We start from the raw sequence: 55924 nt of genomic DNA on the forward strand, positions 1-55924 counted from the left end.
AATGGCGGCTTTTTCTTGCCGTCTTTCTTTTCACGCTCTGCTGGCGTCAGGTGAATACGGGAGCGTTTTTTGGTATTGCTCCAGTAACGACGCAGGATAAAGATCAGCCCGCCCGCCACCACCAGACCCACGATAGGGGAGACGATGAGTGAGGCAAAGATCCCCAGTACTTTCGGGATATTTAACGCATCAACAACCGAGGTACCGGTCATGAGGGCGTTGGTTAACCCGATACCGATAATCGCGCCGATGAGGGTGTGAGAACTGGATGCAGGCAGGCCAAAATACCAGGTACCGAGGTTCCAGATAATTGCAGCAAGCAGCATTGAGAACACCATAGCGAGGCCATGGCCAGAACTAACGTTAAGCAGCAGATCCGTTGGCAGCATATGCACAATGGCATACGCAACGCTCAGCCCGCCCAGGAGGACACCAAAGAAGTTAAATACCGCCGCCATAACAACCGCAAGCTGCGATCGCATTGCGCGAGTGTAGATAACCGTCGCTACTGCGTTTGCAGTGTCGTGGAAGCCGTTGATCGCTTCGTAAAACAGTACAAAAACCAGAGCAAGCAATAATAAAAGCCCGGTATGTAAATCCAGGCCGGCAAACAAATGTAGCATAGGACGTTACGCCATTTTGAGGACATGAACGCGGCGCATTATCCAGGACAAATGCGCGGCGGGCAAAGTGAAATATAGACTTTTTTTGACATACCACCTGATTTGAGAAATGCCTCATAAAGGATATTCTTTAAATTTCAATGGAATGCCTTTGTAATATCTTTTTACGCTGGTGTGACCACAGAGGAAACTTTACAATCCGCGGCAGTTAACAAAGAGGGTTTTGACGTGGAAAGGTTTGATGCCGTGGTAATTGGCGCCGGTGCGGCGGGAATGTTTTGTGCGGCAATGGCCGGACAGGCGGGTCGTCGCGTGCTGCTGCTGGATAACGGTAAAAAGCCAGGCCGTAAGATCCTGATGTCCGGCGGCGGGCGCTGCAACTTTACTAATCTATATGTTGAACCCGCGGCCTATTTGAGCCAAAACCGTCATTTTTGTAAATCTGCGCTGGCGCGTTATACCCAGTGGGACTTTATCGACCTGGTCGGTAAGCACGGTATCGCATGGCATGAAAAAACGCTGGGACAGCTGTTCTGCGACGACTCCGCGCAGCAGATTGTCGATATGCTGGTGGCCGAGTGCGAGAAGGGCGGCGTGGTCATGCGCCTGCGCACCGAGGTGCTGGAGGTTTCCCGCGACGACCAGGGCTACAGGCTGCAGCTGAACGGTGAAACCGTCAGTGCGGATAGCCTGGTGATTGCCAGCGGCGGCCTGTCCATGCCGGGGCTGGGCGCTTCCCCGTTCGGCTATAAAATCGCCGAGCAGTTTGGCCTGAAAGTCCTGCCTACGCGCGCCGGGCTGGTGCCGTTCACGCTGCATAAACCGCTTCTCGAGCAGCTTCAGACGCTGTCCGGCGTGTCCGTTCCCTCCGTCATTACCGCCGAAGACGGGACCGTGTTCCGTGAAAACCTGCTCTTTACCCATCGCGGCCTCTCCGGCCCGGCGGTACTGCAAATCTCCAGCTACTGGCAGCCGGGGGAGTTTGTCACGGTGAATCTGCTTCCCGATTGCGATCTCGACGCGTTCCTTAACGAGCAGCGTACCGCGCACCCGAATCAAAGCCTGAAAAATACCCTGGCAATGCAGCTACCAAAACGTCTGGTGGAATGTTTGCAGGCGCTGGGGCAGATCCCCGACGCGTCGCTCAAGCAGCTTAACAGCCGCGAGCAGGATGTTCTGGTGGAGACCCTGACAAACTGGCGCGTGCAGCCAAACGGGACTGAGGGCTACCGCACCGCGGAAGTTACGCTGGGCGGGGTCGACACGAATGAGCTCTCTTCCCGCACCATGGAAGCGCGCAACGTGCCGGGGCTCTATTTTATTGGCGAAGTGATGGACGTGACCGGCTGGCTCGGCGGCTACAACTTCCAGTGGGCATGGGCAAGTGCCTGGGCGTGTGCTCAGGCGCTGGCAGAAGACAAGTGACATAAGCGCGCTGCCACTCGTCGCGGTTGGCTTTACAAGCTGACGGTGGTGACGTCCATCACGGCCAGAATATTGCTCGCGGCCACGGTCCCCATCCTGATATATGACGCTGCGGTAACGCCGCCAATATGCGGTGAAATAACCACGTTTTCTACGGACTGCCAGAGGTGCGGCGCGGTCAGCGGCTCGTGGGGAAAGCTGTCCAGCGCGGCGCTGTGCAGCGTGCCATCCTGGAGCGCCGCCAGTAACGATTCACTGTGGATCAGTCCGCCGCGTGCCGTATTGACCAGAATGGCGTTCCGCTTGCAGTGTGCGAGCGTCTCGCTATTGATCATCCCCCGATTCTCATCGGTCAGCGGACAGTGCAAAGAGACGACATCGGAACGGGAAAGAAGTCCGGTCAGCGTCTCTGCGCGTTCGCACAGGGCAGGCATGGACTTAGCATAGGGATCGTAAGCCAGCACCTTCATGCCGAAGGCGTGACCAATAGTCGCCACGCGCGAGCCGATAGCGCCCAACCCGATTAGCCCCAGCGTTAAGCCCTCCAGCTCAATGGATTTATGCGTCGCCTTATCCCAGTGCCCGTCCCGCAGCCGCTTGTCCAGAGGCACCACTGACTTTGCGCAGGCGAGGATCAGCGCCCAGGTATGTTCAGCCACTGCCGCTGCGTTTGCGCCTGGCGCAGCGCGGACGGCGATATTGCGTTCGGCCGCTGCCGTCTGGTCTATCACATCGATCCCGCTTCCGTGCTTGGAAATAACCTGCAGAGCCGGGGCGGCATCCATAACCTTCGCGGTGATCCTGCCGTAACGTACCAGGATCGCCACGGGATTGTGTCGTTCACACAGCGCGATCAGGTCATCTTCTGTCGGCTGGCGGCCCGCAAACACCACTTCAAAGCCCTGCAGCATCACCATGGCCTGCTCCGCCAGGTCGCTTCCGGTAACCAGAACTACGTCTTTGCCCACCATCACAGCGTCTCCCCGTCGGTCAACATACCGGCCTTACGAAGCGCGTCATCAAGCCAGTGTGGACGCAAATCGCCTTCACGGATGGCGGCAAGACGCCGGGTCTCCATCTCCAGCTTTTCTTTTGCCAGCGCGATAACCTGCTGAACCTCATCGCGCGGGATGACGACCACGCCGTCGATATCCGCCACAACCAGATCCCCGGCCTGAACCGTCGCCCCGGCGACTGAAATGGGATGATTAACCCGGCCAGAAATTAACTTTGTCGGGCCGCAGGGGTTCAGACCGGCAGAAAAGACAGGGTAGTGGCCTTTGCTCAGGGAATCGGCGTCACGCACAGCGCCGTCAATAATGATGCCCGCAATGCCGCTCGCCTGAGCCTGAGTGGCCATGATTTCGCCAAGCAGCGCGCAGCTCAGGTCGCCTTTGCCATCGACGACCAGGACGTCGCCGGGCTGCGCAACCGCCATCGCGGCATGAATCGCCAGATTATCCCCCGGACGGACTTCCACGGTGATGGCTGGACCCGCAACGGACATGTGTGGGGCCAGCGGTTTGATGCGGCCATGAAGCGTACCGCGGCGACCGGCCACGTCGGCCAGAATAGCTGCCTGATACTCGGCAGCCCGACGAACGTCCTCGGCAGAAACGCGCTCGAACTGGCGATTAATCGGTTTTTTTTCAGTAACGGACATAAATGCCTCCATGTTGTTTTACTGAGTAAAATGCAGGTGTACAGAACAAAACAACTATAGCGGTGTTGCTTTCCTTTTAGCCAGACCCGAGGTGGCGTTTGTGATGTAAACACGAAGTGACTCACAAAATTTGAGGTACACTCACTGCCGGGCTAACAAGGAGATAATGATGGGGAATGAAGGCGTTGTAGCGGTTGAAAAAGCGCTGGCTTTACTGGATTGCTTCCGTCCTGGGGATGAGAGCCTGACGCTGACCGCGCTGGCACAGCTGTCGGGTTATCACAAAACCACGGTTTACCGCCTGATGAATTCTCTTGAACGGATGAATTACGTCGTCAGGCATGAAGACGGCAATTATGCGCTTGGCCCACGTCTGCTTTACCTCGGCAAGCTGTATGAACAATCTTTCCATCTTTCCCGGGTGGTTCAGCCAGAGCTTCAGGCCTTATCTCTGGCGTCTCAGGAGAGTGCCAGCTGGTATGTGCTGGAGGGTGGGCAGCGCCTTTGCCTGTTTCGCGCGGAAGCGTCGCACGGCCTGCGACACAGCAATCTTCCCGGCAGCCAGTTCCCGCTCGATAATTCGGCCATTAGTAAGGTCTTGCGCCATTGGGGGCTCAATGAAAGCCTGCCGGAGGGAGAAGCAGAACTCCCTTTCTATACGTCAGGCGCACGCGATCCCCACACTGCGGCGTTTGCGATGCCCGTCTTCGGCGTTCACGACAAGCTGGTTGCGGCGTTAGCCCTGACCGGCCCCATCTCACGGCTGACGGAAGATCGTCGTGAGAAGGAGATAGGGCCATTGATGAAGGCGGCGGCCAGCCGTCTGTCGCAGAAAATGGGAGCCAGTAAGCCCTTCTGTCAGCAGTTCTTTGGTGAAACGAGCGACGCGGCGGAAGAAAATCTTTAAACGCAGAAGCGGGACATTTGTCCCGCTTCTGTCATCACTAATGTGTGACCTGTTTTTCGTGTAGCTGAGCGTTGCGGGCCTGCCGTCCCATAATGAGCACCGCGATACCCCCGGCCAGGCAAAGCGCGGCTAGCGGAAGCATAGCCAGCGTGTAGCTGCCCGTTCTCTCGCTGATCATGCCGTAGGCATTTACCATTACCGCCCCGCCAATCAGGTTCGCGATGGCGCCAATCGCGGCCAGTCCCGCCGCTGCCGAGGAGCTGCTCATCCATCCGGATGCCAGCGCCCAGAAAGGTCCTTTCATAGAATACGCACCCGTCAGGATAATGCTCAGGATCACGATAGTGGCAAAGAGCGAGACGCTTACAAAGGCAGCGAACACGCCCGCAGCAATCATGAACAGCGTCAGCGCGGTATGCCAGCGGCGTTCGTTGGTGCGATCGGAATGTCGTCCCCAGACAATCATCAGAACCGATGCCAGGCCGTAAGGAATGGCGTTAAGCAGACCTGTCTCAAGATTATCGAGATGGAAGGATTTCAGCAGTTGAGGAGACCAGACGCTGATGGTGGTGCCCGCGGACGATGCGCCCGCGTAAATCAGCGCCATCAGCCAGATTTGGCGATGCTTCAGCAACTGCCACGTCGTCTGATGCCCAATGTTCTTTTGCTGGCTCCGCTCGGTTTCCAGCGTGGTTTCCAGCCACTTTTTCTGTTCATTGCTCAGCCATTTCGCCTGATGAGGGCGATCCCGGAGAATAAACCAGGCCGCAATACCCAGCAGCACCGCAGGTAAGCCTTCAATGATGAACAGCAGATGCCAGCCGCGAAGACCCAGCCAGCCATCCAGCGACAGTATCAACCCTGAAAGCGGGGAACCGATGAAGTTAGCGAGCGGGATGGCGACCATAAAGGACGCAATAATGCGCGCGCGGTAGCGGGCAGGGATCCACCAGGTCAGATACAGCACGACGCCCGGGAAGAAGCCTGCTTCCGCTGCCCCGAGAAGAAAACGGACGATATAGAGCGACGTGGTGTTTTGAACCAGCGCCATGCCCATGGAGACGATGCCCCAGCTGATCATAATGCGCGGGATCCACAGCCGGGCGCCGACTTTCTGCATGGCCAGATTACTGGGTACCTCAAACAAAAAATAGGCCACGAAGTAAAGGCTGCTGGCGAAGCCAAACGCCGCTTTGCTGAGGCCAAGGTCCTCATTCATCTGCAGCGAAGCCATGCCGATATTCCCGCGATCGATAATGGAGACCAGGTAACTGACAATCAGAAACGGGAGAATACGCCAGATCACCTTCCGCATCGTCTCTCTTTCTATGTCCTCGGTGGCGGTCGCGCCGTTACGTAAATGTTCTGTCATTGTATCCTCGCAGGGTGTGTTCTTGGTTTTATTAGGTACAACTTAGTTTTATTAAACAAAACCACTATAGCGACGGCGCGTTATTTTTATCCAGTTAATGGAAGGTTTAAATGATGTAAATAAGAGGTGACTCACAGATAGTGCGCTGCGGATATATTGTTTTCAGCTGCTAACCAGCCGCAAGCTGGTCGTGCCGGCAGAGAAATAATCACGCAACGCAATTATTGCACCAACTTTTCCTCTCCGTTCAACTAAGCTTCGACAAGATGCCCCGCCGCGCTCGCGGGGCCATACTCTCTTTGGTCAGAGCACGCATCATGCAGCTACTCAGTATTATTGTTTTGCTTACCCTAACCGTGGTGATTCATTCGCTGTGGATGTTTGGCGTTTTAAAATTCATTAAATTAGACGTCGATTCTGCGGTACGCATTGTTTTACGCAATGTCGGTATCGTGATCTCCATGATCTTCGCCCATCTCCTTGAGGCCGGACTGTTTGCCGCGTTTTATTTTGTCATCGACGCGTTTAATGACTGGAACACCAGCTTCTACTTTTCACTGGTGAGCTATGCGACGGTAGGGTACGGCGACGTCACGTTACCCCAGCACTGGCGGCTCATCGGCGGGGTGGAGGGGCTGGTGGGCGCGTTGATGGTGGGCTGGTCTGTAGCGGTTCTGGTGGCGGTGCTGCAGCGCTTGCGCGGAATGAGCGCCTAAACGGCAGATGCGCGATCCCCGCCTGGTAAGGTAAAGTACACCCCTCTTTACGTAGCCGACAGGGCTGCGGCTTTGAGGGTGAAAAGGCTGATTAACAGCCCACCCTTTTCTGTTCCTGGTTTACGCCAGTTTGCATGGTGTTGTGTTTTGTCTGCCAAAAGGGTTTTGTATGTCTGCTGCTCATCTCGGTTTCCCGACTGAAACCGTTGTTGTCTTTGTGGTGATGGCCGTTGGAGCGATGTTTATCGACCTCTTTATGCACCGTCACGATAAACCGATCTCGCTGAAAAGCGCGGCGATGTGGTCCGTTTTCTGGGTCATGATGGCGATGGCCTTCGCCGGGTTCCTGTACGTTCACCACGGCGCCGAGATGGCGAGCCTGTTCCTCACCGGCTACGCGCTGGAAGAGGTGCTTTCCGTCGATAACCTGTTCGTGATGATGGCGATCTTCGCCTGGTTCGGCGTGCCGGATAAGTACCGTCACCGCGTGCTCTACTGGGGCGTGCTGGGGGCGATAGTCTTCCGCGGTATTTTCGTGGCTATCGGCACCAGCCTGTTAAGCCTGGGGCCCTACGTCGAAGTGATTTTCGCGCTGGTCGTCGGCTGGACGGCGGTGATGATGCTCCGACGCAATGAAGAGAGTGACGAAGTGGAAGATTACTCGGGTCATCTCGCCTATCGTCTGGTGAAGCGCTTCTATCCGGTCTGGCCAAAAATCAGCAGCAATGCCTTTATTCTGACGCAGAAAGAGGTGGATGCGGAGCTTGAAAAGCCGGAAAACCAGGACGTGATGGTCGGACGCGTGAAGAAGGCGAAGCGCTATGCGACGCCGCTATTACTTTGCGTGGCCGTCGTCGAACTCTCTGACGTGATGTTCGCGTTTGACTCCGTGCCGGCCATTATTGCCGTGAGCCGCGAACCGCTGATTATCTACAGCGCCATGATGTTCGCCATTCTTGGCCTGCGTACGCTTTACTTCGTGCTGGAAGCGCTGAAGCAGTATCTGGTGCATCTCGAGAAGGCGGTGGTGCTTCTGCTGTTCTTCGTGGCGTTCAAGCTGGGGTTAAATGCCACCGATCACTTCTGGCATCACGGTTACAGCATTGGCGCCACGGCCAGCCTGTTTGTGGTATTGGGCGTGCTGGCGCTGGGAATTATTGCGAGCGTGATGTTCCCGGGAAAACGTGAGGCCTGATGCATCGTTTTTCTCCCTCTCCCTGTGGGAGAGGGCTGGGGTGAGGGCACCAGACCGCACCTAACCCTTAATCGGTGAATTCCGACGTTTGCGCGGGTGATGGAAGTGCCGCCAGTGCGGATCCTGCGCCGCCGCCAGCAGCTCGTGGTCGCCGCGGGTGTCTCCCCAGGCGCGCAGGTGATAGGCGTTGAGATCGCCATACACTTTTTCCAGCCTGGCCACCTTCTGGGCGCAGCGGCAGTTATTGCCCGTGATGCGCCCCGTCAGCTTGCCGTCTTTCACTTCCAGCTGCGTGCCAATCAGCTTAATGCCCAGTTTGTCAGCCCACGGCTGGAGCACCAACGCCGGGGATGCGGAACAGATGGTCACTTCCGCACCGGAATTCACCTCAGCCGCCACCGCCAGAACTCCTTCGGGACGCATCAGCTTGTTCCAGTATTTTTCGCAAAACGCTTCCGCCTGCTGTCGCAACCAGTGTTCATCCACGCCCGTCAGGAACGTTTTAATCAGCACTTCCTTCAGCTCATCGCGCGTCAGCTTGCGACGCACGCAGTGGAGCGTGGGCAGCGCCATGCGCACCAGGCGGCCCGCGAAGTAACGTTTACCGAAGGCAAAACGCAGGAAAGGAATAAAGCTGTCGTGGTGTGTTAACGTCCCGTCAAAGTCAAAGACAGAGAGCACGTTAGATTTTGCCACCGTCTCGTCGGCAATCATATTGGTCATAAATACGTCTTAGCTGAAATACACATTCTGCGGATCAGTTTACCTGCTTTAGCAGGACAGTCCTTATATCCCCACCATTTTTTTCTCGATCTTGCGATCTCAAAGTCAGTCTATTTTTGGCCTCGATAAGGATTGGCGAAAAAACGACCTGTCTATATTATCGCCACATCGCAAGATATTTAGGGGAACCCATTGAACCCCACAGGTAAGGAAAAACTCACTCACTACTTCTTTCTTGATATGACTCTTAGATCGCTTATTTCAATCCTCACGTTAAGTTTTGCTTCGTTTTCTGCGTTTAGCTTTCAACTTTCAGCGTCGATGGTCTCGATGAACAGTGAGCTGGCAGTTTCACCGGCGAAATCTGCGCTGGTGCATCAGGAAACAGGCCCGCTGCGCTCGCGTATTCTCGATCAATACCAGAAATGGAAAGGCACCCAGTACCGGTGGGGCGGAACCACGCATCGCGGGGTGGATTGCTCCGCGCTGATGCAGCACCTGTTTAGCGATGCGGCACACCTTAATTTACCCCGCACGACGCGCGAGCAAATTCATCGCGGCGTGCAGGTGGCGCAATATCGCCTGAGGCCCGGAGACCTGGTATTCTTCCAGACGGGTCCGAACCGCAAGCACGTTGGCGTTTATATTGGCGACAGCCAGTTTATTCATGCCTCAAGCAGCCAGGGCGTAACGGTTTCAACCCTGACGGATGATTACTGGCAAGCACACTATATTACCGCTCGTCGGGTCGCAGGCAGCGCGGCCTGACTGCATCAGATGATGTCATCCACGACGCCACCATCGACGCGCAGCGCCGCGCCCGAGGTGGCGGAGGCCTGGGTCGAACAGACATAAATCACCATATTGGCCACCTCTTCAACCGTGGCCGCGCGCTGGATAACCGAGCTGGGGCGGTTGGCCATCACAAACTCTTTCGCCAGCTGCTCCAGCGATTTGCCGGTTTTTTCGATTTCATCTTTCATCATCTCTGCGAAACCGTCAGACATCGTTGGCCCCGGCAAGACGCTGTTGACCGTCACGCCGCTTCCCGCCACGAACTTCGCCAGCCCGCGCGCCAGCGAGAGCTGCGCCGTTTTGGTCACGCCGTAGTGGATCATATCTGCCGGAATATTGCAGGCCGACTCGGAGGAGATAAACACCACACGTCCCCAGCCTTTCTGCACCATGCCCGGCAGAAGGGCGCGGGACAGACGCACGCCGGACATCACGTTGGTCTGCCAGTAACGCTCCCAGGTCTCATCGTCGGTGGCATAGAAATCCTGCGGACCGTAAATCCCGGCGTTGTTGACCAGAATATCGACGTTATTCGCCACCTTCAGCAGCGATTCTACCCCTTCCGCCGTGCTGAGATCGGCAATCGCGGCGCGCACCTGTACGCCTGGCACTACCTGCTGCAGCTGCTGAATGCCTCTATTCACCGATTCCGTGCTCCGGCCATTGACGATCACTTCCGCACCGCTTTCTGCCAAACCTCTGGCAATGGCGAATCCGATCCCGCCGGTTGAGGCGGTTACCAGCGCCACTTTCCCCGCAAAGTCGATTTTCATCATCTGCTCCTTATCGTTTTAACGTTCGGACCTTAAAGCGTAGCAGGTGAGGATGGCGGCTCCTGGCTAAAAAGGCGCAATAGCGTCTCAACCTGCTCATCAAGCGGGGCGAGAGAGCGCTTTATAATCAGGTGTAGCGGCGTTGCCCTGCGTGCGCCGTGGCTCAGCGGCAGGCGTTTCAGTACGCCCTGATCCAGCTGGGTCTGGATACGTTCCTCCGGCAGCCAGCCGTAGCCGACCTGAGAGACCACGGCCTCAATGGCGGCATCAATGGTGGAGAAGGTCCACGACTCGCCGGCCGCGCGCGCGGCGGGCTGGCTGTCCGCAATCTGGATAAGCGGCCACGGGCGTAGCATGTCGTCGTTAAGCGGCGCGTCGAGGTGAAAGAGGGGATGCTGATGATGGGCCACGGCAACAAAGTCGATATTCATCAGCCATTCGCCGAGCCCGGTAATATCCTGGCGGCGGGTTAAGACCATCACATCGGCTTCGTCGTTAATGGCATCGGCGCGGGTATTTTCCAGCACCTCGGTCAGACGTACCTGGGTCTGCGGATACTGCTGCTGGAACTCACGTAGAATAGCGAACAGGCGGCGGCGCGGGAAAATGGAGTCCACCACCAGATCCAGCCGCGTGCGCATTCCGTTGCGAAGGGTCGCTGCGCGCGTCTCAACGTACGAAAAGGCTTTCAGCAGCGGTTTAACCTGGTTGAGCAGCAGTTCTCCTGCCGGCGTTAACACCGCCCGTCGTCCTTCCGGCACCAGCAGCGCCACGCCGAGTCGCTCCTGCAGCAGCGACAGGTTATAGCTCACCGAGGACTGGCTGCGGTGGGTTTCTTCCGCGGCTTTGGCAAAGCTGCCCGCTTCCACCACTTTCGCCAGTAAAGACCATTGTTCCAGCGTCGTCTTGTGCATAATTTATCTAAATTTTGGATGAATTTGATTAAAACATAGCGTTATTCATTCATTTTTTGAAGGGGTACGATCGTCTCATCAAAACAAAGGAGACATCTTATGAACACCTTCGACAAACACGACTTAAGCGGCTTCGTTGGCAAACACCTTGTTTATACCTACGACAACGGCTGGAACTACGAGATTTACGTCAAAAATGAGACCACGCTTGATTACCGTATTCACAGCGGCCTGGTGGCAAACCGTTGGGTGAAAGATCAGCAGGCTTACATCGTGCGGGTAGGGGAGAGCATCTATAAAATTTCCTGGACCGAGCCAACCGGCACCGACGTCAGCCTGATTGTGAACCTGGGCGACAAACTGTTCCACGGCACCATCTTCTTCCCGCGCTGGGTCATGAACAACCCGGAAAAAACAGTCTGCTTCCAGAACGATCATATTCCGCTGATGAACAGCTATCGCGATGCGGGCCCGGCGTATCCAACCGAAGTGATTGATGAATTTGCCACAATCACCTTTGTACGCGACTGCGGTGCCAATAATGAAAGTGTGATCGCCTGCGCGGCCAGTGAATTACCGAAAAACTTTCCAGATAACCTGTAATAAGCGCGACAATTAACTAAAAAGAAAAGTTCCCGGCTATTTCATATTATTTTGAAATGGCCGGGATTTTTTTTGTTTGTTGATGTATGGTTTAAATCATCCCATTTCAAAATGTTGCGGAAGATCACATCAAAAATATTTAATATTAAATTAACTTGTTGTTTTTCAATTGGCTGCTAGTTGTCTTATAGCGTTGTAAACGCTGTCTTAATTTTTCCCTAAGGAAAGAGAGATACTTTGATATAAGTTTATGGTTCGTTGAAATAAACGGGCCAGCATTTGGTTAATATCAAAAACGTGCCATTTTGATTGCAAGGAAATTAATAATGAATGATTTTCTGCCTTTTTCGCGACCGTCGATGGGCGCTGAGGAAATTGCGGCGCTTCAGGACGTTTTGATGTCGGGCTGGATCACCACTGGGCCTAAGAATCAGGAACTCGAAGAGGCATTCTGTCAGCTTACCGGGAATCAACACGCAATTGCCGTCTGTTCCGCCACCGCGGGAATGCACCTCACGCTGATGGCGCTGGATATTGGCCCGGGCGATGAAGTCATTACCCCCTCCCAGACCTGGGTCTCCACGCTGAATATGATCGTACTGCTGGGCGCCACGCCGGTCATGATTGATGTGGATAAAGACACATTAATGGTGACGCCAGAAGCCATTGAAGCTGCCATTACCCCGCGTACCAAAGCCATTATTCCCGTTCACTATGCCGGCGCGCCGTGTGAAATCGACGCCATTCACGCCATTGGTGAACGTCACGGTATTCCGGTGATTGAAGATGCGGCCCATGCCGCCGGAACGTACTACAAAAACCGTCACGTTGGCTGGAAGGGAACGGCAATTTTCTCCTTCCACGCCATTAAAAACATGACCTGCGCGGAAGGCGGCCTGGTGGTCACCGATAATGCCCAGCTGGCACAGCGGATCCGCAGTCTGAAATTCCATGGCCTCGGCGTAGACGCCTATGATCGTCAGACGCACGGCCGCGCGCCGCAGGCGGAAGTGATCGCACCGGGCTATAAATACAACCTGGCGGACATCAACGCCGCGCTGGCGCTGGTGCAGTTAGGCAAACTGAAAGAGGCCAACAGGCGCCGCCAGGAAATCGCTGAACGCTACCTGCGGGAGCTTGCCGATACGCCGTTCCAGCCGCTCACCATCCCGTCATGGCCGCACGTGCACGCCTGGCACCTGTTTATTATTCGCGTTGATGAAGCGCGCTGCGGGATCTCACGCGACAACCTGATGGCGGCGCTGAAAGAGAAAGGCATCGGTACCGGCCTCCATTTCCGCGCGGCCCACACGCAAAAATACTACCGCGAGCGTTTTCCTGATGTATCGCTCCCGAATTCTGAATGGAATAGCGCGCGTATTTGTTCTCTCCCTCTTTTCCCGGACATGACTCATGACGACACAACCCGCGTCATTACCGCACTCCATCAGCTTGCAGGACATTGATATGTTCAGTGCACCGCCTGTACAAAAAGTTTCCGTGGTAATCCCGGTTTACAACGAGCAGGAGAGCCTGCCCGAACTGATCCGCCGTACAACGGCCGCCTGCGACACGATGGGCAAGGCCTACGAAATTCTGCTGGTGGATGATGGCAGTAGCGACAATTCCGCGCTGATGCTGACCGAAGCCGCACAGGCTGAAGGCAGCCACATTGTGGCCGTGCTGCTCAACCGTAACTACGGCCAGCACTCGGCAATTATGGCGGGGTTTAGCCACGTCACGGGCGATCTAATCATCACCCTGGACGCGGACCTGCAAAACCCGCCGGAAGAGATCCCGCGCCTGGTGGCCAAAGCCGACGAAGGCTATGACGTGGTCGGCACGGTACGTCAGAACCGCCAGGACAGCCTGTTCCGTAAGCTCGCCTCGCGTACCATCAACCGTCTGATCCAGCGCACGACCGGTAAAGCGATGGGCGATTACGGCTGCATGCTGCGCGCCTACCGCCGCCACATTGTCGACGCCATGCTGCATTGCCATGAGCGCAGCACCTTCATTCCGATTCTGGCGAATACCTTTGCCCGTAAGGCAACGGAAATCCCGGTCCTGCACGCCGAGCGCGAGCACGGGGAATCGAAGTACAGCTTTATGCGTCTCATCAACCTGATGTACGACCTCATCACCTGCCTGACCACCACGCCGCTGCGTCTGCTGAGCGTTTTCGGCAGCATCATCGCCGTGGCCGGTTTTGGGCTGTCCGTTCTGCTGGTGGTACTGCGACTGGTCTTTGGCCCGCAGTGGGCGGCGGAAGGGGTCTTCATGCTCTTTGCCGTGCTGTTTATGTTCATCGGCGCCCAGTTTGTCGGGATGGGGCTCCTCGGTGAATACATTGGCCGTATCTATAACGACGTTCGCGCACGTCCGCGCTACTTTATTCAACGTGTTGTCCGTCAGGAACACAAAGCATCTCAAGAGGAAATTCACCCATGAAAGCTGTTGTATTTGCCTATCACGATATGGGGTGCACGGGCACGCTGGCCCTGCTGGAAGCGGGCTATGACATTGCGGCAATCTTTACCCATCCGGACACGGCCGGAGAGAACAACTTTTTCGGCTCCGTGGCGCGTATCGCCGCCGAGCGTGGAATTCCGGTTTATGCGCCGGACGACGTCAACCACCCGCTGTGGGTGGAGCGCATTCGCGCCCTCGCGCCTGACGTCATCTTCTCGTTCTACTATCGCAACCTGATCTGCGACGAGATCTTAGGCCTGGCCGCAAAAGGCGCCTTTAATCTTCATGGTTCTCTGCTGCCCGCCTACCGTGGCCGCGCCCCGCTGAACTGGGTGCTGGTGAACGGTGAAACGGAAACGGGCGTGACGCTGCACCGCATGGTACGCCGTGCGGATGCGGGCGCTATCGTGGCACAGCAGAAGGTCGCTATTGATGCGGACGATACCGCGCTGCAGCTGCATCAAAAGCTGAACGCGACGGCACAGACGCTGCTGCGTGATGCGCTGCCGGGCATCCTTAACGGTAACTTCAGCGAAACCGCACAGGACGAGAGCAAGGCAAGCTGCTTTGGCCGCCGCGCGCCGGAAGATGGTCGTCTGGACTGGAATAAACCGGCCCGCCAGCTGCACAACCTGGTACGCGCCGTAACCGATCCGTGGCCGGGCGCCTACAGCTTTGCGGGCGTAAGCAAATTCATTGTCTGGAAATCCCGCGTGCGTGACGACATCCCGGCCGCTAAACCGGGCACCGTCGTCTCCGTCTCCCCGCTGATTGTGAGCTGCGGCGAGCAGGCGCTGGAGATCGTCACCGGACAAACCGACAACGGCCTGTACGTTCAGGGCACCCAGTTGGCGCAGTCTCTGGGCCTGGTGGCCGGGGCGCTGATCACCAGCGCGCCGGTTGTTGCCATCAAACGCCGCACCCGCGTGCTGATCCTCGGCGTGAACGGTTTTATCGGTAACCACCTGACCGAACGTCTGCTTAAGGACGATAACTACGAGATTTACGGTCTGGATATCGGCGCGGACGCGATCAGCCGCTTCCTGGACAACCCGCGCTTCCACTTCGTGGAAGGGGACATCAGCATCCACTCCGAGTGGATTGAATACCACATCAAAAAATGCGACGTGGTGCTGCCGCTGGTCGCCATTGCCACGCCAATCGAGTACACCCGTAACCCGCTTCGCGTTTTCGAGCTGGACTTCGAAGAGAACCTGAAGATCATCCGCGACTGCGTGAAATACGACAAGCGCATCATCTTCCCGTCCACCTCTGAAGTGTACGGCATGTGTACCGATAAGAACTTCGATGAAGACACCTCTAACCTGGTGGTCGGGCCGATCAACAAACAGCGCTGGATTTACTCCGTCTCCAAACAGCTGCTGGACCGCGTGATTTGGGCCTACGGTGAGAAAGAGGGCCTGCGCTTTACCCTGTTCCGTCCGTTCAACTGGATGGGGCCACGTCTGGATAACCTGAACGCGGCGCGTATCGGCAGCTCCCGTGCAATCACCCAGCTGATCCTGAACCTGGTGGAAGGCTCGCCAATCAAGCTTATCGAAGGCGGGAAACAGAAACGCTGCTTTACGGATATCAGCGACGGTATCGAAGCGCTGTTCCGCATCATCGAAAACAAAGATAACCGCTGCAACGGTGAAATCATTAACATCGGTAACCCGGACAACGAAGCGAGCATTCGCGAGCTGGCCGAGATGCTGCTGGCCAGCTTTGAGCGCCATCCTCTGCGCGATAAATTCCCGCCGTTTGCCGGTTTCCGCGAAGTGGAAAGCAGCAGCTACTATGGTAAGGGCTACCAGGACGTTGAGCACCGTAAGCCAAGCATTCGCAACGCGAAGCGCTGCCTTAACTGGACGCCGACGGTGAAGATGGAGCAGACCATTGATGAAACGCTCGATTTCTTCCTGCGCACCGTGGAGCTGTCGGAACAGGTCTCATGAAAAAAGTCGGTTTACGCATTGATGTCGACACCTTCAGGGGAACGCGTGACGGCGTACCCAAACTGCTGGAGCTGCTGAGCAAGCACGGCGTGCGCTCCAGCATTTTCTTCAGCGTGGGGCCTGACAACATGGGGCGCCATTTATGGCGTCTGATTAAACCGGCATTTCTGTTCAAAATGCTGCGCTCGCGCGCAGCATCCCTCTACGGCTGGGATATTTTGCTGGCAGGCACCGCCTGGCCCGGCAGACGCATCGGCGCGGGTAATGAAGCGGTTATCCGCGAGGCGGCGCAGCATCATGAGGTGGGTCTGCACGCCTGGGATCACCATGCCTGGCAAGCCTGGGCGGGCGTCTGGGATATCCCGCGCCTGTCCCGTGAGGTCGAGCGTGGAATGCTGGAGCTGGAGGCCATTATCGGTCAGCCCGTGCGCTGCTCCGCCGTGGCGGGATGGCGTGCGGATCAGCGCGTGGTGAAAGCTAAAGAGGCCTTCGCGTTTCGCTACAACAGCGATTGCCGCGGAAACGGGCCCTTTTTACCGCTGTTAGGCGAAAATCGCTACGGTACAGTGCAAATTCCGGTCACGCTTCCTACCTGGGATGAAGTGGTCGGGCGCGAGGTGAAAGCGAATGAGTTCAATCGCTACATTCTGGACCGCATTCATCGTGACGCCGGCACGCTGGTGTATACCATCCATGCCGAAGTGGAAGGGATTGCGTATCAGCATGATTTCGACGAACTGCTGACCATGGCCGCTCAGGAGGGCATCGAATTCTGCCCGTTGAGCGAGCTGCTGCCAGACGACCTCAGCACCCTGCCCGTAGGCAAAGTTGTCCGTAATGAAATGGCTGGCCGGGAAGGCTGGCTTGGCTATCAACAAACCGTGAGTCCGGCCCCATGAAAACAGCCCGTTATGGCTTAGCGCTTCTCGCACTGTTTATCGTTTACTACCTCATTCCGGTCGATATCCGCCTGCTCTGGCAGCCTGATGAAACGCGCTATGCGGAAATCAGCCGTGAAATGCTGGCCTCCGGAGACTGGGTAGTCCCGCATTTTCTGGGGCTGCGTTACTTTGAAAAGCCGATTGCCGGCTACTGGATCAACAGCATCGGACAGATGCTGTTCGGGCACACGAACCTCGCCGTGCGCGCCGGGTCTATCTTCTCTACCGGCTTAGCCGCGCTGCTGGTCATCTGGATGGCCTGGCGTCTCTGGCGGGATAAGCGCACAGCCATTTTCTCCGGTCTTATCTTCCTGACCCTGTTCCTGGTGTATGGCATCGGCACGTATGCGGTACTGGATCCTATCATCACCCTGTGGCTGGTGGCGGCGATGTGCAGCTTCTGGCTGGCATCACAGGCGCAAACCGTTGCCGGAAAAGCGGGTGGCTATGTGCTGCTTGGGCTGGCCTGCGGGATGGGGGTGATGACCAAAGGCTTCCTGGCGCTGGCGGTACCGGTGATTGGCGTGCTGCCGTGGGCAATCGCCCAGAAGCGCTGGAAAGAGGTGCTGATTTTTGGCTGGCTCGCGATCCTGAGCTGCGTGCTGATTGTTCTGCCATGGGGGCTGGCCATTGCGCAGAGAGAGCCTGACTTCTGGCGTTACTTCTTCTGGGTGGAGCATATTCAGCGTTTCGCCCAGAGCGACGCGCAGCACAAAGCCCCGTTCTGGTACTACGTGCCGTTCCTGATCGCGGGTAGCCTGCCGTGGCTGGCGCTGCTGCCCGGCGCGTTTCGTCTCGGCTGGAATGACCGACAAAACGCGGGCGGTGGGTTCTATCTGCTGGGATGGGTGGTGATGCCGCTGCTGTTCTTCAGCATCGCCAAAGGCAAGCTGCCGACCTACATCCTGCCGTGCTTTGCCCCGCTGGCGATCCTGATGGCGCGCTATGCCTGCCTCGCGGCGGAGAAAGGCGCCAGAGCGTTGCGCATTAACGGCGGAATTAACCTGGCGTTTGGCGTTATCGGCGTGGTGGCCGCGCTGGTGGTCTCCCCGTGGGGACTGTCTAAGCATCCGGTCTGGACCTCGGTCGAACTGTATAAAGTGTTCTGCGCGGTGGTCGCGTTCCTCATCTGGGCCGCGGTAGGCTGGTTTACGTTCCGGCAGAGCCAGCAGCGCTGGTGGCTGGCGGCTCTGTGTCCAGCAGGCCTGGCGCTGCTGATTGGTTTTGCTATTCCTAACCTGGTGGTGGATTCCAAACAGCCGCAGTCGCTGGTCGATACCGTGCGCGAGCCGCTGCAGGAGAGCCGATTCGTGCTCGCCAATAACGTAGGCGTGGCGGCTGGCCTTGCGTGGGAGCTGAAGCGCAATGACATCACGCTGTTTGGTCAGAGCGGCGAACTGCGCTACGGGCTGGATTATCCCGATGTGAAAGATCGTTTTGTCAGTGAAGACGACTTCGCGCAGTGGCTGGCAACGCATCGTCAGCAGGGGCGCGTGTCGCTGGTCATGCTGCTCTCAAAACGCGACGATATTTCACGGGCGAATTTACCGCAGCCGGACAATCTCTATATCCAGGGGCGTCTGGCCTTGCTGGAGTACCTGCCGAAGTGATGACCTGGATCTGGCTGATACTGGCAAGCCTGCTCAGCTGCGCTGGGCAGCTGTGCCAGAAACAGGCCACCCGTCCGGCGAAAGCCGGGCGGCGCGGGACGCACATCGCGCTGTGGCTTGGTCTGGCACTGCTGGCGCTGGGCAGCGGGATGCTGGTCTGGCTGGTGGTGCTGCAACGCCTGCCTGTCGGCATCGCGTACCCTATGCTGAGCCTCAATTTTGTCTGGGTGACGCTGGCGGCGAAGGTATTCTGGCGTGAAAACGTCGCGTCGCATCACTGGCTGGGGGTGGGGTTCATCATCATGGGGATTGTTATCCTGGGAGGGAGCCTGTGAAAGGGACTTTCTGGGCCTTATGCAGCGTGCTGTTAGTCAGCGCAGCGCAGCTGTTGCTGCGCGATGCCATGCAGGCACTGCCGCCGGTCAGCGATGTTCTGGCGCTTATTTCCGCGCTGTGGCACTTCTCATCCGGCACGGGGGCGCTGCTGCTGGGGTTGATGGGGTATGTGGCCTCCATGGGCTGCTGGTATCTGGCGCTGCATCGTATGGCGCTCAGCAAAGCGTATGCCTTGCTGAGTCTTAGCTACATCCTGGTGTGGGCCGCGGCGATCCTGCTGCCCGGCTGGGGAGAACGCTTCTCCTGGCACGGGCTGGTGGGCGTCGGGTTTATTATTCTGGGTGTGTTAGTGATTTTTCTGCCCCGAACGTCCCGACGTGAATAATCGACTCGGTGGTCAGGGTGTAAGGGGTCGATGTACAGACGGCAAGGCTCAGCGAACCGACCTGTAGCTGGCTGACCGCGTGCGTCTGCGCCGTGCTGTCGATGCTGACAATCTGCCAGGCGCTGCCGCCGCGCTGCTTTATGATCGCCTCTTTTCGCGTCCAGATACGCCAGAAGGCGGCAAGCCGTTCCTCTGGCGCCTCGCGCTCAAGCTCATCATGCTCCGTCATGCTGAAGACCGCATTCGCCAGCGCCTGCCAGTTTTTCCTGGGACGAATCACTTCGATATCACAGCCGACTTCGCCTTCATCGCTCATCAGCAGGGCGATATCGTCACCGCTGTGGCTCAGGTTAAACCACAGCGGATGACCCTTCGCAAAGGCCGGTTTCCCCTGCTCGCCGTAAATAATGTCGGGGAGTGGGTGAGGGGATAACGTTCTCGCGAGCAGCGTCCTCCCGGCCAGCCAGGAGGCCTGTTGGGCACCCTGAGGTGCCCTGTCTGCGAGCGTTGACGCCAGCGGGTCCGCGCAAAGGGTGGAGATTTTTCCCAGTACAAACTGGTACATAGTTACGCCCAGCGTTTAATGATAATCGAGGTGTTGATGCCGCCAAACGCGAAGTTATTGCTCTGCAAATACTCGCAGTCAATCTGACGGGCTTCTCCCATAATATAATCTAAAGCACCGCATTGCTCATCCGGCTGCGTTAAATTGAGCGTCGGGGCAAACCAGCCTTCACGCATCATCTGCAGGCTCATCCACGCTTCCAGCGCGCCACAGGCCCCAAGCGTATGGCCAAAATAGCTCTTCAGCGAGGAAACCGGCACGTTATCACCGTAGATAGCGGCAGTGGCCTGGCTTTCGGCGATATCGCCGCGATCGGTGGCGGTACCGTGCGCGGAAATATACCCCATATCCCGGGCGCTTAATCCCGCCATGGCCAGCGACTGCTCCATGCAAATCTGCATGGTGTCACGCTGAGGCTGGGTGATATGGGCCGCGTCACAGTTGGTGGCAAAGCCCACGATCTCGCCATAGATTGTGGCCCCGCGCGCTCTGGCGTGCTCCAGTTCTTCTAGAATCAGGGTGCCAGCGCCTTCCCCAATGACCAGACCATCGCGCTGCGTATCGAACGGTGAAGGGGTGGTTTTGGGTTCGTCGTTACGCTGGCTGGTGGCAAACAGCGTGTCAAACACCGCTGCTTCAGACGGACACAGCTCCTCCGCGCCACCCGCGACCATCACGGTCTGATACCCGTGGCGAATCGCCTCCCAGGCATAGCCAATCGCCTGGCTGCCGGAGGTACACGCGCTCGACGTCGGGATCACGCGGCCGCGCAATCCAAAGAACAGACCGGTATTCACCGCGGTCGTGTGCGGCATCATCTGGACGTAGGTTGTCCCGGTGATGTTATTGGTGTGCTTTTCGGTAAGCATGGTGGCGAATTCGCTGACCGGGCCGGTGCTGCCTGTCGAAGAACCGTAGGCGATACCCGTTTGACCATTGGTGAGCACCGCTTCGCCAATCAGCCCCGCCTGCTCCAGCGCCAGCTCGGTGGCGCGGGTCGACATCAGCGACACCCGGCCCATGGCGCGAATACGCTTGCGGGTATAGTGTTCCGGCAGCGTGAAATCATCGATCGGCGCGCCCAGCAGGGTATGCAGGCCATCATAGACCTGCCATTCCGGCATTTTACGCACCGCGTTTTCATACGCCAGCAGCCTGCTGGACACGGATTGCCAGTTTTCGCCAAAGGCGGTCACGCCGCCCATGCCCGTAATCACCACGCGACGCGTCATAGCATTCCTCCGTTAATGGAAATGACCTGGCGGGTAACGTAGCCCGCAATATCCGACATCAGATAGCTTGCCAGCCCGGCGACTTCTTCAGCCTGGCCCATACGTTTCATTGGGATGATGGACATCGCTTCCTTCAGCGCGGCTTCTTCCATCTCAATCATGCCGGTATCAATCAGCCCCGGGGCAATGCAATTCACGGTGATTTTGCGTTTTGCCAGCTCAATCGCCAGCGCTTTGGTGGCGCCGATAATGCCCGCTTTTGCCGCGCTGTAGTTCACCTGCCCGCGGTTACCCATCACGCCGGACACGGACGATAAGGTGATAATGCGTCCTCCTTTACGGGTGCCAATCATCGGCATAATGCAGGGGTGAATGACGTTATAAAAACTGTCGAGATTGGTGTGGATCACGCTGTCCCAGTCGTCTTCGCTCAGCGCCGGAAAGGCGCCGTCGCGGGTAATTCCGGCGTTGCTGACAACGCCATACCATGCGCCATGGGTTTCAATCTCCTGCTCCAGCACCTCGCGGCACTGTTCGCGGTTGCCCACATCAAAGGCGAGTAGACGACCGTTCCCACCCGCCTGCGTGATGGCGTCCAGCGTCTCCTGCGCGCCTGCGGCATCACGATGGTAATGCACGCCTACGGTAAACCCGTCGGCGGCAAGCTGGCGGGCAATGGCGCGCCCTATGCCTTTGCTGGCCCCTGTGACCAGTACGGAACGACTCATGCGTTAGATCCCTGATTAAATAGCGATGTTAATTCTTCTGCGCTCGGCTGGAAGGTATTGACCCGGCCCGTGGCTAGCGTCTCTTCATTAGCGGAAATTGCGCATTCAAAACTGCCGAAGCGTTCGTCCTGCATCAGCAGCTTAACGGTAATGTCCAGCGTCAGGCCTGCGGCGAAATGCCCGCTGGCGCAGACCAGCTCACGCGCGCCGAGCACCATGCCCAGCGCGATATGTTCCTGCCCCTGCTGCTGACGATGCCAGCCTGACCAGGCGCCAACGGTCTGCGCCATTAGCTCAAGCGCGTACCAGCCCGGCAGGTCGCCATCGGCATTGAGAAACGGCGCCAGCACGCTTCGCCCGTTGACTGCCACGCGGCAGACCGCCATCTCGTCCGTAACTTTCTCTACGGACCCCAGCAGCATCATCGGCGCCTCGTGCGGCAGATAGGCTTCGGGTGATAAGTAGCTCATGAGGCTCTCCCCAGCAGAATGCTGGCGTTGTTGCCGCCAAACGCGAACGAGTTAGACAGAATAACCGGCTTTTTCAGCGCGATGTGCCGGTGCAGCAGGCCGCACGGCGCCAGCGTGTCGTCGGGCGCGTAGCGGGCGAAGTCCTGCGGCGGCAACGGTAGATCGCGCGAAAGAATCAGCCAGCTCAGGGCCGCTTCGGTAATACCGGCAGCGCCCAGCGTATGGCCGGTAAGGTGTTTGGTTGAGCTGCACGGCACGCTTTCCCCGAAGAGATCGTGTACCACCTGCGATTCAATCTGATCGTTAAGCGGCGTGGCCGTGCCGTGCAGGTTGATGTAGCCGATATCCTCCGGCTGCATGCCCGCTTCGTTAAGCGCCTGAGTAATCGCCCTTATCGCTCCTTCGCCCTGCGGATGCGGGGCGGAAATATGGTACGCATCGCTGGATTCACCCGTCCCGAGCAGCGCCACGTCGGCGGGCTCGCGGCTCAATACCATCAGCGCGGCGGCTTCTCCGATGGTGATCCCCTTGCGGTCGCGACCAAACGGTTCGCAGAGCGTAGGGGAGAAGGATTCAAGGCTATTAAAGCCGTTGACGGGCATCCGGCTCAGGGTATCTGCTCCGCCGACGATGGCGATGTCAACCAGCCCGGCTTCGATCAGACGTTTGCCGCCGATCATCGCCCGCGCGCTGGAAGAGCAGGCTGTTGAAATCGTATAGGCCGGGCCTTCGAGCTGAAGCCAGCTGGCGAGGAAGCGGGACGGATCGCCAAGCTCCTGCTGCGGATACTGCCAGCGCGTGCTTGCTTCGCCATGGGTCATGCGCTGTACGTGCTCATCGCCTTCATCCAGCCCGGAGGTGCTGGTCCCCAGCACCACGGCCACGCGATCGCGACCGACGCGGGCGATAGCCTCGTCGACGGCTGGCTGAATCTGCGCCAGCGCGGCCAGCAGCAGCTGGTTATTGCGGGTGCGGTGTGCGGAGAAGGTGTCCGGGATGGGCGGCAATTCGCCTTCCACGCCGCCCAGAACGGCTTCGGGTGAGTCCTGCAACCAGCCGGTCCGGGCGTGCATACCCGGCGCCACGCCTGCCACCAGGTTCGCGGCAATCATATCAGGCGAGTTGCCCAGCGCGTTGACCATGCCAACAGCGGAAATATAAATCATCTCAGTCACCCAGATATTGAATGGTGATGTGGTATTTGAATACGTGTTGCTCGATGCTGATCGGCTCGCGTTTGCCTTTACGCTGCAGGTAGACAATCTCCGTCACCAGCTTGCCGCTGGCGTTACGCAGCTCGCGTCGATCGCCATTGTCCGTTAGCGTCCAGCCCTTCGGCAACTGCGGCTGCCAGGCGCTAATTGGCCAGTGGCTTAGCATCACGTCCGCCAGCACCTGGCTTGCGGGCGGCAGCTGCGGCACAACGATCGACTGTTCGGTATGAATACCGGTCTCATCGTACGTCGCCAGGAACAGACGAATGCCCACGGAAGAGAGCCCGGCCAGCGTCACCTTATGCGCATCCGCGTTGAGCATCACCAGCAGAGATTGCGTTTGTCCGTTAAAGCTGCCGGTCAGCAGCTGCTGGGAGCTTACCGCCGGGCTGATGCCGGGCGGCGGGAGCGTCACTCTGGTTCCCGGCTGGAGCCAGGCCTGAGGCCGCGTCTCTTTGGTATCGGTCGAATGGCTGCAGCCCGCCAGCAGCAGCGCTGCGGTTAGCGCGACGGCGCGATAAAAAGCGTTCATTTACGTTTTCTCTCTTTCTTATCCGGCATCGCCAGCGGCGCCAGCAGGAAGGCGGTAAAAATACCGCTCACCAGCACGATACCAAAGCTGCTGATGGCCTGGGTGGCGCTAAAGACGAGCATGCCCAGCGTCAGCAGCGTGGTCATCATGGCCAGCGTAATCGCCAGCATTGAGGTCAGCGGCGTACCGCGCGGGTTGCTGAAAAACAGCGTGTAGTTAATGCCAATGCCGAGCACCAGTACCAGCGCCAGAAGTGAAAACAGATTCACCGGGTGGCCCGTTGCGGCCAGGACCGACAGCCCGCAGGTCAGCGACAGCAGGGACGGCACCAGGCTTATCAGCCCTTTACGCCAGCCGAGGCGCAGCATAGCCCCGCAGGCAATCACCGCCAGCGCCGCAAACAGTAGCCCCGTCAGCAGCGTGCGATAGAGGGAAAACAGGCTGTCAAAGCTGGCTTTGCGATCGACCCAGACGACGCCGTCATGGCGCGCGGCCAGCTCACCGAGGTAAGCGCTGTTTTTCGCACCGTCCACCGGCACGAGCACGCCGCTTTCCCCGTCTGGCAGGGTCAGCCAGAGCAGACGCCAGCCTTCGCTCGCCGGGCTTTTAAGCCACGCGTCCACGCTGACCGGCATGGCGTCGAGATTCGGGGAGACGGCGTTGAGCCCGGCGTTTTTCAGCACGTTCATTACCGCAGGCGCGGCGTTCTGTAGAAGCGTAAGATCGCTTTTCTGGCGGGCCAGCGAGTTCAGCGGCAGGGTGCGCCAGCGGGCAATTTCTCCCGCTTTTTGCGCCTCCGCCAGCGCCGGGGTAAAGGCTTCCAGCCGCTCCAGCGTTTGCTGAGGCGAGGCGCCGTGAACCACAAACCATTTCTGATCGACGCTCTGTCCGGTCAGGGCGGTAATGGCCTTCTCCTGCGCCAGAATATCTTTCGGCAGCGCCTGCAGCTGGGCGATGTCGTCGTCCACCCTCAGCGTACTCATCCCCACGGCGGAGAGCAGCGCCAGCGCGACGGGCAAACCAACGGACAATTTTTTACTGCGCCGCCAGGCGGCCAGCCAGCGCAGCATCAGGACCATAAATGGAACCGGGCGCACCGGTAACCCGCGGCACAGCCACGGATGCCAGAAAATCACCGTCAGGCAGGAGGCGCTCAGCCCCACGGCGGCGAACACCGCCATCTGGCGGATCCCGGGGAAGGGGGCCAGCATCATAATCAGGTAGGCGGCGACCGTCGTCAGCAGCGCCATCAGCAGCGCATTGCGAACTTTGTCCAGGCTTTGCCAGGGGGAAAGCTCCGCGCCGTGCACCATCCGTTCGGTCAGGTAGTAGAGCGTGTAGTCGGCTGAAATACCGATGATGCTCATGCTCATCACCAGCGTCATCAGATGCAGCTCGCCAAAGAGCAGCAGCGTCACCACCGTGCCCGCCAGCGCGCCGATGGCAATCGAGAGCACGCTCAGCAGCAGCGGACGCAAAGAGCGGAACACCGCCACGATGAGCAGGAACACGCCAAGCAGGGTGGCGATGCCCAGCGTTGAGACGTCGCGTTTGGCCTGCTGGCTGGCGTAATCGCTGTAAAACACGGTTCCGCGGGAAAGCAGCTGTGCCTGCGGGTAACGGGCTTTGAGCGTCTCCTGCAGCGCGTTAAGCGTCGTCACGAGCCGGTGGGTCTGCTGCATATCAAACGACGAGCCCGCCAGTTCACCGTGAAGCAGATACCAGTAGTTTCCCGCCTCATCTTTTGTGACCAGCCAGCCGTCCATCAGCCGCAGCTTCTGGCCGTTTTGCGCCAGAGCGAGCTGGGAGCCGCGCATCAGCATCAGGGGATCGTTTTGCAGCTCTTTGCCGCTGACGCCGGAAAAGGCCGAATAGAGCTGAGATAAAATCCACTGCGCCTGTGCTTCTCCGCCGTTTTGCAGGCGGGCGCGGGTGGCGGGATCGATCAGGCCATTTCGGTGCTGCCAGAAGAACTCTCCCCAGGCCTTTTGCCCTGCGGCGTCCATCGGGCCTTTGACCTCGCTAAGCGAATCAGTGCTTTGCAGCAGCGCCAGCCACTGCTGCGCCACGCGCGGATCGGGCTCTTTGCCGGGGCTGACCAGCCAGACCAGCTGGCGGTCGAGACGCTGCATAAACCCGTCGTTGAGCGCCGGCGGGATCGCCCCCAGCGTCTGTTTCGGCAGCATGGCCAGCACGCTGCTGTTCAGACGCGCGCCGGGCAGCAGCGACATCAGCACGCCCAGCAGAATCAGGCATAGCGTGGCCCACAGCAGCGCCGGGCCCAGGGATTTACGGTGCGGCAAAGCGTTGGCGTTCGTCATCGGTCAGGCTGGCGGGCGTCAGTTGGTGGCGTGAAAGGGCGATATCGGTACGGTCGCCCTGTTTGTCGTTGAGTCGAATCGTCTCCAGATAGGTCGCGCCGCCCAGATCGAGGGTGGCGAAAATCTTGTCCAGCGGCGTCGTTTTTGGCGTAAGCACCAGCGACCAGCGGCCCGCTCCCAGGTCTTTAAAATCGATGCGGAAGTTCTCTTCCAGCACCTTGCGGTCGGCCTGGAACAGGGCGCGCAGAAGATGATTGAACTGGAACATCTGCGGATTATTGTCGGCAGTGATGGTCTGCGGCGGCTGGCCGTTGATTGCCTGAACCATCCGCTTGTCGTCCAGCAGCAGCGTCATCGGAAAAGGCGCTTTTTGATCCCACAGCAGGCCGCTGTCGCGGGCGATCAGCATTTCGCCCTGCGAGCGCAGCGGCTGCGGCATATCTTTTATCGTGCGAACCTGTTCGAAGTGCGCGCGCACCACGGGCTGCTCGGTGAAGCGCTGCTGCAGTTCATCCAGCGTCACGGCGCTTACCAGCGGGCTGAGGATTAGCGCCAGTAAAGGCAACCATTTCATGGCGTTACTCCCATACGTTCAAACAGTATTGCCGGGCTCACAAAGCACATTTCGCGGGTGGCTTCTTCCACCGCCACCTGGATGGTGTAACCGGTGGTCGTGCGTTTGCCGGTCTGCGCATCGAAAATTTGATAGGCAATGCGCAGGCGGTTTTCATACTCTTCAACGTGCGCGCGGACGCGAATACGCTGCTCAAAGGTCACCGCATCGCGGTATTTCACCCGCGTGTCGACGACGGGCCAGACGTAGCCGGAGGCCTTCATCTGGCGATAGCCATAGTCAAACTGATTGAGCAGCGCCTCGCGGGCGATCTCAAAGTAGCGGAAATAGTTACCGTGCCAGACCACGCCCATCATATCGACGTCGTGGAACGGAACGGTGATCTCGACTTCAGTCGTAAAGCGGGGATCGGTCAGCACCCTTTACTCCTTTTCACTGGACTCTGGCAGATGCCAGAAATCGAAAAAATTAAACCAGTCGAGCGGCGACATGAGGGCGTAATGCTCCAGCCGCTGCGCGTAGCGATCGACGGTATCCTGCAGCGCCTGCTGGCGTTCACCGCGCGGCAGGTGCAGCGGATCTGCAAACGGTTCACAGTGCAGGACGAGCTTACCCTGCTGGCGCAGGGCAAAAATCAGCACCACAGGGCAGCGCAGGATGGAGGCCAGGATAAACGGCCCCTGTGGGAACGGCGCTGGCTGCCCCATAAACGTACTCCAGATCACCCGCCACTCGCCGCCACGCTGCGGATTCACCGCGATGCGATCGCCCACAATCGCGACCCATTCTCCCCGCTCAAGCTTCTCTTTGATGGCGATCGCGGTGTCCGGGCCGATGTCGGTGACCGACATCAAATTCACGCTGGCCTCGGGCGCCATTTCGCTCATGATCTGCTTAAAGCGCTGGGCGTTCTCGCTGAAGACCAGGGCGGTGATAATTTTGCTGCCGTCCAGCTGGGCCAGGGCCCGGCAGGCTTCTACGTCGCCAAGATGCGAGGCCAGCAGCAGCTTGCCCTGCGGCGCCGCTATATTAAGCGTTTCGCTCGCGCCGGCGGCAAAGACCACGTCGCGATCAAACTTCAGCTCGCCGCGCCAGCTGGCGACCTTATCCAGCATCGCGTTGCCGAAGCGCATAAAATGGAAAAAGCTGTTGAGCCGCGGGGGAACGGGCATGTTCCGCTTATGCAGTTCTTGCTTGACCCTTCCAATCCACTGCCGCGAGGCCTGCCGTGCAGGACGTGCTATAAGCCAGTACACGCCGATCACCGGCCACAGCAGCACGGTAAAGGCCCGCCGACCCAGCAGTTTCCAGACGCGCAGCATCAGGCGCATCCCCCACAGACCCTTGACCTCGTCCTGCTGCGCCCAGTGCTGGCGGCGTCGACGGAAAAGCAGGCCGGGCATGCGGGGCAGCATGCCGAAGAAGAGTCGGGTATGCATCAGGGAGATCCGCACGTTATCTTTTAACGCATCGAAGTGGGACAAGCCGTCCTGCGGGTAGGTGACACGGGTGGGCAAAAAGACGCTGGTGTTGCCCTGCCAGTAAAGACGGACCATCACTTCGGTGTCAAAGTCCATCCGTTTACCGAGCGTTTCACGCGCTGCCAGCCGCAGCGTGGGCGAGACCGGGTAGACCCGAAAGCCGCACATGCTGTCTTTAAGCTGCAGGGATAAGGTCTCAATCCAGACCCAGACGTGGGTTATCCAGCGCCCGTAGAGTCGCGAGCGCGGAATGGAATCATCGTAAATGGGCTGGCCGGAAATCAGCGCGTCCGGGTGGCGCTCCGCCAGCGCCAGCAGTTTGGGGATATCTTCGATGGCGTGTTGGCCGTCCGCGTCCACCTGCACGGCGTGGGTATAGCCCGCGTGCGCGCACTCTTCCAGCCCCCTGATGACCGCGGCACCTTTTCCGGCGTTTTGCGCCAGACGGACCAGCGTCATCTGCGGCTGCTCAGCCGCCAGGCGCTCAAGCTCCTGACGGGTGACTGCGTCGCTGCCGTCATCCACCACCAGGCACGGCAGGCCGAACGGCGCGAGACGTGAGAGCACGCTGGCGATCATGGCGCCGTGGTTGTAGCACGGGATCAGCACGCAGGGGCGGAAGGTTACTGACATAGCCGAATTTTCCCGCTGCTGGCGGTATGGCGCTCAGCCCCTGCGTGACGCTGGTAGCTGAAGGTCAGCATCTGACGTTCAGCATGCCACTCAAGCATCAGCGTCACCGTGGTTTCCGGCAGCAGAGGTGCCTGGAACTTCACGTTTTGAATGCTGTGAAAGCGGTAGCCCGGTGCCAGTAACGTCGTGGCGTAGTGCATCACCCAGTCAAGCTGCGCAACGCCGGGCAGCAGCGGCTGTACGGCAAAATGGCCCTGAAACCAGAACAGCGCCGCGTCGAGATGCAAAACGATCTCCAGCTTCTCCGGCTGTGTCTGGTGGCGCTCAATTTCATGAATTTTCATGAAATAACTCCTCTAACTGCGCATAGACACGCTTGTTCATACTGTTTACCGGCATTTCATCGACAATACGCCAGTAGCGTGGAACGGCGACCGGCTCAAGCCACGGCAGCAGGGCGCGACGCCAGGCGAACTCCTGCGCTTTTTTATCCTGCATATAGCCGCGCTGACGAACCGCTTCGTCCAGGACCAGCAGGGCGCCAATACCCTGACGGCCCCCGCGCGTGACCGGCAGGGCCGCCGCTTCGCAAATGCCGTCGAGCTCCAGCAGGCGACGTTCGATCTCGTTAAGCGAGATGCGCTTTTCTTCAATTTTGACCACCCGCCCGCGACGCCCGGCGATGCTGAAAAGCCCCTCGCTGTCGAAGTGGAGGATATCGTCCAGCTGGAGTCCTTCAGCCTCGTGGATCAGTGGCGACGTGACGCGACAGGCGTCATCTTCCTGATGGAAGATAACGCCGGGGAACGCGAGCCACGGCACGTTATCCTGCTGGCGATGGCGCCAGGCGAGGATCCCGGTTTCGGTGCTGCCATAAATTTCATCCGGCCAGATGTTAAGCCAGCCAGCGGTGGTGGATACGTCGCACCAGGGCAGCATTCCGCCTGCTGAAATCAGCATTCTGACGGGCGGCGCGGGAAGCTCCGTATCCAGGCGCTTCAGGAACGCCGGGCTGCTGATGAACAGGTAATGCCTGTCATGAGGAAGGGCGGCCAGTTGTTCTGCGTAATAGAGCATCGCGGCATGCAGCGGCAGGCCCAGCGCCATCGGCAAGACGATACGGAATGTCAGGCCATACAGGTGTTGCGGTACGACCGAGGCCACAATGCTGCATCCGGCCAGACGCTCACCAAAGCGGTTAGCCAGCAGGCGGGCTTCGCGATCCAGACTGACGATGTGCTTAACCACCCGGCGCGGGGTGCCCGTGGAGCCGGAGGTGAACAGTTCAACAAAGCGGCTTTCGTCAATGTCCGGCAGGGGCGTCCAGTGGCGAGCAGTCTGATGGCTGGAGGCCACCACAATCAGCTTGCCATGGAAATCGAGAGTCCTGTCGCTCAGGACGCCGCTAAACAACGACTGCTGTTCTTCAAGCTGCGAGACGCGGCTATGGCCGGGAATGACTGGCGTTTTACCGGCATGCAGCGAGGCCAGCAGCGCAACGATAAACAGATAGCTGTTTTCAAAGCACAGCGCCCAGCGCTCGCCTTCCTGCTGACGCAGGGTGTCAACCAGCAAGGTCACGTCGTGGCGCAGCTGGCCCAGCGTCCAGGTACGATCGTCAAGCCAGGCAACGGGCATGTCGTCAGGGCGCGGGGCGTTCAACCACTGGCCCAGCGGAAGGGGGTTAGTCATTGTGCATCTCTTTTTTTATCACCCGCTGGCGGACCAGCCACTCGGTCGCCATCAGCGTTCCCATCAGGATATAAGCCACCATACCGTTCCACAGCGTCCACAGATGCAGGTCGCCGTGGAGAACGGTGAACAGCGCCATCGCGCCGTTTCCGATGAAAAAGCCGCACCAGACGAGGGTCACCCTGCGGGTATAGCGCACGCCCTCCGGGGGCAAATCCGGCTCGCGCAAGCGCGCCAGCCGTTCGACCAGCGGCATCGCGGTCCACAGCGAACCGCCAAACACGACCAGCATCACAAGGTTGACGACCACCGGGTAGAACAGCAGCCACTGGTGGGTTTTCAGCAGGTAGCTTGCCGCGCAGAGCGCAATGCCCGCGAGCGCCACGCACTGCACCACATACCGCATCGGGCCACGGTTCCGCTGTGCCTGACGCAGCCGCAGCAGCAACATCAGCGCCATCACCGGTAACAGCCACTGCAGGCTGTTGTGCGTCAGCCCAAATCCAATCAGAAAAGGCCACGCCAGCAGCATCAGACCCGTCAGCAGTGGGATGAGCGGGAACGTCCGTCCACCACGCACGACGTCTTACTCTTCGCGCAGAAGCTGTTCGACGGCGTCTACCACATCCTGAACGGTACGAACCGATTTGAAGGTTTCCGGCTTGATTTTCTTACCGGTTTTCTTCTGCAGATGAACGATCATGTCCACCGCGTCAATGCTGTCCAGCTCCAGGTCTTCATAAAGACGGGCTTCGGGCGTAATGTCCTGCGGGTCGATTTCAAAGAGCTTGGTCAGAAGGCCGCAGACTTCCTGATAAATGGTTTCTTGTTCAGTCATCGTTCACATCTCAGGCGCGTTGAGCGTTGATAAAGGACGCCAGCGTGGCGACGGAAAAGAAGTGCTGGCGCATCTCTTCGCTTTCGGCAGAAAGCACCACGCCATACTGGTTTTTCACGGCCAGACCCAGTTCCAGCGCGTCAATGGAGTCCAGACCCAGTCCATCGCCAAACAGCGCGGCATCGGTATCAATATCCTCTGCGGTAAGCTCGTCCAGATTCAGCGTGGTGATAATGAGATTCTTAATTTCAAGATAAAGCGCTTGCATCATTAATTCCTGACAAAGATTGAAGGCCTGATGTTAATCGATGCTCCAGATGCCGGTTTAACTGCCTTGCCGCCAGCGCCGGTTCTTGTTCATTTGCATCGTAAAATTCGTCGATGTTCACGCGGTCGCGGACATCCACGGTGAAAACAGGTTTTTCTGGCGGTACATCATACCAGTGACTTTTTTTATCCAGCAGATGTTCGCTACAGTGGATCAGCACCACCCGCAGATCGCTGTTACAGCGCACGGCGATATTAGCCGCGCCGCGCTGGAGGGAGATAGCCTCGCCAAACCGGGTTCGCGTGCCTTCCGGGAAGATCAAAAGCGTGTCGCCCTGAGCCAGACGCTGCTGGCTGGCCGCGAGCAGGGGCTCGGCTTCGCTGTTAATCAGGTAATCCGCCGCGCGGATGACGCCGCTGACAAAGGGATTACGCAGCAGCGCGCTCTTCACCAGACAGTCGGTTTCTGGCATCACCGACGCCAGAATCACGTAGTCAATTAACGTGGGGTGGTTAGCTACCACCAGACAACCCCGATCGCTGCGCAGCGCGTCAAGATTGTGAATGCGATAGTCCAGTACCCCGAGTCCGCGCGCAACGGTCAGGAAGAAACGGAAGCTGGCCGCAATGCTGCGACGCGCCAGACGTCGACGGTTGGCGCGGTCGCGCTGGACGATCAGCAGCAGGTTGAACCAGACCAGCGACAGCAGCAGTCCGCCCACGCCAAACAGCGCGAAGCAGAATCCGGTCATCACCAGACGCCATAACCAGTTGATACGGGCAGCCAGGTGGTTCATGCGCGCGTCCATTGCCACAGCAAACGTTCGCCGGGCACTACAAACTGGCGTTCCTCGCTGAGATAGCGCTGCAGGAACATCAGGCTTTGCGGCAGGGCGGGTTCTTCACCCGCGCTGCCGCTGTGGGTTTCACACTGCAATTCCTGGCCGGATTCAATGACCAGCGCCAGTGCGTAGGGCCAGGTGGGCATCTGCTGCGGTAACGCCGGATGGTAAAATTCCGGCAGCGCGCCGTCAAAATCGACCAGCAAGACGCGGGAGTAGCCGGCATGCAGCAGGCTCAGCACTTCACATAAAGCCTGCTGGAAGGTGTCCAGCCCGGCAGAAATGGATGACGAGACGATGGGCTGGCGTGCGGTAATCGTGAGATTGCCCACCGCCGAGTTGTGCACGGACATGGCGAAGTCGGTGGGCGATACGGACTGGCCGGTTGCCAGAGCATGCAGAATACGGTAGTTGCGCTCCAGCTCACCGTGGCGACTGGAATAGACGACGGCATCAATGGCGTGGTTTTGCAGCATGGCAAGACCAATATCCACCGCCAGCTTGCTGCCTGAATTGAGGCGGCGCGCGGTCATCATGGGTAAAGCGGTCAACCGGGGAAGCGGGGCAGCTGGATCGACGGCCAGCTGCAGGCGAGACCACGCCTGCCACTCTGTGGCATCGCTGAGTCCTGGCGCTCTGGCCTGCCAGTCGATAATGTTCAGTGAAAATTTCATCTACGCGCGTCCGCGAAAAAAACCGTATTCAAAAGGCAGACTAGGCCACCCGGGCAGCTAAGCTGCTCTATTGTTCACGTTTGGTGCATATCAGCAGGGTATGACCGACCCCAAGGTTGTCCAGCCGCTGTTCAACGCTGAAACCTGCGCTCTCCAGGTAGCGATAAAACTTTTCTACGCTGTAAAACCGGCTATTGCCATTCGCCATACAGGTGAAATAGAGCGAGGTGGCATTCAGGCTGAAAGAGGCTGCTTCAAATTTCTGAGCATCCCAGAAAAGCTCCATGATGCACAAACGTGCGCCTGGCTTCATGGCCTGTGCGACGCGCGTCAGCATGGCGACAATCTGATCCGGAGAGAAACAATCCAGGAACTGGCTCATCCACCAGACGTCGGCGTCACCCGGCAATGTTGCTGGGCTAAGCATATCGACAGCATGGAATGCAATACGATGAGAAAATCCTGCTTTTGCGATGTTTTCCTGCGCCAGCGCTATCTGCTGCGGCAGATCGAGGATCGTCACGGCAACATTTTCGTCATAGCGGCAGCAGCGTAACGACCATTTACCCGTATTTCCGCCCACATCGTACAATTTTGTCGGCGAGCTTGCGAATATATATGGCAAAGCCGCGTCAAAAGCGGCGTCAGAATAGTAATGATCAAAGGCGAACCAGCTATCCTTCGCCGGAGCAGGTAATTGGGATAAAGCCGGGTAGATGGTTGGCCAGTTGCCAAACACGGCTAATCCGGCAGGTTTTTCTTCCTGCAGGGCGTCCGCCAGGTGAAATAGCCCCTGGTAACAAACGTCCTGGGTGAAATCCATATTTACGCGGGTCATTTCGTCGTGCAGTAAAAAATGGCCCACTTTCGCCAGGAAATAACGTCCTTGCTGTTGGGTTACGATTCGACCGCTTAATCCCATATCCAGCAGTACGCTGACACCATAGCTACCTAGCGTGCTGTGTTCTGTTATTTCCTCAAGGCTGGCACCTTCTTTCCCTTGTTTATCTAGCCAGGCGAGAACGCCTGAGTTACGCAGACAAAGCGCAGTCTGGAATAACATCGGGGCAAAAGCGATGCGTTGCGCTTCGGTAATGGCATCCAGTGCGCTGAGTGTGTCCTTTTCGTACATTACTACGTAACCTTTGAGGATAATAAAGAGAGGTTATCGGGCCATACGCGGCCCGACTTTAGAAAAATATTACAGCGTGGCGCCTGCGGAGAGGTTCAGCTGAATATCGTGGTCGAGGTTATTCACCCAGCGGTTATAATTTTTGTGAATTTTACCGTCTGCCGCTTTCAGATTAAGGCTGTTTTCATAGTTGATTGAATAGCTTGTTGCCGTGTACGGAATACTCACCTGGACCGAGTGATCGCGCGACTGCAAACGCCCCTTAATCATTCCCGGGCCCGCTTCCGTCATGATCCAGTCACGTTTTTGGCCTGCTTTCAAAATTGCCGTTTTTACCTGATCGGCAGTATGACCCGCGCTTACAATAGAGTGAACCTGAGCGATTGGGGCGGTACGCGCACAGCCAGCCAGTGCGCCAACGAATACGGCAGCAGCACACCATTTAACGATCTTTTTCATCAACAACTCCATATCAATATTAACAATTAAAGGTAGTGGTATTTACAAATAATATTCATCCGGCTTTCCGTTGGCGCCAGGCGTATTTTTAATCAATATTAATGTTTGCATTACGATGAAGCGAAGACGGAAATAATAACATGGAAAATAAGTAACTATTTCATTTTTTTATAATTTGCGTTAAATCATAAATTGCATTTGAGCGTAATGCGCACGACGTAAATAAAACAGGGTGAATATCGCCTTAACGCAAATAAAATACCGCGACGGATTAAGGACGCGGTAATTTACGGTGTATTACTGATGGTTTAAACCTACCTGTACAGGTAGGTCGGTTATCCTGGTAATCGGCTTTTCGGCCTCCCCGGACCGAGCAGGATCGCCAGCTTGCTGCCGCCTTTGGTGGTTTCCATCCAGATTTTACATACGCTGGTCAGGGGAACCGACAGCAGCATACCGACCGGGCCCAGCAGCCATCCCCAAATCAGTAAGGATAAAAATACCACCAGCGTCGACATGCCCAGACGGTGTCCCATCATGCGCGGTTCAAGAATATTGCCCAGCACCATATGCACGACGAGGAACAGCGCGCCGACCAGCATGCATTCGTAGAAACCGTTGAACAGAAACGCCTGAATCATCGGCGGCACGGCGGAAAGCACCGCGCCAATATTCGGCACGTAGTTCAGCAGAAATGCCAGCACGCCCCACATCAGCGCGAACTGCACGTCCATCAGCATCAGGCCCAGCCAGACAATGACCCCGGTCCAGACGCTCAGAAGCGTTTTCAGCGCCAGATATTTTGAGACGCCCTTCAGTGCCCGGTGTAATCCGGCAATGTGAATTTGTGGGTTGTTCAGTGCAAAGCGCAGCTTATAGGGAACGTGGCGGACTTCGAACAGCATAAACACTACCGTCATGACCAGCAGCAGAATGCTGGCCATCGCGCCGGAAAGCCCCGTCATCAAGGTGGTGGCGTAGGTCATGACCTTCTCGGAGTCCATTCTGCGCAGCATCCGTTCGGGTGAAATATGCAGATTAAGAAAGGGTACCATCTCCTGCAGCGCGACAATTTTACGCGTCAGCTCTTTGTTGTACTGCGGCAGCATGGTGGAGAATTCGCTCAGCGATGCCGCCAGTACGCCGAAGAGCGCCGTCAGGCCAATCAGCATAACAATAACCACAATGGTGATGGCTACCGGGCGGCTGACTCCCCGACGTAAAAACCAGGTGACCAGAGGATTAAGCACAATGGCAAAAAAGAGCGCCAGCAGGAGCTGAACAATAATGTCGGCGGCAGCATGAATACCCGCAAGGATAACCACCAGACAGGCGAGTTTTAATAAGATGTGAAGTCCTGCTTTGTCGGACGGGTTAGCGATCATGCGTGTTCCTTAATATGATGACCCGGTAAGTGTAGTGCCCGGGCTTCGCTTCGTCTGGAGCCGTTAATCTGAAAGTCGGTGCTGATTTTCTTATTGCGCCGTGGTAATAGTGAAACACGGTTGTAAAAAATCCAGGTAAAACCCCATGCCCGAACCTGCCGCTGAACCGGCACTGAGCGGATTGCGCCTCAATCTGCGCATCGTTTCCGTTGTGATTTTCAACTTTGCCAGCTATCTGACCATTGGCCTGCCGCTGGCGGTCCTGCCGGGCTATGTCCATGACGTGATGGGCTTCAGCGCCTTCTGGGCGGGGCTGGTCATCAGCCTGCAATATTTCGCCACGCTCCTGAGTCGCCCCCATGCCGGGCGCTACGCGGACCTGTTCGGTCCAAAAAGCATTGTGGTGGTGGGTTTATGCGGCTGTTTCCTCAGTGGCCTGAGCTACCTGCTGGCTGCCGCAACCAGCCACTGGCCGCTGGTCAGCCTGGCGCTGCTCTGTCTGGGCCGCGTCATTCTCGGCATCGGACAAAGCCTGGCGGGAACCGGCTCGACGCTCTGGGGCGTTGGGGTTGTCGGCGCGCCGCACATTGGCCGGGTGATCTCCTGGAACGGGATTGTCACCTACGGGGCAATGGCCCTCGGGGCGCCGCTCGGCGTGGCCTGCTATGCGCTTGGCGGGCTGTATGGGCTGTCTATCACCATTATGGCGGTCGCGCTGCTGGCAATTCTCTTTGCGCTGCCGCGTCCGAAAGTTAAGGCCAGCAAAGGCAAGCCGCTGCCGTTTCGGGCGGTGCTGGGGCGCGTCTGGCCGTACGGCATGGCCCTGGCGCTGGCAACCACCGGCTTTGGCGTAATTGCGACCTTCATCACCCTGTTCTACGACGCCAAAGGCTGGGACGGCGCGGCCTTTGCGTTAACCCTGTTTAGCTGTGCGTTTGTAGGTGCCCGCCTGCTTTTCCCTAACGGCATCAACCGTCTCGGCGGGCTGAATGTGGCGATGATCTGCTTTGCGATAGAAATTGTCGGGCTGCTGCTGACCGGAATTGCGATGGTGCCGTGGGTCGCCAAAGTGGGCGTGTTCCTCGCGGGGGCTGGCTTTTCCCTGGTCTTCCCGGCGCTGGGCGTGGTGGCGGTAAAAGCCGTGCCGCAGCAGAATCAGGGGGCGGCGCTGGCGACCTATACGGTATTCATGGATATGTCTTTAGGCATTACCGGCCCGCTGGCGGGGCTGGTGATGGCCTGGGCAGGCGTGCCGGTGATCTATCTTGCCGCGGCGGGTCTGGTTGTTATTGCGCTGCTGCTGACGTGGCGGCTAAAAAAATGGCCCACGGTGCAGGCACCGGAGGCCACGTCATCGTCGTGAAGCGTTACTGGATCACGATGGTGTTAATGATGTTTTCAGCGGCCGTCTGCGCTTTCTGCTGATCTTCCGCTGGCAGGGTGATCTGCAGGGTCAGCAGTTTGTTATCGACCTTGCCCAGCACGACAGAGGAGTAAGCGGTCTGGCCTTTTGCGGAGATGATGCTGTCGAGCTGCTGCAGCTTATGGCCTTTCAGCTCGATGGATTTATTGGTCACGACCTGCAGCTGCGGGTCGCGGCCGCGCTGCTGATCTTCAAGACGTTTGGACAGGACGGCCAGGTCTTCGCTGGTGTCGTCGCCCACAATCACAATGACCGCTTTCTGCCCGGTTGCGTCGGAGTAAACGTGCATGTTGTTCGCCTGGGTGCCCAGCTTGCCGCTCTGGTCAGTCATATCGGCTGGCAGAGAGAAACTGAGTTTGCCATCCATCAGATTCACCGGCTGGCCGGTCGCATTGCTTTCTGCGGATGCGCCCTGAGCAGGCGTTTTCGTGTCGCTGTTATCACAGGCTGCAAGACCCACAACCAGCAGGCCAATCCCGACATATTTAACCAGATTGCGCATTGACTTCTTCCTTTCGATAAACGGCCATAACGGCTCATTCGCTCATCTTATCACAACTGATAAAGCGAACCCTTAACCAGCCTGCAATGCTGTGATTTCAGATTTATCTGCCAGCCTTTTCAGCAGCATATTGAGCAGCACGCCGTACATCGGCAGGAAGAAAACAATGCTGATGAGGACCTTGAAGCAGTAGTCCACCAGCGCGATTTCCATCCAGTGCTCGGCCATGAACGCATCCGGGCTGCGCCAGAAGGCGATGAAGAAGAAGGCCAGAGTATCGCTCACGTTACCGAACAGCGTGGAGGCGGTTGGCGCCATCCACCAGCGATGATTCTGACGCAGGCGGTTAAACACATGCACGTCGAGGATCTGCCCCAGCGCGTAGGCCATAAAGCTTGCCGCGGCGATGCGGGCAACGAACAGGTTGAAGTGGGTTAACGCCTCAAAGCCCTGCCAGCTTCCCATATAAAACAGAGACGAAATCACGTACGAGATGAACAGTGCCGGGAGCATGACCGAAAAAATAATACGGCGAGCGAGCGGTGCGCCAAAAATACGCACGGTCAAATCCGTCGCGAGGAAAATAAACGGGAAACTAAACGCGCCCCAGGTGGTATGGAAACCAAAGATGGAGATCGGGAGCTGCACCAGATAGTTGCTGGAGGTGATCACCAGCAAATGGAAAAGCGAAAGCCAGAACAACGCTTTTACGCGCTGAGATTCAGAAAACTGCGTCATATTGTGACCTTTTTATACGTTGGGGTGAGGGAACCCAATAAAAACCGCAGCATGATACTGCTTTGTCAGGACATTGCAATGGTTAGTTTTTACGCAATCGTTAACCTGGTTTGCATTGATCGCAACCGGGCGTAAACTACAGCCGTTTTTATCAGACCGAGAAGATCATGACCGACCTGTTTTCCTGCCCAGACCACACTCTTGATGCCCAGGGCCTTCGCTGCCCGGAACCGGTAATGATGGTACGTAAAACCGTGCGCAACATGCAGACCGGTGAAACGCTGCTGATCGTTGCCGACGACCCGGCCACCACGCGCGATATTCCCGGTTTTTGTACCTTTATGGAGCATGAGCTGGTGGCACAGCAGACAGAAACGCTGCCGTACCGGTATTTGATTCGTAAGGGCTGAGTGGGCGCCTCTGCGGCCTGATGCCCTCACCCCGGCCCTCTCCCACAGGGAGAGGGAGAAAGTCATCCCTTCATCCACGCCCGAATGCCGTCCAGGAACATCTGCGTTGCCATCATTACCAGAATCAGCCCCATCAGGCGCTCCAGCGCGTTTACCCCTTTTTCGCCCAGCAGGCGCAGGAACAGAGATGACTGCAGCAGGATAATAAATGTTCCGCCCCAGGCAATCAGCAGGGCAATCACCAGATGGCTCATCTGGTTCGGATACTGGTGCGACAGCAGCATCAGCGTGGCCAGAATGGTCGGCCCGGCAACGAGGGGAATCGCCAGCGGCACAATAAACGGCTCTTCACCCGCAGGCAGGCCGCTGCTGCTGCCTTCCGCGCTCGGGAAAATCATCTTAATCGCAATCAGGAAAAGAATAATCCCGCCGGAAATCGACACGGTTTCGGCGCGCAGGTTCAGGAATGCGAGGATTTTTTCACCCGCAAACAGGAAGATAAACATCACCAGCAGGGCGATGAGCAGCTCGCGGATCATGATCGCCCGGCGGCGCTTCGGTTCGGTGTGCTTCAGCACCGACATGAAGATCGGCAAGTTACCCAGTGGATCCATAATCAGGATCAATAAAACCGCCGCGGAAATGATTTCACTCATCTTTAAATTATCCCTGATACTTAGTAGTGTTATTTCGATGATTAGCGCTTTTTCTGATTGCCGGGCAATCATCGATTAATTTCGCTTGCGACTTTGGCAGCATTTTGTAATGTGAAGCATATCCCAGTTCAATACTGGCTTGCACAATCAGCACACACCCTCAGCAGGAAAAAAATGCTATGAAAAACGTTGGTTTTATCGGCTGGCGCGGTATGGTCGGCTCTGTACTCATGCAACGCATGGTTGAAGAGCGCGATTTCGACGCTATCCGCCCGGTCTTCTTCTCCACTTCCCAGCTCGGCCAGGCTGCTCCGTCCTTTGGTGGTACCACAGGCACGTTGCAGGATGCTTACGATCTGGAAGCGCTGAAGGCACTCGACATTATTGTGACGTGCCAGGGCGGCGATTATACCAACGAAATCTATCCAAAGCTGCGTGAAAGCGGCTGGCAGGGCTACTGGATTGACGCGGCCTCGTCGCTGCGCATGAAAGATGATGCCATCATCATTCTCGACCCGGTGAACCAGGGCGTGATCACCGATGGCCTGAACAACGGCGTAAAAACTTTTGTTGGCGGCAACTGCACCGTCAGCCTGATGCTGATGTCCCTCGGCGGCCTGTTCGCTCAGGATCTGGTGGAGTGGGTCTCCGTGGCGACCTACCAGGCCGCGTCCGGCGGCGGCGCGCGCCATATGCGCGAGCTGCTGACCCAGATGGGCCAGCTGCACCAGAGCGTTGCGACCGAGCTGGCAAACCCGGCATCCGCTATTCTGGATATCGAGCGTAAGGTCACCCAGCTGACCCGCAGCGGCGAGCTGCCGGTGGATAACTTTGGCGTACCGCTGGCCGGCGGTCTGATCCCGTGGATCGACAAACAGCTGGATAACGGCCAGACCCGCGAAGAGTGGAAGGGCCAGGCTGAGACCAACAAAATCCTCGCGACCGCGAACACCATTCCGGTTGACGGTCTGTGCGTGCGTATCGGCGCGCTGCGCTGCCACAGCCAGGCCTTCACCATTAAACTGAAAAAAGATGTGTCTATTCCGACCGTGGAAGAGCTGCTGGCCGCGCACAACCCGTGGGCAAAAGTAATTCCAAACGATCGCGATATCACCATGCGCGAGCTGACCCCGGCTGCCGTTACCGGCACGCTGACCACGCCGGTTGGCCGTCTGCGCAAGCTGAACATGGGGCCGGAGTATCTCTCCGCGTTCACCGTCGGCGATCAGCTCCTGTGGGGCGCCGCCGAGCCGCTGCGCCGCATGCTGCGCCAGCTGGCGTAATAATTTGTTAACTACCGGGGGTGATTTTCACCCCTTTTTTTTGCGTACTACATGGAGTAACACGCGGATGTCTTATTTTTTATCAGGAGTCATCTAGAGCGTTGGCTATGCTTTAAGGAAGAGTCATTTCTTACCTGAGGTTCGAACGGAGCAGAATGGATGCACATTTTTGTGCTGTCCCGTTCAGGTCACATTAAAAGTCGTCCCGGAGCGCTTAAAAAGGACGACATAAAAAACAGGATGAATACCATGTCCGATCGTGTGGATAGAGACGTGATTAATGCGCTTATTGCGGGTCATTTCGCTGACCCCTTTTCTGTGCTTGGGATGCATCGTACTGAGGCGGGTCTGGAAGTTCGGGCGCTATTACCGGATGCCACAGAAGTTTGGGTGATTGAACCCAAAACTGGCCGCAAGGTCGGTAATCTTGAATGCCTCGATTCGCGTGGCTTCTTCTCGGGCGTAATGCCCCGTCGTAAAAACCCTTTTCGCTATCAGCTCGCCGTTCTCTGGCACGGTCAGCAAAACCTGATTGACGATCCTTACAGCTTTGGTCCGCTCTTAAAAGAGATGGACGCCTGGCTGCTCTCCGAAGGAACGCATCTTCGCCCTTATGAAACGCTGGGTGCCCATGCCGATACCATGGATGGCATTACCGGCACGCGGTTCGCCGTGTGGGCGCCTAACGCCCAGCGCGTCTCCGTTGTAGGCCAGTTCAACTACTGGGACGGTCGCCGACACCCGATGCGCCTGCGCCGGGAAACCGGCATCTGGGAGCTGTTTATCCCCGGGGCGCACCCCGGGCAGCTTTATAAATTCGAGATGATCGACGCCAACGGCAAGCTACGCATTAAAGCCGACCCGTATGCCTTCGAAGCGCAGATGCGCCCGGATACCGCGTCGTTGATTTGCGGCCTGCCTGAGAAGGTCGTCCAGACGGAAGAGCGTAAACAGGCCAACCGCTTTGATGCGCCGATCTCCGTCTATGAAGTTCATCTCGGCTCCTGGCGCCGCCACACCGATAACAACTTCTGGCTGAGCTACCGGGAGCTTGCCGACCAGCTGGTGCCGTACGCCAAATGGATGGGCTTTACTCACCTTGAGCTGCTCCCGGTCAATGAACACCCGTTCGACGGCAGCTGGGGCTATCAGCCCACCGGGCTGTATGCGCCAACGCGCCGCTTCGGCACGCGCGACGACTTCCGCTATTTCATTGATGCCGCGCACGCCGCCGGGCTGAACGTCATCCTCGACTGGGTGCCGGGCCATTTCCCTGCGGATGATTTCGCGCTGGCAGAATTTGACGGTACGAAGCTGTACGAGCACAGCGATCCGCGCGAAGGCTATCACCAGGACTGGAATACGCTGATCTACAACTACGGTCGCCGTGAGGTCTCAAACTACCTGGTCGGGAATGCCCTGTACTGGATCGAGCGGTTTGGCATTGATGCCCTGCGCGTCGATGCGGTGGCGTCGATGATCTACCGCGACTACAGCCGCAAAGAGGGGGAGTGGATCCCGAACGAGTTTGGCGGCCGCGAAAACCTGGAAGCCATTGAGTTCCTGCGCAATACCAACCGCATTATCGGCGAGCAGGTGGACGGTGCCGTGACCATGGCGGAAGAGTCGACCGACTTTGCGGGCGTCTCCCGTCCGCCGTCATTGGGCGGCCTGGGGTTCTGGTATAAGTGGAACCTGGGCTGGATGCACGACACGCTCGACTATATGAAGCTGGACCCGGTTCACCGTAAGTATCATCACGATAAGCTGACGTTCGGGATGCTCTACAACTACACCGAAAACTTCATGCTGCCGCTGTCGCACGATGAGGTGGTGCACGGCAAAAAATCCATTCTCGACCGCATGCCGGGCGACGCGTGGCAGAAGTTTGCCAACCTGCGCGCCTATTACGGCTGGATGTTTGCCTTCCCGGGTAAGAAACTGCTGTTCATGGGCAATGAGTTCGCTCAGGGTCGCGAGTGGAACCACGACGCCAGCCTAGACTGGCATCTGCTGGAAGGCGGCGACAACTGGCACCACGGGGTGCAGCGTCTGGTGCGCGATCTGAACCTGACCTATCGCCACCACAAAGCGCTGCACGAGCTGGACTTCGATCCGTACGGCTTTGAGTGGCTGGTGGTGGACGACCACGAGCGCTCGGTGTTTGTCTTTGTGCGTCGTGACAAGGCGGGTAACGAAATCATCGTCGCCAGTAACTTCACCCCGGTGCCGCGTGAACACTACCGCTTCGGCATTAACCAGCCGGGCAAATGGCGTGAAATTCTGAATACCGACTCGATGCACTACCACGGCAGCAACGCCGGTAACGGCGGGCTGGTACAGAGTGACGCCATAGAAAGCCACGGGCGACCCAACTCCCTGAGCCTGACGCTGCCGCCGCTTGGCACCATCTGGCTGATGCGGGAGGGCGAATGACGCAGCTTACGGCAGGTAAACCCGAACCGCTCGGGGCGCGTTTTGACGGAAAGGGTGTCAATTTCACCCTCTTTTCCGCTCACGCCGAGCGGGTAGAACTGTGCGTGTTTGACGGGGAAGGTAACGAGCACCGTTACGATTTACCCGCGCGCACGGGGGATACCTGGCACGGCTACCTGGCCGGAGGACGGCCAGGCATGCACTATGGCTTTCGCGTACACGGTCCGTGGGATCCGGCGCAGGGTCACTGGTTTAACCCGGCGAAGCTGCTGATTGACCCGTGCGCGCACCGGGTGGACGGTGAGTTTAAAGATGACCCTCTGTTCCACGTAGGCTACGGCGAGCCAGACCACCGCGACAGCGCGCCCGTCGCGCCTAAAAGCGTGGTGGTGAACGATCTTTATGACTGGGAAGACGATGCCCCGCCGCACACGCCGTGGGGCAATACCGTCATTTATGAAGCCCACGTTAAAGGGCTGACGTACCTGCACCCGTCGATCCCCAAAGAGATGCGCGGCACCTATAAGGCACTCGGGCATCCCACCATGATCGCCTACCTGAAACATCTCGGTATCACCGCCCTGGAACTGCTTCCCGTTGCCCATTTTGCCAGCGAGCCGCGTCTGCAGCGGCTGGGGCTCAGCAACTACTGGGGCTACAACCCGCTGGCGATGTTCGCGCTCGAACCGCGCTATGCCGTCCTTCCGGAAAAAGCGCGGGACGAGTTCCGCGATGCGGTGAAGGCTCTCCACGCGGCGGGCATTGAGGTCATTCTGGACGTGGTGCTCAACCACAGTGCAGAAAGCGATCTCGACGGTCCGACGCTCTCCATGCGCGGAATTGATAACCGTAGCTATTATTGGATCAGGCAGGATGGCGATTATGAGAACTGGACCGGCTGCGGTAACACGCTCAACCTCAGCCATCCGGCGGTCACGCATTTTGCGTATGAATGCCTGAAATACTGGGTGGAGACGTTCCACGTCGACGGTTTTCGTTTCGACCTGGCGCCCGTGATGGGGCGCACGCCGGCGTTCAGCCGGCAGGCGCCGCTGTTCGAGGCGATAAAAAACTGTCCGGTGCTCTCGCAGGTGAAGCTCATTGCCGAGCCGTGGGACATTGGCGAAGGCGGTTATCAGGTCGGGAATTTCCCGCCGCTGTTTGCCGAGTGGAACGATCACTACCGCGACGCCGTGCGCCGCTTCTGGCTGGAACGCAATCTGTCGCTGGGGGAATTTGCCGGGCGCTTTGCCGCGTCGAGCGATCTCTTTAAGCGCGACGGCAAACGCCCGTCGGCTACCGTCAACCTGTTGACGGCGCACGACGGTTTTACGCTCAGGGACTGCGTTTGTTTCAATCAGAAACACAATGAGGCAAACGGCGAAGAGAATCGCGATGGCACTAACAATAACCATAGCTTTAATCATGGTATAGAAGGGTTAGGCGGAAGCCTCGACGTCATCGAGCGGCGACGCGCCAGCGTTCATGCGCTGCTGACAACGCTTTTACTGTCGCAGGGCACGCCGATGCTGCTGGCAGGCGATGAGCATGGTCACAGCCAGCACGGTAATAACAATGCGTATTGCCAGGACAACACCTTAACCTGGCTCGACTGGGGGGAAGCCAACAGCGGGCTGATTCATTTCACCGCTGCGCTGATCCATCTTCGCCAGCAGATCCCCGCGCTGACCGCCAACAGCTGGTGGGAAGAGGGTGACGGCAACGTTCGCTGGCTGAATAAAGACGCGCAACCGTTAAGCGCGCAAGAGTGGCAACACGGCGTACCACGCCTGCAAATCCTGCTGTCGGATAAATGGCTGGTCACGCTGAACGCGACGGATGACGTCGCAGAGATTGTTTTACCTGACGGGGAGTGGCGCGCCGTTCCCCCCTTTGCCGGAGCGGATAATCCGGTAGTAATGGCTGTCTGGCACGGGCCTGCGCACGGAGTGTGCGTATTCCAAAGATGATAAAAAAGGAGTTAGTCATGGTTAGATTAGAGAAGAACGATCCCTTAATGTTGGCACGCCAGCTACCATTAAAAACGGTTGCCCTGATCCTTGCGGGTGGGCGTGGTACCCGTCTGAAAGATTTGACCATCAAGCGCGCCAAACCGGCTGTTCACTTTGGTGGTAAGTTCCGCATCATCGACTTTGCGCTCTCCAACTGTCTGAACTCGGGCATTCGCCGCATCGGCGTCATTACGCAGTATCAGTCGCACACGCTGGTTCAGCATATCCAGCGCGGCTGGTCATTCTTCAGCGAAGAGATGAACGAGTTTGTCGATCTCCTTCCTGCTCAGCAGCGCGTTCACGGCGAGAACTGGTACCGCGGTACGGCGGATGCGGTGACCCAGAACCTCGACATTATTCGTCGCTATAACGCGGAATACATCGTGATCCTCGCCGGGGACCACATCTACAAGCAAGATTACTCCCACATGCTGATCGACCACGTCGAAAAAGGGGCGCGCTGCACCGTGGCGTGTCTGCCTGTGCCCGTTGCCGAAGCGACGGCGTTTGGCGTCATGCACGTGGATGCCGACGACAAAATTATCGACTTCGTTGAAAAACCGGCGAACCCGCCAACGATGCCGGGCGATGACACCAAATCGCTCGCCAGCATGGGGATCTATGTCTTTGACGCAGATTATCTTTATGAGCTGCTGGAAGAAGACGACAAAGACGAAAACTCCAGCCACGACTTCGGTAAAGACATCATTCCGAAAATCACGAAAGCTGGCATGGCGTATGCACATCCATTCCCGCTGTCCTGCGTACAGTCCGATCCGAATGCGGAACCCTACTGGCGCGATGTGGGAACGCTGGAAGCTTACTGGAAAGCGAACCTCGATCTGGCATCGGTCACGCCTGAACTGGATATGTATGACCAGAACTGGCCGATTCGTACCCATATGGAGTCGCTACCGCCGGCCAAATTCGTGCAGGACCGCTCCGGCAGCCACGGTATGACGCTGAACTCGCTGGTGTCCGGCGGGTGCATTATCTCCGGTTCGGTCGTGGTGCAGTCGGTGTTGTTCCCGCGCGTGCGGATAAATTCATTCTGTAATATCGATTCGGCAGTCTTGTTGCCGGATGTCTGGGTAGGGCGCTCGTGTCGTCTGCGTCGTTGCGTGATCGACCGTGCCTGCGTCATCCCTGAAGGGATGGTCATTGGGGAGAATGCGGAAGAAGACGCGCGTCGTTTCTACCGTTCGGAAGAGGGGATCGTGTTAGTCACACGGGAAATGTTGCGGAAGCTGCAGATCAAACAGGAGCGATGATGCAGGTTTTACACGTATGTTCTGAGATGTTCCCGTTATTAAAAACGGGCGGACTGGCAGATGTGCTTGGCGCATTACCGGCGGCGCAAATCGCCGGAGGCGTGGATACCCGAGTCCTGCTGCCCGCCTTTCCGGATATCCGGCGCGGTATACCCGATGCAAAAGTGGTGACCCGCCGTGAAACGTTTGCCGGACGCATTACCCTGCTGTTTGGACATTACAATGGCGTAGGGATTTACCTGATCGACGCGCCGCACTTATACGATCGACCGGGCAGCCCGTATCACGATACGAACCTGTTCGCCTACACCGACAACGTGCTGCGCTTTGCGCTGCTCGGCTGGGTTGGAGCAGAAATGGCGACGGGGCTGGATCCGTTCTGGCGTCCGGATGTGGTGCACGCGCACGACTGGCACGCCGGGCTTGCCCCGGCGTATCTCGCCGCGCGCGGCCACCCGGCGAAATCGGTCTTTACCGTGCATAACCTTGCCTATCAGGGGATGTACTACGCCCATCACATGAATGACATCGATCTGCCATGGTCGTTCTTTAACATGCACGGTCTGGAGTTTAACGGGCAGATCTCGTTCCTGAAGGCGGGGCTGTACTACGCCGATCACATCACGGCGGTGAGCCCGACCTACGCGCGTGAGATCACCCAGCCGGCGTTTGGCTACGGCATGGAAGGGTTGCTGCAGCAGCGCCATCGCGAAGGCCGCCTGTCGGGTATTCTGAACGGCGTGGATGAACAGATCTGGAGCCCGGAAACCGATCTCCTGCTGGCGGCGCGCTATGGCCGTGATTCCGTGGAAGACAAAGCGGAAAACAAACGCCAGCTGCAGATTGCGATGGGCCTGAAGGTGAACGACAAAGTGCCGCTGTTCGCCGTCGTGAGCCGCCTGACCAGCCAGAAAGGGCTGGATCTGGTGCTGGAGGCGCTGCCCGGTTTACTGGAGCAGGGCGGACAGCTGGCGCTGCTCGGCGCGGGCGATCCGGTGCTGCAGGAAGGTTTCCTTGCCGCCGCTGCGGAACACCCGGGGCAGGTGGGCGTGCAGATTGGCTACCACGAGGCGTTCTCGCACCGAATTATGGGCGGCGCGGACGTCATTCTGGTGCCAAGCCGTTTCGAACCCTGCGGCCTGACGCAGCTTTATGGTCTGAAATACGGCACGCTGCCGCTGGTGCGCCGCACGGGCGGACTGGCGGATACCGTATCCGACAGCTCTCTGGAAAATCTGGCGGACGGTATCGCCAGCGGGTTTGTCTTTGAGGACAGTAATGCCTGGTCGCTGCTTCGGGCGATTCGGCGTGCTTTCGTCTTGTGGTCCCGTCCATCACTCTGGCGTTACGTTCAGCGTCAGGCGATGTCCATGGACTTTAGCTGGCACGTCGCGGCGCAGTCATACCGCGATCTCTATCAACGCTTGATGTAACGAGGCGAAGTTACTGATATGAACGCTCCATTTAGCTACTCTTCACCCACGCTCAGCGTTGAGGCGTTAAAGCACTCCATCGCCTACAAGCTGATGTTCACCATCGGGAAAGATCCGGTTATAGCCAACAAGCACGAGTGGCTGAACGCCACCCTGTTTGCGGTGCGTGACCGCCTGGTTGAACGCTGGCTGCGCTCAAACCGCGCCCAGCTTTCGCAGGAGACGCGTCAGGTTTACTACCTGTCGATGGAATTTTTGATTGGCCGCACGCTGTCCAACGCGCTGCTGTCGCTCGGTATTTATGACGATGTCAAAACCGCACTCGAAGAGATGGGGTTAGATTTAGAAGAACTGATCGACGAAGAGAACGACCCGGGCCTCGGCAACGGCGGTCTGGGGCGTCTCGCCGCCTGCTTCCTCGACTCGCTGGCGACGCTGGCGCTGCCGGGCCGCGGCTACGGTATTCGCTACGACTACGGTATGTTCAAACAGAACATCGTCGACGGGCGTCAGAAAGAGTCGCCGGACTACTGGCTGGAGTACGGCAACCCGTGGGAATTCAAGCGCCACAACACGCGCTACAAGGTGCGCTTTGGCGGGCGTATCCAGCAGGAAGGGAAAAAATCCCGCTGGGTGGAAACGGAAGAGATCCTGGCCGTGGCCTACGACCAGATTATCCCCGGCTACGATACCGACGCCACCAACACGCTGCGCCTATGGAGTGCCCAGGCCAGTAGCGAAATTAACCTCGGTAAATTTAACCAGGGTGACTACTTCGCGGCGGTGGAGGATAAAAACCACTCCGAGAACGTGTCCCGCGTGCTGTACCCGGATGACTCGACCTACTCGGGTCGCGAGCTGCGCCTGCGTCAGGAGTATTTCCTCGTTTCGGCTACCATTCAGGACATCCTCAGCCGCCACCATCAGCTGCACAAAACCTACGCCAACCTGGCGGAGAAAACCGCGATCCACCTTAACGACACCCACCCGGTGCTCTCTATTCCGGAACTGATGCGCCTGCTGATCGACGAGCATAAGTTCAGCTGGGATGACGCCTTTGAGGTGACCTGCCAGGTGTTCTCGTACACCAACCACACGCTGATGAGCGAAGCGCTGGAGACGTGGCCGGTGGACATGCTCGGTAAAATCCTGCCGCGCCACCTGCAGATTATCTTTGAGATTAACGACTACTTCCTCAAGACGCTGCAGGAGCAGTATCCGAACGATACCGGCCTGCTGAGCCGTGCGTCCATCATTGATGAGTCGAACGGTCGTCGCGTGCGCATGGCCTGGCTGGCGGTTGTCATCAGCCACAAGGTCAACGGCGTGTCCGAGCTCCACTCGAACCTGATGGTGCAGTCGCTGTTTGCGGACTTCGCGAAGATCTTCCCGACGCGGTTCTGCAACGTGACCAACGGCGTCACGCCGCGCCGCTGGCTGGCGCTGGCCAACCAGCCGCTCTCTGAGGTGCTGGACGAGAATATCGGCCGTACCTGGCGTACCGACTTGAGCCAGCTGAGCGAGCTGGAACAGCATATTGATTTCCCGACGGTGAACAAAGCCGTGCGCGAAGCCAAGCTGCTGAACAAAAAGCGTCTGGCGGTCTGGCTGGCGATGCACCTCAACGTGGTGGCAAACCCGAAAGCGCTGTTCGACGTTCAGATCAAACGCATCCACGAATACAAACGTCAGCTGATGAACGTGCTGCACGTGATCACCCATTACAACCGCATCAAGGCCGATCCAACGGCCGAATGGGTGCCGCGCGTGAAGATCTTCGCCGGTAAGGCGGCTTCCGCCTACTACATGGCGAAGCACATTATTCATCTCATCAACGATGTGGCGAAGGTGGTCAACCAGGATCCGGACATTGGCGACAAGCTGAAGGTGGTGTTCATTCCGAACTACAGCGTGAGCCTGGCGCAGATGATCATCCCGGCGGCGGATCTCTCTGAGCAGATTTCTACGGCGGGTACGGAGGCATCCGGCACCAGTAACATGAAGTTTGCCCTTAACGGCGCGCTGACCATTGGTACGCTTGACGGGGCGAACGTCGAGATGCTGGAGCACGTGGGCGAAGACAATATCTTTATCTTCGGTAATACGACGGAAGAGGTGGAGGCGCTGCGCAGGAAAGGCTACTCGCCGCGTCAATATTACGAAGAGGATGAAGAGTTACGTCAGGTGCTAACGCAGATCGCGACCGGCGTGTTTAGCCCGGATGAACCGAGCCGCTATCGCGATCTGGTGGATTCGCTGATTAACTTTGGCGATCACTACCAGGTGCTGGCGGATTACCGCAGCTACGTGGACTGTCAGGATAAGGTGGACGAACTTTATCGCCAGCCGGAGAAGTGGACCAGCGCCGCGATGTACAACATCGCCAATATGGGCTATTTCTCGTCAGACAGGACCATCAAGGAGTATGCCGAGACGATCTGGCATATTGATCCGGTGAGGTTGTAAAAACAAAGCCGGGTGGCGGCTTCGCCTTACCCGGCCTACTTGATCCCGTAGGCCCGGTAAGCGTAGCGCCACCGGGCATTTTTTCACATCAGGACGCCAGCGACAGCTCACGCTTCCCCGCATTTTGCAGTAACCACTGCGCCACGCGAGACTGCTGCTCGGCGTTGAGCCACATCCCTTCTTTGGTACGGCGCCAGATAGCATCGTCCAGACGACGCACCCACTCGTGCTCAACCAGGTAACGCAGCTCGGCTTCGTATAGCTCGTGGCCGAAATGCTCGCCCAGATCCACAATGTCCTTCGCATCGCCCAGAATCAGCTCGGTATTGCTGCCGTAGGTGCGGGCATAGTGGCGCGCCATTCCTTCGGTGATGAACGGGAACCGACGGCGCAGCTTCGCGGCGTAATCATCGCGGTTATCGCCGATATCACCGCCGGGCAATACCGCGCCCTTGGTCCATGCCGGGCCAATGCCTTTATAGTACGGCGCCAGTTTTTCCAGCGCGTGCTCGGCCAGCTTGCGGTAGGTAGTGAGCTTACCGCCAAAAACGGAAAGCAGCGGCGCCTGACCGTCAACGTCGTGAATATCGAGCGTATAGTCGCGGGTAATGGCCTGCGGTGAGTCAGATTCGTCATCGCACAGCGGACGCACGCCGGAGTAGGTCCAGACAACGTCGTCGCGCGACAGCTGTTTCTTAAAGTGCGCGTTATACACTTTGAGCAGGTAGTTCACTTCGCTCTCGTCGATCTCGACGTTTTTCGGATCGCCTTTGTACTCCACGTCGGTAGTACCGATGATCGAGAATTCGTCCATCCACGGGATCACAAACACGATGCGCTTGTCTTCGTTCTGCAGGATGTAAGCCTGCTTCTGGGTATGCACGCGCGGCACCACAATGTGGCTGCCCTTGATCAGGCGAATGCCGTATGGAGAAGGCAGATGCATGCCGTCGTCGAAGAACTGCTTCACCCACGGGCCGGTAGCGTTCACCAGGCCGCGCGCTTTCCAGCTGAATTTCTCGCCGGTATCAATGTCTTCCGCTTCCACAATCCACAGGCCATTTTCACGACGGGCAGCGGTTGCGCGGGTGCGGGTTTTCACCTCGCCACCTTTCTTCTCAACCATCTGCGCATTCGCCAGTACCAGGCGGGCATCATCCACCCAGCAGTCGGAATATTCGAATCCGCGCACGATTTCCGGCTTAAGGACCGATTCTGAGCCAAAACGCAACCCTTTCGAACCCGGGAGGCTGGTGCGTTTACCCAGATGATCGTACATAAACAGACCGATGCGAATCATCCACGCCGGACGCAGATGCGGGCGATGGGGCAGGCGGAAGCGCATCGGAATCGCCAGATGCGGGGCCATTTTCAGCAGCACTTCACGTTCGGCCAGCGCTTCACTGACCAGGCGGAATTCGTAGTGTTCCAGGTAGCGCAGGCCACCGTGAATCAGTTTGGAGCTGGCGGACGACGTCGCGCAGGCGAGATCGTTAGCTTCCAGCATCAGTACGGACAAACCGCGTCCTGCGGCATCGACCGCAATACCGGCACCGTTGATGCCACCGCCTATCACAATCAGATCTTTGGTTTCCATAACACCCTCATGCACTTTCGTTAAAGCTCAGAAATGTTCGATATCGCTCATAATAGCAAAGGAACGCGCTTTTGGTAACATCAAAAAAACAATTTAGAGTGATATGGATAACATAATGGCGTTTACCCGCCGCCAGGACGTACACTACGGGGTAAAATCTTGTCGTTGACCACTGTAAAGAGAACACCATGGATCAGTTTGAATGTATTAACGTAGAAGAAGCCCACCAGAAGATGCACCAGGGAAAAGCGGTGCTGGTGGACATCCGCGATCCGCAGAGTTTTGCGATGGGCCATACGCCGGGCGCGTTCCATCTCACCAACGACACGCTGGGCGCGTTTATGCGCGATAACGACTTCGACACGCCGGTGATGGTCATGTGTTACCACGGCAACAGCAGCAAAGGCGCGGCGCAGTATCTGCTTCAGCAGGGTTACGACGCAGTTTACAGCGTCGACGGCGGTTTCGATGCCTGGCATCGTCATTTCCCGGCGGAAGTGGAATACGCTTTTGAGCGCTGATCCCGCTATACTGTCCTCTTTTGTGTGGAAATAAGCGACCGCTGCCCATGTTGATGATCACCTCTTTTACTAACCCGCGCGTCGCCCAGGCGTTTGTCGACTATATGGCGACGCAGGGCGTTATTCTGACTATTCAACAACATACGCAGACCGACGTCTGGCTGGCCGATGAGAGCCAGGCCGGACGGGTAAACGAGGAGCTGGCGCGTTTTCTTGAGAACCCTGGCGACCCGCGCTATCTGGCGGCCAGCTGGCAGTCCGGCCAGACCGGCAGCGGATTGCACTACAGCCGCTTTCCCTTCCTCGCCACTATTCGCGAGCGCGCGGGCCCGTTTACGCTGCTGCTGATGGCGGCCTGTATCATCGTCTTCATTATCATGAACGTGGTCGGCGACCAGAGCGTAATGATTGCCCTGGCGTGGCCCTATGACTCGTCTCTTGAGTTTGACGTCTGGCGCTACTTTAGCCACGCGCTGATGCACTTCTCGGTGATGCATATCCTCTTTAACCTGCTCTGGTGGTGGTATCTCGGCGGTGCCGTTGAAAAGCGTCTGGGCAGCGGCAAGCTGATCGTTATCACTATTATCAGCGCCCTGTTAAGCGGCTACGTGCAGCACAAGTTCAGCGGGCCGTGGTTCGGTGGGCTGTCGGGTGTCGTATATGCCCTGATGGGCTACGTCTGGCTTCGCGGGGAGCGCGATCCGGAAAGCGGCATCTATCTGCAACGCGGATTAATAACCTTTGCGTTAATATGGCTAATTGCCGGGTGGTTTGATCTGTTTGGTATGTCTATCGCCAACGGTGCGCACGTCGCCGGGCTGGCCGTGGGGCTGGCGATGGCCTTTGCCGACACGCTCCATGCGCGAAAACGAACATAATTCTCAGGGATAATTGATGAAACAAACACAACGTCATGACGCCATTATCGAACTGGTAAAAAAACAGGGATACGTCAGCACCGAAGAGCTGGTGGAGCAGTTTGCCGTCAGCCCACAAACCATCCGTCGTGACCTGAACGACCTGGCCGATCAGAACCGTATTCTTCGCCACCACGGCGGTGCGGCGCTGCCGTCCAGCTCGGTCAACACCTCCTGGCATGACCGTAAAGCCACGCAGACGGCAGAGAAAGAGCGCATCGCCCGCAAGGTCGCCAGCCAGATCCCGAACGGCGCGACGCTGTTTATTGATATCGGCACCACGCCGGAAGCGGTCGCCCATGCGCTGCTGGATCACGAGAACCTGCGCGTGGTCACCAACAACCTGAACGTGGCCAATACCCTGATGCAGAAAGACGACTTCCGCATCATCCTCGCGGGCGGCGAGCTGCGCAGCCGCGACGGCGGGATTATCGGCGAAGCGACCCTCGACTTTATCTCGCAGTTCCGCCTCGACTTCGGCATTCTGGGGATCAGCGGTATCGACAGCGACGGCTCGCTGCTGGAGTTTGATTACCACGAGGTGCGCACCAAGCGCGCGATTATTGAAAATTCACGCCACGTGATGCTGGTGGTGGATCATTCCAAGTTTGGCCGTAACGCGATGGTGAACATGGGCAGCATCAGCATGGTGGATGCGGTCTATACCGACGTGATGCCGCCGGCGGGCGTGATGCAGGTAATTAAAGATAATAATTTGCAGTTAGAGTTGTGTTGAAAAGCCGTTCTCCCTCTCCCTGTGGGAGAGGGCCGGGGTGAGGGCGTCAGGCCGCACAAATCTAAACGCCGTACCCCATCATCTTCAACAGCTGCTGTGCATGCTGTACTGCATCCTGACGATGCGCCACGCCCAGCTTCTGGTACAGATTGCGGATATGCGTTTTGATGGTGGTCGCCGCCACCGCAAGCTCACCGGCAATCTGCTCGTTGCTGTAGCCTGAATAAATCAGCCCCAGAACCTGCCATTCGCGCTGGGTGAGCGGGCTGGTGCGGATAAGTTCCGGCACTTCCGGGTGGTTCAGCAGACGTTCAACAAAGTTCTCATCGAAATGCGCGAACTTGTGCCGATGATGCTGGTTAATCTCGCGCAGAATGCGCTGGGCGCGATGCTGATCCAGTTCCGGCAGCGTGTTGAGCTGAATCAGCTGGCGCAGCTGCTGCGCCATCACTTCCCCTTCAATTACAAAGTGGCTGATAAACCCGGTGCGGTTTGCCAGCTGCAGCGCCTCCAGCAGCACGCGCTGGGCATCGTTTTTACGACCCGCCTGCCAGTAGAGCTGGTTTTGCAGCAGCAGGTTGCGGTTCAGGTCGCTCATCAGGCGCAGGCTGCGCGCGTTCTCGTTCAGCTCCTCCAGCACAATCTCAGCGGGCTCTAATTCACCGAGCAGGATCTGCGCGCGGGCAATGTTGCGCCACTGGCTCTGCAGGAAGTGGTTGTTGGCAAATTCCGGTTTTGGCGTCTGGCGCAGCCAGTTGGCGGCAGATTTTTTATCGCCGGTCATCTGCCAGTAAATCACCCGGACCTTGTCGGCGTTTGACACCCAGTCGCTATGATACTGGCCGTTGCCGAGCAGGTTTTCCAGGCGGTTAAGATGGTTGCGGGCGTTGTCGAGATCGCCGCGCGCCAGCGAGCACTGCACCAGCAGCGCCAGGCACTGCAGCTGCTGCTGAGGCTGGAAGCTGGAAAGAACATCCACACCCTGACGGGCGCAGCTTTCCGCTTCATCCAGACGCGACCATGCCCACAGCAGCTGGGCGCGAATACGCAACAGGAACTCGTGCATCGGCAGC

General features: G+C 57.8%; 56 protein-coding genes (2 of these 56 cut by a window edge). 24 read left to right on the top strand and 32 right to left on the bottom strand.

Annotated elements, in window-relative coordinates; genetic code table 11:
- Positions 1-623: the 5' end (the start) of an inorganic phosphate transporter PitA gene (gene pitA, locus AC4IBF_RS01290; protein WP_127732547.1), read on the bottom strand. 877 nt of this gene lie to the left of the window's left edge; only the first 623 of its 1500 coding nucleotides appear in the window; its start codon is at positions 621-623; its stop codon lies off the left edge, out of view.
- 228 nt (positions 624-851) lie between these two features.
- On the opposite strand from pitA, the gene AC4IBF_RS01295 reads away from it, so the two are divergent.
- Positions 852-2048, top strand: a complete 1197-nt coding sequence (locus tag AC4IBF_RS01295) for a BaiN/RdsA family NAD(P)/FAD-dependent oxidoreductase (RefSeq protein WP_252093632.1) — start codon at positions 852-854, stop codon at positions 2046-2048.
- A 32-nt stretch (positions 2049-2080) separates the two neighbouring features.
- On the opposite strand, the gene AC4IBF_RS01300 is transcribed toward AC4IBF_RS01295, so the two are convergent.
- The gene (locus AC4IBF_RS01300; protein ID WP_252093643.1) at positions 2081-3019 is read right to left on the bottom strand and encodes an NAD(P)-dependent oxidoreductase; all 939 of its coding nucleotides are present in this window, start codon (positions 3017-3019) and stop codon (positions 2081-2083) included.
- Entirely contained in the window at positions 3019-3711 is a 693-nt protein-coding gene (locus tag AC4IBF_RS01305; protein ID WP_252093631.1) for an RraA family protein, read from the bottom strand. The genes AC4IBF_RS01300 and AC4IBF_RS01305 overlap by 1 nt, the downstream gene beginning before the upstream one ends.
- Positions 3712-3880: 169 nt before the next feature.
- Between AC4IBF_RS01305 and AC4IBF_RS01310 the strand changes: the two genes are divergently transcribed.
- On the top strand, positions 3881-4618 hold the full coding sequence (locus AC4IBF_RS01310) for an IclR family transcriptional regulator (RefSeq protein ID WP_111963718.1): 738 nt from the start codon (positions 3881-3883) through the stop codon (positions 4616-4618).
- Positions 4619-4655: 37 nt separating this feature from the next.
- Here AC4IBF_RS01310 and AC4IBF_RS01315 read toward each other — a convergent pair whose 3' ends face one another.
- On the bottom strand, positions 4656-5990 hold the full coding sequence (locus tag AC4IBF_RS01315) for an MFS transporter (RefSeq protein WP_491463117.1): 1335 nt from the start codon (positions 5988-5990) through the stop codon (positions 4656-4658).
- 317 nt (positions 5991-6307) lie between these two features.
- Here AC4IBF_RS01315 and AC4IBF_RS01320 point away from each other — a divergent pair, with 317 nt between their 5' ends.
- Both AC4IBF_RS01320 and AC4IBF_RS01325 read left to right on the top strand, forming a co-directional pair.
- The gene (locus AC4IBF_RS01320) at positions 6308-6706 is read left to right on the top strand and encodes a potassium channel family protein (RefSeq protein ID WP_133295284.1); all 399 of its coding nucleotides are present in this window, start codon (positions 6308-6310) and stop codon (positions 6704-6706) included.
- A 169-nt stretch (positions 6707-6875) separates the two neighbouring features.
- Positions 6876-7901, top strand: a complete 1026-nt coding sequence (locus tag AC4IBF_RS01325; RefSeq protein ID WP_023309545.1) for a TerC/Alx family metal homeostasis membrane protein — start codon at positions 6876-6878, stop codon at positions 7899-7901.
- Positions 7902-7961: 60 nt separating this feature from the next.
- Here the strand turns inward: AC4IBF_RS01325 and AC4IBF_RS01330 are convergent, their stop codons facing one another.
- The gene (locus tag AC4IBF_RS01330) at positions 7962-8624 is read right to left on the bottom strand and encodes an HAD family hydrolase (protein ID WP_111963721.1); all 663 of its coding nucleotides are present in this window, start codon (positions 8622-8624) and stop codon (positions 7962-7964) included.
- A gap of 321 nt (positions 8625-8945) precedes the next feature.
- Between AC4IBF_RS01330 and AC4IBF_RS01335 the strand changes: the two genes are divergently transcribed.
- Positions 8946-9392, top strand: coding sequence for an NlpC/P60 family protein (locus tag AC4IBF_RS01335; RefSeq protein ID WP_232057358.1), 447 nt, complete (start codon positions 8946-8948; stop codon positions 9390-9392).
- Between the two features lie 5 nt (positions 9393-9397).
- On the opposite strand, the gene AC4IBF_RS01340 is transcribed toward AC4IBF_RS01335, so the two are convergent.
- Positions 9398-10192 carry an SDR family NAD(P)-dependent oxidoreductase gene (locus AC4IBF_RS01340; RefSeq protein ID WP_115876820.1) on the bottom strand — a complete coding sequence of 265 codons (795 nt, stop codon included), beginning with the start codon at positions 10190-10192 and terminating at the stop codon, positions 9398-9400.
- Positions 10193-10224: 32 nt separating this feature from the next.
- Positions 10225-11106 carry a LysR family transcriptional regulator gene (locus AC4IBF_RS01345; protein WP_115876821.1) on the bottom strand — a complete coding sequence of 294 codons (882 nt, stop codon included), beginning with the start codon at positions 11104-11106 and terminating at the stop codon, positions 10225-10227.
- A 99-nt stretch (positions 11107-11205) separates the two neighbouring features.
- On the opposite strand from AC4IBF_RS01345, the gene AC4IBF_RS01350 reads away from it, so the two are divergent.
- The 8 genes from AC4IBF_RS01350 (at position 11206) to arnF (ending at position 19411) form a co-directional block, all read left to right on the top strand.
- On the top strand, positions 11206-11709 hold the full coding sequence (locus AC4IBF_RS01350; RefSeq protein ID WP_008503103.1) for a phenolic acid decarboxylase: 504 nt from the start codon (positions 11206-11208) through the stop codon (positions 11707-11709).
- A gap of 326 nt (positions 11710-12035) precedes the next feature.
- Positions 12036-13175, top strand: a complete 1140-nt coding sequence (arnB, locus tag AC4IBF_RS01355) for a UDP-4-amino-4-deoxy-L-arabinose aminotransferase (protein WP_491463118.1) — start codon at positions 12036-12038, stop codon at positions 13173-13175.
- Position 13176: 1 nt separating this feature from the next.
- Complete coding sequence (gene arnC / locus AC4IBF_RS01360) at positions 13177-14160, top strand: undecaprenyl-phosphate 4-deoxy-4-formamido-L-arabinose transferase (protein ID WP_115876823.1); 984 nt, start codon at positions 13177-13179, stop codon at positions 14158-14160.
- Positions 14157-16139 (top strand): bifunctional UDP-4-amino-4-deoxy-L-arabinose formyltransferase/UDP-glucuronic acid oxidase ArnA, encoded by a 1983-nt coding sequence (gene arnA, locus AC4IBF_RS01365; RefSeq protein ID WP_133295281.1) that lies wholly within the window; start codon positions 14157-14159, stop codon positions 16137-16139. Before arnC ends, arnA begins: the two co-directional genes overlap by 4 nt.
- The gene (gene arnD / locus AC4IBF_RS01370) at positions 16136-17038 is read left to right on the top strand and encodes a 4-deoxy-4-formamido-L-arabinose-phosphoundecaprenol deformylase (RefSeq protein ID WP_491463119.1); all 903 of its coding nucleotides are present in this window, start codon (positions 16136-16138) and stop codon (positions 17036-17038) included. The genes arnA and arnD overlap by 4 nt, the downstream gene beginning before the upstream one ends.
- Positions 17035-18690, top strand: coding sequence for a lipid IV(A) 4-amino-4-deoxy-L-arabinosyltransferase (arnT, locus tag AC4IBF_RS01375; protein ID WP_143345629.1), 1656 nt, complete (start codon positions 17035-17037; stop codon positions 18688-18690). Before arnD ends, arnT begins: the two co-directional genes overlap by 4 nt.
- On the top strand, positions 18690-19025 hold the full coding sequence (gene arnE, locus AC4IBF_RS01380; RefSeq protein ID WP_232057400.1) for a 4-amino-4-deoxy-L-arabinose-phosphoundecaprenol flippase subunit ArnE: 336 nt from the start codon (positions 18690-18692) through the stop codon (positions 19023-19025). Before arnT ends, arnE begins: the two co-directional genes overlap by 1 nt.
- Positions 19022-19411 (top strand): 4-amino-4-deoxy-L-arabinose-phosphoundecaprenol flippase subunit ArnF, encoded by a 390-nt coding sequence (gene arnF / locus AC4IBF_RS01385; RefSeq protein WP_115876827.1) that lies wholly within the window; start codon positions 19022-19024, stop codon positions 19409-19411. The genes arnE and arnF overlap by 4 nt, the downstream gene beginning before the upstream one ends.
- Here arnF and acpT read toward each other — a convergent pair.
- The 20 genes from acpT to AC4IBF_RS01485 form a co-directional block, all read right to left on the bottom strand.
- A complete protein-coding gene (acpT, locus tag AC4IBF_RS01390; protein WP_127732533.1) occupies positions 19359-19976 on the bottom strand; it encodes a 4'-phosphopantetheinyl transferase AcpT in 618 nt (205 codons plus the stop codon). The two genes, arnF and acpT, sit on opposite strands and share 53 nt — an antisense overlap.
- Before the next feature lie 2 nt (positions 19977-19978).
- A complete protein-coding gene (locus AC4IBF_RS01395) occupies positions 19979-21208 on the bottom strand; it encodes a beta-ketoacyl-ACP synthase (protein ID WP_115876829.1) in 1230 nt (409 codons plus the stop codon).
- A complete protein-coding gene (locus tag AC4IBF_RS01400) occupies positions 21205-21936 on the bottom strand; it encodes a 3-ketoacyl-ACP reductase FabG2 (protein WP_111963734.1) in 732 nt (243 codons plus the stop codon). Before AC4IBF_RS01400 ends, AC4IBF_RS01395 begins: the two co-directional genes overlap by 4 nt.
- Complete coding sequence (locus AC4IBF_RS01405) at positions 21933-22406, bottom strand: hotdog family protein (RefSeq protein WP_133295278.1); 474 nt, start codon at positions 22404-22406, stop codon at positions 21933-21935. Before AC4IBF_RS01405 ends, AC4IBF_RS01400 begins: the two co-directional genes overlap by 4 nt.
- Positions 22403-23572: a beta-ketoacyl-[acyl-carrier-protein] synthase family protein gene (locus AC4IBF_RS01410; protein ID WP_127732530.1), complete on the bottom strand. Its 1170-nt coding sequence runs from the start codon at positions 23570-23572 to the stop codon at positions 22403-22405. The genes AC4IBF_RS01405 and AC4IBF_RS01410 overlap by 4 nt, the downstream gene beginning before the upstream one ends.
- Before the next feature lies 1 nt (position 23573).
- A complete protein-coding gene (locus AC4IBF_RS01415; protein WP_115876832.1) occupies positions 23574-24152 on the bottom strand; it encodes a DUF3261 domain-containing protein in 579 nt (192 codons plus the stop codon).
- Positions 24149-26473, bottom strand: coding sequence for an MMPL family transporter (locus tag AC4IBF_RS01420; protein ID WP_252093627.1), 2325 nt, complete (start codon positions 26471-26473; stop codon positions 24149-24151). The genes AC4IBF_RS01415 and AC4IBF_RS01420 overlap by 4 nt, the downstream gene beginning before the upstream one ends.
- Complete coding sequence (locus AC4IBF_RS01425) at positions 26442-27047, bottom strand: LolA family protein (protein WP_115876834.1); 606 nt, start codon at positions 27045-27047, stop codon at positions 26442-26444. Before AC4IBF_RS01425 ends, AC4IBF_RS01420 begins: the two co-directional genes overlap by 32 nt.
- Positions 27044-27466, bottom strand: a complete 423-nt coding sequence (locus AC4IBF_RS01430; protein ID WP_023309526.1) for an acyl-CoA thioesterase — start codon at positions 27464-27466, stop codon at positions 27044-27046. Before AC4IBF_RS01430 ends, AC4IBF_RS01425 begins: the two co-directional genes overlap by 4 nt.
- A 3-nt stretch (positions 27467-27469) precedes the next feature.
- Positions 27470-29161 (bottom strand): glycosyltransferase family 2 protein, encoded by a 1692-nt coding sequence (locus AC4IBF_RS01435; protein WP_143345627.1) that lies wholly within the window; start codon positions 29159-29161, stop codon positions 27470-27472.
- Entirely contained in the window at positions 29152-29505 is a 354-nt protein-coding gene (locus AC4IBF_RS01440; RefSeq protein ID WP_111963741.1) for an ApeI family dehydratase, read from the bottom strand. The genes AC4IBF_RS01435 and AC4IBF_RS01440 overlap by 10 nt, the downstream gene beginning before the upstream one ends.
- Positions 29492-30853 (bottom strand): class I adenylate-forming enzyme family protein, encoded by a 1362-nt coding sequence (locus AC4IBF_RS01445; RefSeq protein ID WP_348943249.1) that lies wholly within the window; start codon positions 30851-30853, stop codon positions 29492-29494. The genes AC4IBF_RS01440 and AC4IBF_RS01445 overlap by 14 nt, the downstream gene beginning before the upstream one ends.
- Complete coding sequence (locus AC4IBF_RS01450) at positions 30846-31433, bottom strand: COG4648 family protein (RefSeq protein WP_491463120.1); 588 nt, start codon at positions 31431-31433, stop codon at positions 30846-30848. Before AC4IBF_RS01450 ends, AC4IBF_RS01445 begins: the two co-directional genes overlap by 8 nt.
- A 6-nt stretch (positions 31434-31439) precedes the next feature.
- Entirely contained in the window at positions 31440-31691 is a 252-nt protein-coding gene (locus AC4IBF_RS01455; RefSeq protein ID WP_024908875.1) for an acyl carrier protein, read from the bottom strand.
- A gap of 10 nt (positions 31692-31701) precedes the next feature.
- The gene (locus AC4IBF_RS01460) at positions 31702-31959 is read right to left on the bottom strand and encodes a phosphopantetheine-binding protein (RefSeq protein ID WP_008503081.1); all 258 of its coding nucleotides are present in this window, start codon (positions 31957-31959) and stop codon (positions 31702-31704) included.
- Positions 31940-32755 carry a lysophospholipid acyltransferase family protein gene (locus AC4IBF_RS01465; protein ID WP_133295272.1) on the bottom strand — a complete coding sequence of 272 codons (816 nt, stop codon included), beginning with the start codon at positions 32753-32755 and terminating at the stop codon, positions 31940-31942. The genes AC4IBF_RS01460 and AC4IBF_RS01465 overlap by 20 nt, the downstream gene beginning before the upstream one ends.
- Positions 32752-33474 carry a beta-ketoacyl synthase chain length factor gene (locus tag AC4IBF_RS01470; RefSeq protein WP_133295271.1) on the bottom strand — a complete coding sequence of 241 codons (723 nt, stop codon included), beginning with the start codon at positions 33472-33474 and terminating at the stop codon, positions 32752-32754. Before AC4IBF_RS01470 ends, AC4IBF_RS01465 begins: the two co-directional genes overlap by 4 nt.
- 67 nt (positions 33475-33541) lie before the next feature.
- Positions 33542-34606 carry a methyltransferase gene (locus AC4IBF_RS01475; protein WP_115876839.1) on the bottom strand — a complete coding sequence of 355 codons (1065 nt, stop codon included), beginning with the start codon at positions 34604-34606 and terminating at the stop codon, positions 33542-33544.
- Positions 34607-34675: 69 nt separating this feature from the next.
- Complete coding sequence (locus tag AC4IBF_RS01480; protein WP_111963747.1) at positions 34676-35065, bottom strand: lipoprotein; 390 nt, start codon at positions 35063-35065, stop codon at positions 34676-34678.
- A gap of 335 nt (positions 35066-35400) precedes the next feature.
- Entirely contained in the window at positions 35401-36450 is a 1050-nt protein-coding gene (locus AC4IBF_RS01485; protein ID WP_023309517.1) for an AI-2E family transporter, read from the bottom strand.
- A gap of 145 nt (positions 36451-36595) precedes the next feature.
- On the opposite strand from AC4IBF_RS01485, the gene AC4IBF_RS01490 reads away from it, so the two are divergent.
- Positions 36596-37813 carry an MFS transporter gene (locus tag AC4IBF_RS01490; RefSeq protein WP_491463121.1) on the top strand — a complete coding sequence of 406 codons (1218 nt, stop codon included), beginning with the start codon at positions 36596-36598 and terminating at the stop codon, positions 37811-37813.
- 4 nt (positions 37814-37817) lie between these two features.
- Here the strand turns inward: AC4IBF_RS01490 and AC4IBF_RS01495 are convergent, their stop codons facing one another.
- The gene (locus AC4IBF_RS01495; protein ID WP_008503073.1) at positions 37818-38375 is read right to left on the bottom strand and encodes a DcrB family lipoprotein; all 558 of its coding nucleotides are present in this window, start codon (positions 38373-38375) and stop codon (positions 37818-37820) included.
- A gap of 72 nt (positions 38376-38447) precedes the next feature.
- Positions 38448-39113 (bottom strand): 7-cyano-7-deazaguanine/7-aminomethyl-7-deazaguanine transporter, encoded by a 666-nt coding sequence (locus tag AC4IBF_RS01500; protein ID WP_111963750.1) that lies wholly within the window; start codon positions 39111-39113, stop codon positions 38448-38450.
- Positions 39114-39280: 167 nt separating this feature from the next.
- Between AC4IBF_RS01500 and tusA the strand changes: the two genes are divergently transcribed.
- Positions 39281-39523: a sulfurtransferase TusA gene (gene tusA, locus AC4IBF_RS01505; RefSeq protein WP_491463122.1), complete on the top strand. Its 243-nt coding sequence runs from the start codon at positions 39281-39283 to the stop codon at positions 39521-39523.
- A gap of 62 nt (positions 39524-39585) precedes the next feature.
- On the opposite strand, the gene yhgN is transcribed toward tusA, so the two are convergent.
- Positions 39586-40179 (bottom strand): NAAT family transporter YhgN, encoded by a 594-nt coding sequence (gene yhgN, locus AC4IBF_RS01510; RefSeq protein WP_003861574.1) that lies wholly within the window; start codon positions 40177-40179, stop codon positions 39586-39588.
- Positions 40180-40358: 179 nt separating this feature from the next.
- Between yhgN and asd the strand changes: the two genes are divergently transcribed.
- The 6 genes from asd to glgP all read left to right on the top strand — a co-directional run bounded on the left by asd (position 40359) and on the right by glgP (position 51080).
- Positions 40359-41462, top strand: coding sequence for an aspartate-semialdehyde dehydrogenase (gene asd, locus AC4IBF_RS01515; protein WP_047173957.1), 1104 nt, complete (start codon positions 40359-40361; stop codon positions 41460-41462).
- A 249-nt stretch (positions 41463-41711) separates the two neighbouring features.
- Entirely contained in the window at positions 41712-43898 is a 2187-nt protein-coding gene (gene glgB / locus AC4IBF_RS01520; protein ID WP_133295269.1) for a 1,4-alpha-glucan branching enzyme, read from the top strand.
- Entirely contained in the window at positions 43895-45868 is a 1974-nt protein-coding gene (gene glgX, locus AC4IBF_RS01525) for a glycogen debranching protein GlgX (protein ID WP_136195951.1), read from the top strand. Before glgB ends, glgX begins: the two co-directional genes overlap by 4 nt.
- 17 nt (positions 45869-45885) lie before the next feature.
- Positions 45886-47181, top strand: a complete 1296-nt coding sequence (gene glgC / locus AC4IBF_RS01530; RefSeq protein WP_008503066.1) for a glucose-1-phosphate adenylyltransferase — start codon at positions 45886-45888, stop codon at positions 47179-47181.
- Positions 47181-48614 carry a glycogen synthase GlgA gene (glgA, locus tag AC4IBF_RS01535; RefSeq protein WP_008503065.1) on the top strand — a complete coding sequence of 478 codons (1434 nt, stop codon included), beginning with the start codon at positions 47181-47183 and terminating at the stop codon, positions 48612-48614. The genes glgC and glgA overlap by 1 nt, the downstream gene beginning before the upstream one ends.
- A gap of 18 nt (positions 48615-48632) precedes the next feature.
- Complete coding sequence (gene glgP / locus AC4IBF_RS01540; RefSeq protein ID WP_491463123.1) at positions 48633-51080, top strand: glycogen phosphorylase; 2448 nt, start codon at positions 48633-48635, stop codon at positions 51078-51080.
- A gap of 88 nt (positions 51081-51168) precedes the next feature.
- Here glgP and glpD read toward each other — a convergent pair whose 3' ends face one another.
- Entirely contained in the window at positions 51169-52677 is a 1509-nt protein-coding gene (gene glpD / locus AC4IBF_RS01545; protein ID WP_133295267.1) for a glycerol-3-phosphate dehydrogenase, read from the bottom strand.
- Between the two features lie 188 nt (positions 52678-52865).
- Here glpD and glpE point away from each other — a divergent pair, with 188 nt between their 5' ends.
- The 3 genes from glpE to AC4IBF_RS01560 are packed head-to-tail and all read left to right on the top strand — an operon-like array spanning position 52866 to position 54851.
- Complete coding sequence (glpE, locus tag AC4IBF_RS01550) at positions 52866-53198, top strand: thiosulfate sulfurtransferase GlpE (protein WP_008503062.1); 333 nt, start codon at positions 52866-52868, stop codon at positions 53196-53198.
- A gap of 47 nt (positions 53199-53245) precedes the next feature.
- Positions 53246-54076, top strand: coding sequence for a rhomboid family intramembrane serine protease GlpG (gene glpG / locus AC4IBF_RS01555; protein WP_248175409.1), 831 nt, complete (start codon positions 53246-53248; stop codon positions 54074-54076).
- A gap of 16 nt (positions 54077-54092) precedes the next feature.
- Positions 54093-54851, top strand: a complete 759-nt coding sequence (locus tag AC4IBF_RS01560) for a DeoR/GlpR family transcriptional regulator (protein WP_008503060.1) — start codon at positions 54093-54095, stop codon at positions 54849-54851.
- Between the two features lie 61 nt (positions 54852-54912).
- Here the strand turns inward: AC4IBF_RS01560 and malT are convergent, their stop codons facing one another.
- Positions 54913-55924, bottom strand: partial view of an HTH-type transcriptional regulator MalT gene (gene malT, locus AC4IBF_RS01565; protein ID WP_008503059.1) — the 3' end only. The gene runs 1694 nt beyond the window's last position; only the last 1012 of its 2706 coding nucleotides appear in the window; the start codon falls outside the window, past its right edge; the stop codon is at positions 54913-54915.

This window comes from Enterobacter sp. Taxon_8 (assembly GCF_058354585.1).

What these genes read in the sequence shown, in the direction of transcription:
- AC4IBF_RS01300 (WP_252093643.1), bottom strand. Translation starts at nt 3,019, where the DNA reads ATGGTGGGCAAAGACGTAGTTCTGGTTACCGGAAGCGACCTGGCGGAG.
- AC4IBF_RS01305 (WP_252093631.1), bottom strand. Translation starts at nt 3,711, where the DNA reads ATGTCCGTTACTGAAAAAAAACCGATTAATCGCCAGTTCGAGCGCGTT.
- AC4IBF_RS01310 (WP_111963718.1), top strand. Translation starts at nt 3,881, where the DNA reads ATGGGGAATGAAGGCGTTGTAGCGGTTGAAAAAGCGCTGGCTTTACTG.
- AC4IBF_RS01315 (WP_491463117.1), bottom strand. Translation starts at nt 5,990, where the DNA reads ATGACAGAACATTTACGTAACGGCGCGACCGCCACCGAGGACATAGAA.
- AC4IBF_RS01320 (WP_133295284.1), top strand. Translation starts at nt 6,308, where the DNA reads ATGCAGCTACTCAGTATTATTGTTTTGCTTACCCTAACCGTGGTGATT.
- AC4IBF_RS01325 (WP_023309545.1), top strand. Translation starts at nt 6,876, where the DNA reads ATGTCTGCTGCTCATCTCGGTTTCCCGACTGAAACCGTTGTTGTCTTT.
- AC4IBF_RS01330 (WP_111963721.1), bottom strand. Translation starts at nt 8,624, where the DNA reads ATGACCAATATGATTGCCGACGAGACGGTGGCAAAATCTAACGTGCTC.
- AC4IBF_RS01335 (WP_232057358.1), top strand. Translation starts at nt 8,946, where the DNA reads ATGGTCTCGATGAACAGTGAGCTGGCAGTTTCACCGGCGAAATCTGCG.
- AC4IBF_RS01340 (WP_115876820.1), bottom strand. Translation starts at nt 10,192, where the DNA reads ATGAAAATCGACTTTGCGGGGAAAGTGGCGCTGGTAACCGCCTCAACC.
- AC4IBF_RS01345 (WP_115876821.1), bottom strand. Translation starts at nt 11,106, where the DNA reads ATGCACAAGACGACGCTGGAACAATGGTCTTTACTGGCGAAAGTGGTG.
- AC4IBF_RS01350 (WP_008503103.1), top strand. Translation starts at nt 11,206, where the DNA reads ATGAACACCTTCGACAAACACGACTTAAGCGGCTTCGTTGGCAAACAC.
- arnB (WP_491463118.1), top strand. Translation starts at nt 12,036, where the DNA reads ATGAATGATTTTCTGCCTTTTTCGCGACCGTCGATGGGCGCTGAGGAA.
- arnC (WP_115876823.1), top strand. Translation starts at nt 13,177, where the DNA reads ATGTTCAGTGCACCGCCTGTACAAAAAGTTTCCGTGGTAATCCCGGTT.
- arnA (WP_133295281.1), top strand. Translation starts at nt 14,157, where the DNA reads ATGAAAGCTGTTGTATTTGCCTATCACGATATGGGGTGCACGGGCACG.
- arnD (WP_491463119.1), top strand. Translation starts at nt 16,136, where the DNA reads ATGAAAAAAGTCGGTTTACGCATTGATGTCGACACCTTCAGGGGAACG.
- arnT (WP_143345629.1), top strand. Translation starts at nt 17,035, where the DNA reads ATGAAAACAGCCCGTTATGGCTTAGCGCTTCTCGCACTGTTTATCGTT.
- arnE (WP_232057400.1), top strand. Translation starts at nt 18,690, where the DNA reads ATGACCTGGATCTGGCTGATACTGGCAAGCCTGCTCAGCTGCGCTGGG.
- acpT (WP_127732533.1), bottom strand. Translation starts at nt 19,976, where the DNA reads ATGTACCAGTTTGTACTGGGAAAAATCTCCACCCTTTGCGCGGACCCG.
- AC4IBF_RS01395 (WP_115876829.1), bottom strand. Translation starts at nt 21,208, where the DNA reads ATGACGCGTCGCGTGGTGATTACGGGCATGGGCGGCGTGACCGCCTTT.
- AC4IBF_RS01400 (WP_111963734.1), bottom strand. Translation starts at nt 21,936, where the DNA reads ATGAGTCGTTCCGTACTGGTCACAGGGGCCAGCAAAGGCATAGGGCGC.
- AC4IBF_RS01405 (WP_133295278.1), bottom strand. Translation starts at nt 22,406, where the DNA reads ATGAGCTACTTATCACCCGAAGCCTATCTGCCGCACGAGGCGCCGATG.
- AC4IBF_RS01410 (WP_127732530.1), bottom strand. Translation starts at nt 23,572, where the DNA reads ATGATTTATATTTCCGCTGTTGGCATGGTCAACGCGCTGGGCAACTCG.
- AC4IBF_RS01415 (WP_115876832.1), bottom strand. Translation starts at nt 24,152, where the DNA reads ATGAACGCTTTTTATCGCGCCGTCGCGCTAACCGCAGCGCTGCTGCTG.
- AC4IBF_RS01420 (WP_252093627.1), bottom strand. Translation starts at nt 26,473, where the DNA reads ATGACGAACGCCAACGCTTTGCCGCACCGTAAATCCCTGGGCCCGGCG.
- AC4IBF_RS01425 (WP_115876834.1), bottom strand. Translation starts at nt 27,047, where the DNA reads ATGAAATGGTTGCCTTTACTGGCGCTAATCCTCAGCCCGCTGGTAAGC.
- AC4IBF_RS01435 (WP_143345627.1), bottom strand. Translation starts at nt 29,161, where the DNA reads ATGTCAGTAACCTTCCGCCCCTGCGTGCTGATCCCGTGCTACAACCAC.
- AC4IBF_RS01440 (WP_111963741.1), bottom strand. Translation starts at nt 29,505, where the DNA reads ATGAAAATTCATGAAATTGAGCGCCACCAGACACAGCCGGAGAAGCTG.
- AC4IBF_RS01445 (WP_348943249.1), bottom strand. Translation starts at nt 30,853, where the DNA reads ATGACTAACCCCCTTCCGCTGGGCCAGTGGTTGAACGCCCCGCGCCCT.
- AC4IBF_RS01455 (WP_024908875.1), bottom strand. Translation starts at nt 31,691, where the DNA reads ATGACTGAACAAGAAACCATTTATCAGGAAGTCTGCGGCCTTCTGACC.
- AC4IBF_RS01460 (WP_008503081.1), bottom strand. Translation starts at nt 31,959, where the DNA reads ATGCAAGCGCTTTATCTTGAAATTAAGAATCTCATTATCACCACGCTG.
- AC4IBF_RS01465 (WP_133295272.1), bottom strand. Translation starts at nt 32,755, where the DNA reads ATGAACCACCTGGCTGCCCGTATCAACTGGTTATGGCGTCTGGTGATG.
- AC4IBF_RS01470 (WP_133295271.1), bottom strand. Translation starts at nt 33,474, where the DNA reads ATGAAATTTTCACTGAACATTATCGACTGGCAGGCCAGAGCGCCAGGA.
- AC4IBF_RS01475 (WP_115876839.1), bottom strand. Translation starts at nt 34,606, where the DNA reads ATGTACGAAAAGGACACACTCAGCGCACTGGATGCCATTACCGAAGCG.
- AC4IBF_RS01480 (WP_111963747.1), bottom strand. Translation starts at nt 35,065, where the DNA reads ATGAAAAAGATCGTTAAATGGTGTGCTGCTGCCGTATTCGTTGGCGCA.
- AC4IBF_RS01485 (WP_023309517.1), bottom strand. Translation starts at nt 36,450, where the DNA reads ATGATCGCTAACCCGTCCGACAAAGCAGGACTTCACATCTTATTAAAA.
- AC4IBF_RS01490 (WP_491463121.1), top strand. Translation starts at nt 36,596, where the DNA reads ATGCCCGAACCTGCCGCTGAACCGGCACTGAGCGGATTGCGCCTCAAT.
- AC4IBF_RS01495 (WP_008503073.1), bottom strand. Translation starts at nt 38,375, where the DNA reads ATGCGCAATCTGGTTAAATATGTCGGGATTGGCCTGCTGGTTGTGGGT.
- AC4IBF_RS01500 (WP_111963750.1), bottom strand. Translation starts at nt 39,113, where the DNA reads ATGACGCAGTTTTCTGAATCTCAGCGCGTAAAAGCGTTGTTCTGGCTT.
- tusA (WP_491463122.1), top strand. Translation starts at nt 39,281, where the DNA reads ATGACCGACCTGTTTTCCTGCCCAGACCACACTCTTGATGCCCAGGGC.
- yhgN (WP_003861574.1), bottom strand. Translation starts at nt 40,179, where the DNA reads ATGAGTGAAATCATTTCCGCGGCGGTTTTATTGATCCTGATTATGGAT.
- asd (WP_047173957.1), top strand. Translation starts at nt 40,359, where the DNA reads ATGAAAAACGTTGGTTTTATCGGCTGGCGCGGTATGGTCGGCTCTGTA.
- glgB (WP_133295269.1), top strand. Translation starts at nt 41,712, where the DNA reads ATGTCCGATCGTGTGGATAGAGACGTGATTAATGCGCTTATTGCGGGT.
- glgX (WP_136195951.1), top strand. Translation starts at nt 43,895, where the DNA reads ATGACGCAGCTTACGGCAGGTAAACCCGAACCGCTCGGGGCGCGTTTT.
- glgC (WP_008503066.1), top strand. Translation starts at nt 45,886, where the DNA reads ATGGTTAGATTAGAGAAGAACGATCCCTTAATGTTGGCACGCCAGCTA.
- glgA (WP_008503065.1), top strand. Translation starts at nt 47,181, where the DNA reads ATGCAGGTTTTACACGTATGTTCTGAGATGTTCCCGTTATTAAAAACG.
- glgP (WP_491463123.1), top strand. Translation starts at nt 48,633, where the DNA reads ATGAACGCTCCATTTAGCTACTCTTCACCCACGCTCAGCGTTGAGGCG.
- glpD (WP_133295267.1), bottom strand. Translation starts at nt 52,677, where the DNA reads ATGGAAACCAAAGATCTGATTGTGATAGGCGGTGGCATCAACGGTGCC.
- glpE (WP_008503062.1), top strand. Translation starts at nt 52,866, where the DNA reads ATGGATCAGTTTGAATGTATTAACGTAGAAGAAGCCCACCAGAAGATG.
- glpG (WP_248175409.1), top strand. Translation starts at nt 53,246, where the DNA reads ATGTTGATGATCACCTCTTTTACTAACCCGCGCGTCGCCCAGGCGTTT.
- AC4IBF_RS01560 (WP_008503060.1), top strand. Translation starts at nt 54,093, where the DNA reads ATGAAACAAACACAACGTCATGACGCCATTATCGAACTGGTAAAAAAA.